Source organism: Lysinibacillus sp. NPDC094177 (genome assembly GCF_050279145.1).
Taxonomy (GTDB): Bacteria; Bacillota; Bacilli; order Bacillales_A; family Planococcaceae; genus Lysinibacillus.
In genome coordinates this window covers 1-57671 of record NZ_JBNNTW010000020.1, presented here as the reverse complement: position 1 = coordinate 57671, position 57671 = coordinate 1, and the positions used below count along the sequence as shown (strand labels likewise).

Sequence of the window (57671 nt, the reverse complement as noted above, 5' to 3'; positions counted from 1 at the left end):
ATAATAGAAAAAAGGAATCAATGGGTAGAGGCATTACGGGCTATTGGCTCTTTAGAAGTTATCGAGGTAGACGACCCTATAAAGTTATTGCTACGTGTTGGTGGCTATAGCGGCTTTCAATTACAAGAGGCATTAGAAAAAAAGCATGTATATGCAGAATTAGCAGATGCGAATCAAGTATTGCTTGTGCTACCTTTGTTAAAACACGGGCATAACTATCCATTTGCAGAAATACGTGTCCGTATTAAAGACGCTATAACATTGTTATTAAGTACACCAAAGGCGGAAATAATAACTGTTTCACAAACAGCCTATAATTTTGTGGCTATTACGGAACCAGCTTATACATTTGATGAAATTGAAAAGTCGGATAAAGAATGGTTACCGTATATGCGAACAATGGGACGTATCTCTGCAAGTATGATTATTCCGTATCCACCAGGCATTCCATTGCTTGTTCCGGGTGAAAAAATAACAGTGGCAAAGCTAAGTCAGCTAGAGGAGTTACTGGCTACTGGAGCAACGTTCCAAGGAAATCACCGTTTAGAAGAAAAGATGATTGAGATCATTAAATAGTTGGAGGCAATAACAGCATGAATTGCAATTTATTTATTACATTTGAGGGTCCAGAGGGTGCTGGAAAAACAACAGTCATTCAAAAAATAGCCGAACGACTTGCAGAAGAAAATATTGATATATTAGCAACGAGAGAACCTGGTGGTATTGAGATTGCTGAGAAAATTAGGACCATTATTTTAAATCCTGCCCATACAGCCATGGATGAGCGTACAGAAGCATTATTATATGCAGCGGCGAGAAGTCAGCATTATTTTGAAAAAGTACGACCTGCTTTGGATGCTGGTAAAATGGTTATTTGCGATCGCTTTATCGATTCTTCACTAGCATACCAAGGATATGCACGTGGTATCGGTGTTGATGAAGTATTATCAATTAATGAGTTTGCAATCGGTAAGAAGTTACCTGACATGACAATATTATTTGACCTTGCACCAGAGGTTGGCTTAGCACGGATTCATGCTCATGGAGATCGAGAAGTAAATCGTTTAGATGTCGAAAGCTTAGCTTTTCATAAGAAGGTTCGGGAAGGGTATTTACAGCTAGTGGAGCGTTACCCTGAACGTATACATGTCATCAATGCAGACCAAAATATTGAGCGTGTTGTTGAAGATGTATGGTCATTATTATATGAAGCAATACAGTAAATGCATGAAGTTGTCTACCACAATGTGATATAATGGTAACATCTATAATTTTATATTTCATTCGGCAAGTGTTTACTGCGCGACAACGGCAAATGTTTTGAGATGATTGCGGATGTGGTTCTATTTCAGTAGATGTTCCAAAAACTCTACTGAAACAGATGAGCCCGGCGTATGTCACGGGATCGGAAAGTAGTTCTTTGCTTGCACAATACTGAATCCGTACACGATTACGCCGAGGCATTATTGATAAAAGGTAACTAAAATCTAGTTAAATGAATTTTTATCAAAGGGGTGAGTGCGAATGAAGTTAGTCGTAGCTGTAGTGCAAGATCAGGATAGCAGCCGCTTATCGAATGCTTTAACGAAAAATCAGTTTCGCGCAACTAAATTAGCGAGCACAGGAGGATTTTTACGCTCGGGAAATACGACGTTTCTTATTGGGACGGAAGACTCTCTCATACCCAAAGTTTTAGATATTATTCGTGATAATTGTCGAGCACGAGAACAAATGGTTGCACCTATTTCGCCATTAGGCGGGAATACAGATTCCTATATACCTTATCCTGTGGAGGTAGAGGTTGGCGGAGCGACTGTTTTTGTATTACCAATTGAACAGTTTCATCATTTTTAAATCATTGTCATATTAAATAAGAAGTAAAACACATTATAATTTAGCTTTTGTGTATTTGATAAAGAAAGCAAGTGGGGGCGAAAAGCTTGAAGATCAATCAAGATATACGTGTCGGGTTAAATACTAGTCGTAAAGAGCCTCTGCAGAACAATAATCAAAATAACCGATTTGGAGATATGGTCGTCAAACAAGGAACCAAATTGCAAACGGATCAGCTTACACGATTGCTAGGGGATATTTCTACAGCAGGTGACCGTGTTGCGAGATCACGTAATTTACGAGAACTTGCGCGTTTTAAAATGCTTGTTAAACGGTTTCTACAAGAAACGGTTGAGCATGGTATGGAGTTAAAGCAATCACATACCTGGAACCGTTTTGGTGAAGGAAGACGCTTAAAAATTATCGAAACTATTGATACGCGTCTTGTGGAGCTTACACAAGATATTTTAGATGAAGAAAAAGAAGCAATTGACCTTCTTGATAAAATCGGTGAGATTAAAGGCTTATTAATTAATTTGTATATGTAAAACCCGTGTCTCGTTCTCTTGTAGGCGCGGGCTTTTTTCAAATCTATTCAGCTGCCAACATTACAGCACTAGGTTAAAAATTTATTTGCTGAATGTTATGAAATAAATAACGATGTAACTAATCTATCTGCTCTAAAACCGCAGATATTTCTGTACTAAAAAGAGCAATAGGAAACAATTATGCTATGAGTGTAATTGATATAGGAAGGAATTTAAATATATGGCCAAGAATGTTGAAGAGCTATTCACACTACAACCAGTCGTAATGAAACAGCTTCAAACGATTTTTGACAAAAATAGATTAGCACATGCATACATTTTTGATGGCGAAAAAGGGACAGGCAAAGTAGATATTATGCAGTTTTTTGTCAAATTAATGCTATGTGAGCAACCAAATCAAAATGTTCCATGTGAAACATGTCGAAATTGCAGACGTGTAGATTCGGGTAATCATCCAAATATCCATCAAATTTATCCGGAAGGTCAATTTATAAAAATTGATCAAATACGTGAATTAATTGCAGAAATGAAGATGATGGGTGTTGAAGAGGGGCGTAAGATTTATGTACTTCATCATGCAGACCGTCTCAATATTGCATCTGCAAACATGATACTTAAATTTTTAGAGGAACCTGATGGTGAGGTAACTGCGATTTTGCTAACGGAACAAATGCAGTCAATTTTACCAACGATTCGTTCTCGCTGCCAGCATATTAAATTTCAAAAAATGCCTCGACATATATTGCTAAAGCATTTGCAAGATAACAATATTTCTTACTCGATGGCTTCTACAGTGAGCATGATGACGAACGAGCTCGAAACAGCTATGATTTTAGCAAATGATGAGCAGTTTGCACATGCTCGAAAAACAGTGTTAAAATTAGTAGAGGCGATTCGTCAGAATGTACATGAAGCAATGCTTGTTGTACATGAAGAATGGTTGCCACTGTTTAAAGAAAAAAGCGAGCTGGAGCAGGCATTGGATTTACTACTATTTGCTTACCGTGATATAGTGTCAATAAAAGCTAATCCCGAAGCAGCTTGTACTTATCCAGACATGTTACAGACATTTAAAGAAGCTGCGTTACATTCGACTTATGAACGTCTATCTAGTCAAATGGAGTCTATTTTACAGGCACGCTCATCTTTACAGCGTAACATGAATAGGACGTTAATGATGGAGCAGTTAATGCTAAATCTGCAGGAGGGATATACATTTGTATAATGTAGTGGGAGTCCGCTTTAAAAAAGCGGGTAAAATATATTATTTTGATCCAGCATCATATCTACTAGAGGACAGTCAATATGTCATTGTAGAGACAGCTCGGGGTGTAGAATATGGTAAAGTAGTTGTCCCTCAAAAAGTTGTTGGGGATAATGATGTTGTATTACCACTTAAACAAGTTCTACGACCAGCGGATGAACGTGATCGTATCCAAGTAGAGGAAAATGCTGCTGAATCAAAGCGTGCATTTGAACTAGCAAGTACAAAAATTATAGAGCATAATTTAGAAATGAAGCTCGTTGATGTTGAATATACATTTGATCGTAATAAAATCATCTTTTATTTTACGGCTGAAGGACGTGTAGATTTCAGAGATCTTGTAAAAGATTTAGCTTCGGTTTTTAGGACACGTATCGAACTTCGTCAAATTGGTGTACGTGATGAAGCGAAATTGTTAGGTGGCATTGGTCCATGTGGCCGGATGCTTTGCTGCTCAACTTTTTTAGGAGATTTTGAGCCGGTTTCTATTAAAATGGCTAAAGATCAAAATTTATCTTTAAATCCAACTAAAATTTCAGGTCTTTGCGGGCGCTTAATGTGCTGCTTGAAGTATGAAAATGATGAATATGAGGAAGCAAAAGAGGGCATGCCAGACATTGGTGAAATGACGATGACACCAGATGGACGCGGTAAAGTTGTAAGTTTAAATATACTAGAAAGACTTATTCAAGTATATTTACAAGAGCAGGAGCGCACAGTCGAGTATACACTAGAAGAACTGCTTGCATGCGAAAAAAATCTTATATAAGATAGAGAATTGGACGAGGTGGCTTGGGTGAAGGACCGTAATTTCTTAGATACCGTTATGGAGTTCGAACAACAGCTCGAAGCAATGCAGGAGCAATTTGGTGCATTGAAACAATTTGTAGCGTTAATGATGGAGGAGCATAAGGCACTCGAAACAGAGAATCATCACCTTCGTACACGTCTAGAAGAACTACTTTCTAATGCAAACTCCGTACAGGCTACAGATGAGAAGAAAGAGAATCCGTTAGATATTGGCGAGGGTTATGATAACCTAGCACGTTTATACCAAGAAGGCTTCCATGTTTGTCATGTTCATTTCGGAAGTTCACGTAAAGGTGAGGACTGTCTGTTTTGTCTATCATTTTTAAATAAACAAAATGTGTAATAGAAGGCTGATTCCCACTATGGTGGTGTCAGTCTTTTGTTTTGTATAGTAGGAGGAAGAAACATGGAAAATTGGTTAAAGGGTGACGAACGGTTAGACTATTTATTGGCTGAGAATCTACGCATTATTCAAAGTCCCTCTGTCTTTTCGTTTTCATTGGATGCAGTGCTACTTTCGAAGTTTGTCAATATCCCATATCATAAAGGGAAAATTGTTGATTTGTGCTCAGGTAATGGTGTAATCCCACTTTTTCTAAGTGCCAGAACAAAGGGACATATTACAGGTGTAGAAATTCAACCACGTTTATTTGATATGGCTGAGAGAAGTATCCGTTACAATAAGTTAGAAGAGCAAATTCATATGGTCCTTGGTGATGTCAAAGAAATTCCTAAAGAGCTTGGTATCGAAAAATATGATGTTGTAACCTGTAATCCACCATATTTTTTAGCACATGAGGCTAGCGATAAAAATTTAAGTGAGCATTACGCTATTGCACGTCATGAATTATATTTAACGTTAGAAGAAGCAATACAATCAGCAAGTAAGTTATTAAAACAAGGCGGAAAGGCAGCTTTTGTTCATCGCCCTGGTCGGTTATTAGATATTGTTACGGCAATGCGTGCTAATCGTATAGAGCCTAAACGAATGCAACTTATTTATCCGAAAGAAGGTAAGGAGGCCAATACACTATTAATAGAAGGAATTAAAGACGGTAAACCTGATTTGAAAATATTACCGCCCCTGTATGTTTATAATGCGAATAATGAATATACAGCAGAAGTGAGAGAAATCCTTTATGGAAAAGAACAATAATCATTATTTTTATGTGTTAGAATGTGCCGATCAATCCTTTTATGCAGGCTACACAAATAATGTAGGCAGGCGTGTCGCTGTACATAATGCTGGTAAGGGAGCAAAATATACGAGAGCGCGAGGACCAGTGGAATGTATTTATGTAGAGGAATTCGATACGAAACAAGAGGCGATGCGCGCAGAATATGCTTTTAAACAGTTAACACGAACGCAAAAAATGAAATATATAGGGAGGGATGACTCATGAAATCTCAGAAAAGTACAATGCACGATCATACAGGTTGTTTATATCTAGTTGCAACACCAATTGGCAACCTAGAGGATATGAGTGTGCGTGCGCTACGTATTTTAAAGGAAGCAGATATTATTGCTGCCGAGGATACGCGTAATACAAAAAAGCTATGCAACTACTTTGATATAGCAACACCACTGATAAGCTATCATGAACATAATTTAGAGGTGGGGGGAGAGAAGCTACTAGCCTTCTTACGTGAAGGAAAAACAGTTGCATTAGTTAGTGATGCTGGTCTACCTTGTATTTCCGATCCTGGTGCAGATATAGTTGAAAAAGCAATCGAGCAAGACTTTCCAGTTGTGCCGGTGCCTGGCCCCAATGCAGCAATATCAGCATTAATCGCTTCTGGATTAACGCCTCAGCCATTTTTCTTTTATGGATTTTTAAATCGAGGAAAAAAGGAACGTCGACAGCAATTAGAGCAACTAAAAAAACGTCAGGAAACCATTTTATTTTATGAGGCTCCTCATCGTTTAAAGGACACTTTAAAAGATATGGAATCTATTCTTGGTAATCGTCGAATTGTATTAGCTCGCGAGTTAACTAAAAAATTCGAAGAGTTTTTACGTGGTACGCTGTCGGAAGCTGTAAAATGGTCACAAACAGAGGAAATTCGAGGGGAATTTTGTATTGTCCTTGAAGGAAACGAGAATGCTGAGGAAGAAAATAATGAAGAAGCCTATTGGATGACAATGTCTATTGTTGAACATGTCGATTATATTATTAACCATACAGGTGTTACATCAAAAGAAGCTATAAAAGAAGTAGCAAAACTACGTCAAGTAGCGAAGCGAGACGTCTATAATGAATACCATAGCTAATGGAAAGAAAGAGGTTGCCTTAATAGGGCGCCTCTTTTTTGTATATCTATTCAAATAAGTGGCTCATTACCAGCAGTTCGCGATGATAGCCAGCCGGAACGGAAATCAACCCCACGTTAGATGTGAGCATATAAATCATTTAAATTGATAATAATTGTAAAAAATAGTACCCTTAATCATGAAAGGTCTGACATGGACATTATAAGGAACTTAAGAATTGGTTATATTATATTTAATTGCACTATAAAGAAGTTAAATATCCGAACTCAATAAAAAAAACAAAACACCCAAATCACTGTGCTGGATTTAGGTGTGTTTTAAATTATTTTTTTAAGTTAGATTGGATTTCTTTTACTAACATTTCTGCGCCTTCAGGGCTTAAGATTAATTTGCCTCCAACTAGACGGAAGTTATCATCAGAAACTTCACCAGTTACAGCACATGTCATGTTAGGCATATATTTTTTTAAGATGATTTTGTCATCATCCACATAGATTTCTAAAGCGTCTTTTTCTGCAATACCTAGTGTACGGCGTAGTTCGATTGGAATTACTACACGACCTAATTCATCGACTTTACGAACGATTCCTGTTGATTTCATAATTATTTTTCCTCCTAATATTAAAAGTTATATTGGTATTTCGTCAAATTTCGACATAATTTCTTTGTCTGTTAGTTATCATACCAAGTAATGCCATAAACGTCAATTAATTAATGCACTAATATTATTGTTTTGAAAAAAATATTTGAGGAGAAAACAGATATTTTGGTTTTTTTAAAAGGTTTTTATTATATATTTTTATTTATAGTAAAAAAGCTTCTTATTTAATACATTAAATGGATTGATTATATCATTCGACATTTTTCGCGGATAATAAACTATCAATTAATTATGCCTCGGCATAATTTAGTCCGGAATCGGCTTTGTGGTTGCACAAAGCCGATTCCGTGACATCCGCTGAAAGAAGTTGAAACGAATTTCGTACTTAGTTAGAATAGATAATATATTGTGAAACAATGGAGGCAGTTCATGTGAGCGAACAAAATAAAACATTCTATATAACAACCCCTATTTATTACCCAAGTGGAAAATTCCATATTGGTACAGCGTATACAACTGTAGCATCAGATACAATTGCACGTTATAAACGTTTACGTGGTTATGACGTACGTTTTTTAACTGGAATGGATGAACATGGGCAAAAAATTCAAGAAAAAGCTGCAGAAGCGGGCAAACATCCTCAAGAATACGTGAATGAAATTGCAGATGCTGCAAAAAAACTTTGGGCATTAATGGACATTTCATACGATGACTTTATTCAAACAACGCAAGAGCGTCATACGAAAACTGTCGAAAAGATATTCCAAAAGTTTTTAGATAATGGTGATATTTATAAAGGTGAGTATGAAGGATCGTACTGTACGCCATGTGAATCATTCTTTACTGAGACACAATTAGTAGATGGCAACTGCCCAGACTGTGGTCGTCCAGTACACAAAGTTAAAGAGGAATCTTACTTCTTTAATATGAAGAAATACGCAGATCGTCTATTAGCTTATTATGAAGAAAACCTTGATTTCATTGAGCCTGAATCTCGAAAAAATGAAATGATTAATAACTTCATTAAACCAGGGTTAGAAGATTTATCTGTTTCAAGAACATCGTTTGATTGGGGCATTAAAGTCCCAGGAGATCCTAAACATGTAATTTATGTATGGGTAGATGCCTTAACTAACTATATTACGTCTTTAGGTTATCTTTCAGAGGATGAAACATTATTCAATAAATATTGGCCGGCAGATGTACATGTAGTTGGTAAAGATATCGTTCGATTCCATACTATTTATTGGCCAATTTTCTTAATGGCACTAGATTTACCACTTCCTAAAAAAATATTTGCCCATGGTTTTATAATGATGAAAGACGGAAAAATGTCTAAATCAAAGGGCAATGTTATCTATCCTGAAATGTTAATAGAGCGTTATGGCTTAGATGCGACGCGATATTTCCTATTGCGCGAGCTACCATTTGGCTCGGATGGTGTATTTTCGCCAGAATCTTTCGTTGAACGTACAAACTTCGACTTAGCAAACGATTTAGGCAATTTATTGAACCGTACCATTTCGATGATTAATAAATATTTCGACGGCATTATTCCAACTGAAAATCTTCAGTCGACAGAATTTGATGCAGCTTTAAAAGAACAAGCTGAATCGGTACGTATTAAATATGAAGAAAGTATGGAAAAAATGCAGTTTAGTGTCGTATTAGCGGACGTATGGACGCTTGTTTCGAGAACGAATAAATATATAGATGAAACTCAACCGTGGGTGCTAGCAAAAGAGGAATCTGATAAGCCAAAACTAGGCGCTGTTATGCGAAATTTGGCGGAAAGTTTACACCAAATTGCTGTCATGTTACAACCATTTATGACATCTACTCCCAAACGAATTATTGAACAGTTAGGCTTGGATGACAAATTCTTAGCATGGGAAACAATTGAAACATTCGGCAATACTATTCCAGCAAACATTAAAGTGGTAGAAAAAGGTATTCCGATCTTCCCTCGTTTAGAGAGTGAAGTTGAAATTGAATATATTCGTGAAGAAATGCGTGGTTCAGTGAAAACTCCACAAGTGGAAGAAACAAAAGATGAGCAAAAAGCTGTGGAGGTCCCAGAAATTCCTGAAATTACTATTGATGATTTTATAAAAGTTGATTTACGTGTAGCTACTGTAACAGCGTGTGAAACTATTCCGAAGGCAGACAAATTATTAAAGCTTCAAGTAGATCTTGGATATGAGCAACGACAAGTAGTTTCAGGTATTGCAAAGTTTTATTCTCCAGATGAATTAATTGGTCAAAAAGTGATTGTAGTCACTAACTTAAAGCCAGTTAAATTACGCGGTGAATTATCGCAAGGAATGATCCTAGCTGGTGAGAAAGATGGAATTTTAAAATTAGCATCGGTTGATCCGAAACTAGAGAACGGCGCAAAAGTAAAGTAAAAAATTTTAGGAAGGCCTGCTGAATGTAAAAAGTTCAGCAGGCTTTTAAAATCTGTTTTGAAAATAAATAATTTATTATCTTGAAATAATTTATACACACTATTCACTGGGTTTTTTTAGGTATATAGTAACAAATGCGGTGTCAGAGGTTATGAGTAATGTTATAATACTAAATTGTTTGTAACAAAATTGTAACACTGGCGAAAAATATGAAATAATATTTTTTAATAAAATCTATGTTAGGAGAATGATGATGTTTATTGATACACATGTACACTTAAACGCAGATCAGTATGAAGAAGACTTACAAGAGGTTATAGATAGAGCTCTTGAAGCCAAAGTAGAAACGATGGTTGTTGTTGGTTTCGACCGTAAAACCATTGAAAAAACAATGCAACTGGTTGAACAATATGATTTTGTTTATGGAGTCATTGGCTGGCACCCGGTTGACGCCATTGATTGTACACAAGAGGATTTAAATTGGATTGAGGAATTAGCAGCACATCCAAAAATAGTAGGTATTGGTGAAACTGGGTTGGACTACTATTGGGATAAATCCCCGAAAGATGTTCAACAAGCAATTTTCCGCAAGCAAATTCATTTAGCGCAAAAGCTGAATTTACCAATCATTATTCATAACAGGGATGCAACTGGAGATGTTGTACAAATTTTACGTGAAGAAAATGCAGCTTCCGTGGGAGGCGTTATGCATTGTTATGGTGGCAGTGTGGAAACCGCGTATGAATGTATTGCTATGAATTTTATGATTAGTCTCGGTGGGCCCGTGACATTTAAAAATGCACGAATGCCGAAGGAAGTTGCGACAGAAATACCTTTAGAGCATTTGATGATCGAAACAGATGCCCCGTATTTAGCGCCCCATCCATATCGAGGAAAACGTAATGAGCCAGCTTTAGTGACGTTAGTTGCAGAAGAAATTGCGCGTTTAAAAGGATTAACAATTGAGGAAATTGCACAGGTAACGACAGCCAATGCGAAAAAATTTTTTAGGATTGACAATTAACTAGCTGAGATGCCTCCAATACTGAGTTTGTGGTTGGCTAAAAAGGTGGTGTCAGTTTTTTTAGAAATGCATTCGGGTTGACAGTGCCAAATCTAGTCCGTATAATCCAACTTTGTATTAAGGAGGCGTTTTTTCATGTCAAATAATTCCATGAAAAACTTGTTCTTAGGATCATTGAGGAGTAAGCAAACAGTGATAAGCATTATTTCACTTGTCCTGTTTGTATCTGTAATTTCATTCGTACTTTATCAAGGTACTAAAAAAACCGTAACGTTTGATGCGAACGGAGAAGCAATCGAAGTAACAACACATGCCAAAACTGTAGAACAATTATTACAAGATCAAAATATAGACGTAGCAGAGCATGACAAAATATCACCCTCTCTGAAAACCAAAATTGTTAATGGATTAGCAATTACATGGGAACAGGCAAAAGAAGTAACTATTTCAGTTGATGGAAATCAGTCAAAAGTTTGGACAACTGAAACACAAGTGAAAGACATTTTGAAAGAAGCAAATATTAAAGTATCAGAGCATGACTCTTTAGTACAGGGTCTAGATACAAAAATAGGTGCAGACAACAAAATCGATATTCAAAAAGCGTTTCAAGTATCGCTTGTCGATGGCGTAAACGAAAGACAAGTATGGTCCACTTCGACTACGGTCGCTAACTTTTTAAAACAACAAGGAATTCAACTAAATGAATTCGATCGTGTCGAGAATAACCTGAAGGACGTAATCACTCCGCAGAGTAAAATCACAGTAGTTCGCGTAGAAAAGGTTATCGATGTAGTGGAAGACTCTTTAGATTTCGCAATTGAAAAGAAGCAGGATGCTTCATTGCAAAAGGGAAAACAAAAAGTTGTAACAGCTGGCCAAAAAGGTCTAACAACTAAAACGTATGAAATCGTAAAAGAGAATGGCCAAGTTGTAGCTAAAAATCTACAATCTGAAAAAGTTGTAAAAGAACCGATGAAGCAAGTAGTAGCTGTAGGTACTAAAACTGTAGTAGCTAGTGCAGCGACCGTATCACGTGGTTCATCAGAGCCAGGTAGCGGTAAAGAATTTTATGTAACGGCAACAGCCTATACACCTTATTGTAATGGCTGCTCGGGAACATCTGCCACTGGCATTAATTTAAAATCAAACTCTGGATTGAAAGTAATTGCTGTAGACCCTTCTGTTATTAAGCTTGGCTCAAAAGTTTGGGTTGAAGGCTATGGAACAGCTATAGCAGGGGATACTGGCGGTGCTATTAAGGGTAATCGGATCGACATACTTGTACAATCTGAATCCCAAGCTAGTAATTGGGGAGTAAGGAAAGTGCGTATAAAAGTATTAAATTAAAAAAATTGTAAAATTAATCAAATGTTTTTCACTATTATTAGCTTTCCTGTTTTGACTGGCGGGAAAGCTTTTTTATTTTTTTCAGTAATTTGTTCAGGAGAGTACATAAGGTAAGCTGTAATAGCAACTGCACAGTGGGCATTATCGGGAAGTGGCCAACAATAGCAAAGTTGTGGGAGAATATTATAAGAAGGTGAATAGCCGTGTATTTCTGTACAATCGTACAGTGCAGTTGTAAAATGGTCTGAAGATAAGGTAGAAAAGAGGAGCCTTTTTGCAAATAAAAGAAATCATTGTTGTTGAAGGAAAAGATGATACAACAGCTATTAAGCGAGCTGTACAAGCAGATACAATAGAAACAAATGGGTCGGCTATTTCAGAGGAAACATTGAAGAGAATTCAACATGCACAGGATAAAAGAGGTGTTATTGTCTTTACTGATCCAGATTATCCGGGACGTCGAATTCGTGCCATTATCGAGGAACATGTAAAAGGTGTAAAACACGCTTTTTTACCGAAAGCTAAAGCAATTGCGAAAAACGGTAAAGGACTAGGCATTGAGCATGCAGCAGATGAAGATATACGAGAGGCACTACAACATGTCTATACTCCCAATGATGTTGAGTTAACCACTGATGACATTACTCTCGAAGATTTAATGACGGCAAGTTTAATTGGTCATCCACAAGCGAAAATTCGTCGTGATCGTCTTGGAGAAATTTTGAATATTGGTGCAACAAACGGTAAACAACTTCATAAACGGTTAAAAATGTTTCAAATCACAGAACAGCAATTTGGTGCGGCAGTCGCACAGTTAGATCAGGAGGAAAACGATGCATAAGGATATTGCAACACCAATTAGAACACAGGAAATTTTAAAAAAATATGGATTTTCATTTAAAAAAAGCTTAGGTCAAAACTTTTTAATCGATCCGAACATTTTACGAAATATTGTTAGTCATGCAGATTTAACTGAAAATAGTGGTGCAATCGAAGTTGGTCCTGGCATTGGAGCTTTAACAGAGCATTTAGCAAGAAGTGCAAAAAAAGTTGTATCTTTTGAAATTGATCAGCGATTATTACCTGTATTAGAAGATACACTTAGCCCATATAATAATGTAACTATTGTACATTCAGATATTTTAAAGGCGGATGTTGAGAAGGTAATTCAGGAAGAGATGCCAGGTATTGAGGATATTATGGTTGTAGCGAATTTACCTTACTATGTGACGACACCGATTTTACTGAAATTACTTAATGATCGTTTGCCAATTCGCGGTTTTGTTGTCATGATGCAAAAAGAGGTTGCAGATCGTATTACGGCTAAACCAGGAACGAAGGAATACGGATCTTTATCAATTGCGATTCAATATTATGTAAAAGCTGATATTGCCATGACGGTACCGAAAACTGTTTTTATGCCTCAGCCAAATGTGGATTCTGCAGTAATCCGTCTTATTAAGCATGATGAACCTCCAGTAAAAGTGATTGATGAGGATTTTTTATTCGTTGTTACTCGTGCGTCGTTTGTACAACGACGAAAAACAATTTTCAATAATTTACAATCAGGGTTGCCAAATGGTAAGGTACACAAAGAAAAAATTATGGATGCTTTAAAAGCAGCAAATATTGAACCAACGCGTCGAGGAGAGACTCTTACCATTCAAGAGTTTGGAAAATTAGCCGATGCACTATACCCTACATTTGCAAAGTAAAAAATTTTTGTTAACTTTTTTGAGTATACTTAAAAAAACATGTTTTTTTTATGAAAAATAAGTTGACAATATTTATAACGGGCTGATAAAATATTATATTTTGTTGACATTTTTGGGCGAATCGCTTATACTAATTAGTAGTGAGGTGTAAGCGAAAATGCCAAAAACTTTAGCGGACATTAAAAAGTCGTTGGATTGTCATTTGGGTAAACGTTTGCAGTTAAGAGCAAACGGAGGTCGCAAGAAAACGGTCGAGTGTGCAGGGGTATTGCGTGAGACATATCGCGCTATCTTTGTGGTTGAGCTTGATCAAGAAGACAATACGTGTAAGCGCGTATCGTATAGTTACACAGATATTTTAACTGAAGCAGTAGAGATTACATTTTTAGACGAAGCAAAGGCTGCTATCGCAAAATAGTTTCTAGTACTTATTTCTATATTTCTAAACACTCATGTATGTTAAAAACTACATGAGTGTTTTACTTTTTTTTGGACATACTAAATTCGTCAGTTGTTAAAGGAGGAGTTTATATGCCTAGAAAAGGTATCATGTCACCTCGTTTAAAAGAAGAGATCGCTAAAGAGCTTGGATTTTATGATGTTGTGCAACGAGAAGGCTGGGGCGGCATTAAAGCTCGAGACGCCGGTAATATGGTCAAACGCGCCATCGAAATGGCTGAAAGAGCAAATAGTGAGCAAGAGCATAATAAGTAATCTCTTTGTGAAAATAGATCACTTATTACTTTGAAATCTTTGCAGGGATGAAAATTCCCTGCAGACACAACAACACAACTGACGAGAAAGAACCGTTACACCAAATAGGGGTATACGGTTCTTTTTTTCCATTTTCGCTTTCCCAATATGGTAAAATAAAATGAATAATCTTGTGAAAGATGAACGACAGGTTTATCTTCATTCAGAAAATGTTTTATGTAGCGAAAGTGAACGCCAGCTATTGATGCTTTGTAACAGTTGCAGTAGAAGAAGTCTCCTACATGTATAGTTAGTGAGAGATTGTAATTTCTATTCTGTGTGTTTTCAAATATCGACTGCATGATCTGGTAGATGTTACGGAGTTTAAAGGACAAGCTAGGATGTTAGCCTAACTACAGTGCATGGATGCTCTGACCTGCATCGGTTAAAGCAATACGTCTTGTAGTTTTTACCGAAATGATCGATTATCATGTCGGTCATCAAGGGAGGCCTAATTACAATTCAAAATCCGTACGCATTTCTAACTGTGCAAAAGCGAAGCGTTGGCACAATTACGCCAATGTGTAATTGATAAGTGTAGCTATAAGGAGGAAGAAAGATGCTTTATGTAAAGGCGCCTGCAAAAATAAATTTAACATTAGATGTGCTTTATAAAAGACCGGATAATTATCATGAAGTAGAGATGGTCATGACGACAGTCGATTTAGCTGATCGTATTAGTCTGGAATCTAGAGAAGATGGCGTAATTGAAATAATTTCGACTGATAATTTTGTGCCAAATGATCACCGAAATTTTGCTTATCAGGCAGCGCGTCTAGTTAAAGATACATACGGCATTGAACAAGGTGTATCCATTACTATAGAAAAAGAAATACCAATTGCAGCAGGATTAGCAGGCGGAAGTAGTGATGCGGCTGCTACACTGAAGGGTTTGAATGAGCTGTGGAATTTAGGGTTATCTATAGATGAGTTAGCTGAATTAGGTGCGAAAATTGGTTCAGATGTTTCGTTTTGTGTCTATGGTGGTACAGCATTAGCAACGGGGCGTGGAGAAAAAATTCAGGAATTGCCTGCACCACCAACCTGTTGGGTAGTCTTAGCTAAGCCTAAAATAGGAGTCTCTACTGCAGAAGTGTATGGAGGATTAAAGGTTGAAGGGTTACAACATCCAAACACGAAGCAAATGATTCATGCTATTGAAACGGAAGATTATGAGCTACTATGTTCATCATTAGGAAATGTTTTGGAAACTGTAACATTTAAGCTACATCCAGAGGTAGTAATGTTAAAGGAACAGATGAAGCGCTTTGGAGCAGATGCAACATTAATGAGTGGAAGCGGTCCGACGGTGTTCGGTTTAGTGGATAGTGAAGCTCGAGTAAGCCGCATTTATAACGGTTTACGTGGTTTTTGCGAAGAAGTATATGCTGTTCGGATATTAGGCGAGCGAAATACGCTTGCTTAAAACCGCAAATTTATGTTAATTTTACCTATAAATATTCGTGTTTAGGAGAGGGTCGCATGAAATGGAAGCGTAGTGAAAGACTAGTTGATATGACGTACTATTTACTAGAACATCCACATCAGCTGATCCCGCTAACTTATTTTTCTGAACTATATCAATCTGCAAAGTCTTCCATTAGTGAAGATTTGACGATTGTAAAAGAAACTTTCGAAGAAAAAGGAATCGGGTTATTGATGACAGTACCGGGCGCTGCAGGGGGAGTTAAGTATATTCCTAAAATGTCCGAGGCTGAGGTCCGTTTAGTTATTCAGGATTTAAAGGCGGAGCTTGAGCATTCAGATCGTTTGTTACCAGGCGGTTATTTATTTATGACGGACTTACTCGGCAATCCAGATTTAATTAATCGAGTTGGAAAGGTATTTGCATCCGCATTTGCTGATCAGCAAATTGACGTCATAATGACTGTCGCAACAAAGGGGATTTCCATTGCCCACGCCATTGCAAGGCATTTAAATGTACCAGTTGTTGTTGTCAGAAGAGATAGTAAGGTAACTGAAGGCTCTACAGTCAGCATCAACTATGTATCTGGTTCTTCCAGAAGAATTCAGACAATGGTATTATCGAAAAGAAGCATGAAGAGTGGACAACGAGTGCTTATTACCGACGACTTTATGAAGGTCGGTGGTACAATGAATGGCATGAAAAATCTATTAGAGGAATTTGACTGTCAGCTAGCTGGTATTGCAGTGCTTGTAGAGGCTGAGCATGCAGATGAAACTTTAGTAGATGATTATTATTCACTAGTGAAGCTTCATGAGGTTAATGAAAAAGACCGTACAATTGCATTAAGTGAAGGTAACTATTTTTCTAAAAAGGGGAAATGACAAATGAAAGTAGTAGCAACAACAAATGCACCAGCAGCAATCGGGCCATATTCACAAGGAATTATCGTAAATGGCATGTTTTATAGTTCAGGTCAGATTCCACTAACAGCAACAGGTGAATTAGTGGAAGGCGATATCACTGTTCAAACAAATCAAGTATTTGCTAATTTAAAAGCAGTTTTAGAAGCTGCTGGGACATCTTTGGATAATGTTGTTAAAACAACGGTTTTTATGATGGATATGAACGATTTTGTTGCAATGAATGAAGTATATGCTAACCACTTTGGCGATCATAAACCAGCTCGTTCAGCAGTAGAGGTTGCACGTCTACCAAAAGATGTGAGAGTAGAAATTGAAGTTATTGCCATCGTTAAATAATTGATTTTTTAAGCTCGCTAGAAGAGATATGATTGCTCTTTTAGTGGGCTTTTTTTATCCGCATTCAACAAATGTTTTCTGTGCGAAAGCAAAGCGACAGGCAGTCACAATTACGCCAAGGTGAAATTGTTTATTGTCAGAGCGACTGACAAACAATTGTCAAAATTTACTTAAAAAAGAGGAAATATTATACTAATGAGTATTCAAATTTTTTAGAAAATTTGATAGACTATAAAAAGGAAAATATTCGGTAATAATGAATATTATATTTTCATTTAGGCATCTAAGAAGAGAGGTGGTGAGAAAATGGAAGTTACTGATGTAAGGTTACGTCGTGTACAGACGGAGGGTCGCATGCGTGCGATTGCTTCCATTACACTCGATAATGAATTCGTAGTTCACGATATTCGTGTGATCGATGGCAATACAGGTTTGTTCGTTGCTATGCCAAGTAAACGAACTCCAGACGGTGAGTTTAGAGATATTGCGCATCCAATTAATTCTACTACTCGTAATAAAATTCAAGAGATTATTTTAAACGAGTACCATAATTCAAGCGAGGCAGAAGCATCGGAAGAAACAGAAGAATTAGAAGGAATTGGCGTATAGTTAATAGGAAATGAATGTCAATTTGACTATTGGTTTAGTCTTATAATAATAAGAGCTCTTCTTAATTGGGGAGTTCTTTTTATTTTGAGAATAAGAGAAAATGAGCAGTTTTAGGACATTCATATTAACAATCGAGCATAAGGTGCATTTGATTTGGAAATTCATCTTTTTGTCAAGTCAACATGCCTTGAAAATAGATGAATTTTGCTATATAGTCATAAGAGAAAATGAGCGTATTGGAGGACTTACAGATGAGCAACATTTTTGCTGTCATTTTGGCTGCAGGTCAAGGTACACGTATGAAGTCCAAATTATATAAAGTGCTCCATCCAGTATGTGGGAAGCCAATGGTACAACATGTGGTGGATCACATTCAAACGTTAGATGCGAATCGTATCGTAACGGTTGTAGGACACGGTGCAGAAAAGGTGAAACAACAGCTTGGTGATAAAAGCGAGTATGTTTTACAGGCTGAACAGTTAGGCACAGCTCATGCTGTACAGCAGGCTGAGGCAATTTTAGGTAGCGAAGAAGGGACAACATTAGTTGTTTGTGGTGATACACCACTTATCCGCCCTGAAACGATGCAAGCTTTGTTCGAGCATCATCAAGCAAAGAATGCCAAGGCAACTATTTTAACAGCAATTGCTGAAAATCCAACAGGCTATGGTCGTATTTTACGTGGCGACAATGGACAAGTGGAGCAAATTGTTGAGCAAAAGGATGCTTCAGCAGAACAGCAATTAGTTAAAGAGATTAATACGGGCACATACTGCTTCGATAATAAAGCTTTATTTGAGACATTAAAACTTGTGAAAAACGACAATGCACAGGGTGAGTATTATTTACCTGATGTGATTGAAATTTTACAAAAACAAGGTGATGTCGTTGAAGCATATGTAACGGAAGATTTTGAAGAAACACTTGGTGTCAATGACCGTGTTGCTCTGTCTCAAGCAGAGGCGCTAATGCGTACAAGAATTAATGAACAGCATATGCGTAATGGTGTCACAATTATTAATCCAGAAGCAACATATATTAGCGCTGACGCAATGATTGGTCGTGATACTGTCATCCAGCCAGGTTCTATGATTGAAGGTACAACTGTTATTGGTGAAGATTGTTTAATCGGGCCAAACACACAAATCATAGATAGCCGTATCGGTGACCGAACAACAGTACATTCTTCTGTTGTGCGTGAAAGCGCTGTAGCGGAAGACACAGCTATTGGACCGTTTGCAAATATTCGACCACTTTCTAATATTGGTAGCCATGTGAAGATTGGTAACTTTGTAGAAGTGAAGAAAAGTAAACTAGGTAATGACACGAAAGTATCACACTTAAGCTATATTGGTGATGCTGAAATCGGAAGTAATGTCAATATTGGCTGTGGTTCCATTACAGTAAACTATGATGGGAAAAACAAGTTCCAAACAATTATTGAAGATGACGTATTTGTAGGATGTAATACTAACTTAGTAGCGCCAGTGAAAGTTGGAAAAGGTTCATTTATTGCAGCAGGATCTACAATTACAAAAGAAGTTCCTGAGGATGCACTTGCAATTGCTCGTGCAAGACAAGAAAACAAACCGAATTATGTAAGCAAATTAAATTCAAAATAATTATCAACTAAACAGGAGGCCATCATGCCGTATCAATATGCAAACTCACAATTAAAAATATTTTCACTTAATTCTAATAATCCACTTGCTCAAGAAATTGCTCAAGAAATGGGTGTTGAATTAGGTAAATCTTCTGTTAAGCACTTCAGCGATGGAGAGATTCAAATTAGCATTGAAGAAAGTATTCGTGGTTGTGATGTGTTTATCGTGCAGTCTACTTCTGCACCTGTAAACGAACATTTAATGGAGCTTTTAATTATGGTAGATGCTGTAAAACGTGCATCTGCTCGTACAGTAAACGTTGTAATGCCTTACTATGGCTATGCTCGTCAGGACCGCAAAGCAAAAGCACGCGAGCCAATTACAGCTAAATTAGTAGCAAACTTACTTGAAACAGCTGGTGCAACACGTGTTATCGTTTTAGATTTACATGCACCGCAAATCCAAGGTTTCTTCGATATTTTAATCGACCACTTAATGGCAGTGCCTTTACTATCTGAATACTTCAAATCAAAAGGTATTCCAGAAGATGAAATCGTTGTTGTTTCCCCAGACCATGGTGGTGTAACACGTGCTCGTAAAATGGCAGAACGTTTAAAAGCACCTATTGCAATTATTGACAAGCGCCGTCCAAAACCAAACGTTGCAGAAGTTATGAACATTGTTGGTAATGTTGATGGTAAAGTGGCAATCTTGATTGATGATATTATTGACACTGCAGGTACAATTACAATCGGCGCGGATGCATTACGTGCTGCTGGCGCGAAAGAAGTTTATGCTTGTTGCTCTCACCCAGTGCTATCAGGACCGGCAATCGAGCGTATCGAAAACTCTTCGATTAAAGAATTAGTTGTAACTAATACAATCCAACTTACTGAAGAGAAAAAATCTCCAAAAATTACTGAGCTTTCAGTAGCTAAATTGATGGCAGATGCAATCTCTCGTGTCTATGAGAATAAATCTGTAAGTACTCTATTTGATTAATAAATAAACTCCACATGCTATAAGATGTGGCTTATTAAGGACAAATCTACGTTTGAAAGTAGATTTGTCCTTTTTTATATGTCCTTTTATTTGAATTTTCTTATAAAAGGGTATAATAGTAATTTAATAATATTTACACTACTTTATGAAAAATAGTTTACCGCCTAAGGTTGGGATACATTTTATTAAAACGTAAGTTATGTGAATAAGTTGATTGGAGTGGAGACTGGGTGACTCCTTGGGTATTAGCGAAAGGGGAACGAAGGCTAAAAACATCACGTCCTGTGATAACGCCTTCGTGACCAACATCGGTGCTGTTGCTGTCGCTACGTTGCACTACGCTTTCGCACAGACAAAAACACTTTGCTACCGCTTTGCTTTCGCGCAAAAAGCATCTGTTGGCCTGAGACCATGGAGTGAAGCGAAGCGGCTCATCGGACGTCCCCAGGAAGCTTTGCTCTGCGCGAAAGCGAAGCGTCAGAGAAAACGTCCAGCCGGAACGGAAATCAACCCCACGTGGTGATGAACTAAAATAGAGGTAAATATTATTATAGCCTTAACAAATGTCATTGAAAGTAGTGACATTTATAATAAGGCGTAAATAATTTTCTTAGAAGGGGAAGTATAGATATGAGTACAGTATTAAGTGTTAACAAGCGCGAAGCTGGGCATCGTTCGACATTAACCCAACTTAGAAAAGAGGGAGCCATTCCTGCAGTTATTTACGGCTATAATTTAGATTCGACCCCAATTTCTATTTCAGAGAAGGAATTCAGAAAATCTATTCAAAAGAATGGACCAAACGATGTGTTTTCGATGGAGTTAGATGGGAAAGAAGTGAATGTTGTTGTGTCAGAAATCCAACAATGCTCTATGAAAAAAGAAATAAATCATATAGACTTTTTAGCAATTAATATGTCCGAAGCGATTGAAGCTGAGGTGCCTATTAGACTTGTTGGAGAGTCAGTTGGTATTAGTGAAGGCGGTATTTTAATGCAGCCTAATCTAGAAGTGAAACTTAACGTAAAACCAGCAGATATACCAGAATCTATTGAAGTTGATATTACAAAACTTAAAATTGGTGAATCAATTATGGTGGTGGATATACGAGATACGATTGATTTTGATATTATCAGCGAAGATAATCATATATTAGTAACCATTATGGCTCCAGTAGCGGTCGTTGAAGAAACGGCAGCAGATAGTGTACAGGAACAAGTGTAAAAATATTCGTTAAGGAAAGGCTACGGAGGAAGGCTAAACTTCTTTAGTAGCCTTTTGCATTTTAACTAATCGATATTTATGAAGGGCATTGGCAGGTATAGGCGACGTTATTCATGCGTATGCTTTGCTTTATAACATGAAGTGAAGATTTCAATTATATCAAGCCATTATTAAACTTTTACTTTCAAAAATTGTACAAAATGCTTTCTTAGTGCATGATATGGTAAAATAATGACTACTAGATTTGAAAGCAGAGGGGTACTTATGAAAATTATCGTTGGTTTGGGAAATCCAGGTAAACCTTATGAGCATACAAGACATAATATTGGCTTCGACATTATTGATGCATTAGCAGAAAAATGGGGTACACCTTTAACTAATTCAAAGTTTAATGGTATGTATGCAACTATACATCGTCCTGAAGGAAAGGTTCTACTTGTTAAACCTTTAACATATATGAATTTATCAGGGGAATGTGTTGGTCCCCTTATGAACTATTTTGATATTGATGTGGAAGATTTAATTGTTATTTATGACGATTTAGATTTAGAAACAGGTAAATTACGCCTGCGTCAAAAAGGTAGTGCAGGTGGACATAATGGTATTAAATCATTAATTCAGCATTTAGGCACGCAAGAATTTAATCGCATTCGTGTTGGGGTTAATCGCCCGCCAGCTGGCATGAAGGTGGCGGATTACGTGTTATCAAAATTTTCGAAAGAAGATCAAGTTGTTGTTGGTGAAGCTATTGAAAAGTGTGTAAATGCTGTAGAAGCATCCCTTTCAAAGCCATTTCTTGATGTGATGAATCACTTTAACGGGTAATAATAAGTTAAAGTAAAGTGTGGATATTATAGTTGTGTAGGATGACGATTTAACTTCTTTTATCGAGTGTCCAAACACCCGATGAAATAGAGGGACGCAGTCTAAGAACGCTACGTCCTGTTGTAATTTATCTGTGCGAAAGCGGAGCGACAGCAACACGGTTTTTATCTGTGCGAAAGCGGAGCGACAGCAACACGGTTTTTATCTGTGCGAAAGCGAAGCGACAGCAACACGGTTTTTATCTGTGCGAAAGCGAAGCGACAGCAACACGGTTTTTATCTGTGCGAAAGCGAAGCGACAGCAACAACAACAACAACACTCGATTGGCCCAATATCATGTTGCTGATGCTATGTTAGCACTGCGCTTTCTCACAAAAAACTTCTGCCGCTGCCGCTACGCTTTCGCGCAAAAAACATTTGTTGGCCAAAAGCCTTCGGACGCAATTGGACCGAGGCAAAATTGATCATGTTTTTTCCTGCGACTACAGCTAACTAAATTGTATAGTATAGTCTTAAACACAATGCAAAAAACTATTCTCTAATCTAAAAAGACAATTACGCTCAGGCAAAATTGAAAGTGCATAATCCTTTTTAGAAATGTCTATACTTTAAGTAGTAAGTTGCTTAAAGGGAGGATGATTTGGAGATGTCAGTTCGCTATCGATGTCGGCATTGTGAAGTAGAAATAGGAACACTACCATTTGATGCAGATGATACAATTCGAAAACTGCATATTTTCGAATTGGGTGAAGCGGATGATTATGTTGAGAAAGATCAACATGGTCAAACGACGGTGCACTGCATTTGTGAGCAATGTGAGGATTCGCTGAAACAATATCCAGATTATCACGCACTCAATAAATGGATTCAATAATTGGAAGGATGCTTTGGCGCACCTCATGTGCGTTCAAAGCTTTTTCCGTTTAATTTTATTTCAGCGAGTGTCCAAACACCCGCTGAAATAGAGGAACTCAGTCTAAGAATGCCACGTACTGTGGCATTACCGAAATGACCGACATCATGTCGGTCTTCGTGTTGCTGACGCTACGTTAGCACTGCGCTTTCGCACGAAAAACATATGCAGGCCTAAGCACAAAGCCGATTCCGGACGTAATTATGTCGAGACGTAATTGATAAAATAGACAACAAAGATTTGTATTATAGTACTAGATTACTAGTAAATAGCGAAGAGAATTATGCGCTGAAAGGAGCTTTTGACATTGGAAGTTTTACGACAGCTTGTGATGCAGGACAAACATATCACATCATTTTTACAGGAGATTCAGAGCGGTCATTCTACAACACAGCTTATTACAGGATTAACTGGAAGCGCGCGCCCGGTAATGGTCGACGCGTTATTTGAATATGTAAAAAAACCTATTTATATTGTATCTCCTAATCTATTGCAGGCGCAGAAAATGGCTGATGAACTGGCGGGACTTTTAGGTGAGGAGCATGTTCATTATTATCCTGCTGATGAGTTTATTGCTGCAGATTTGTCTGTTGCCTCTCCAGAGTTACGTGCTGAGCGAATTGCGACACTTGATTGCCTAGCTAGAGGTGAAAAAGCTGTTTATGTGATACCAGTTGCGGGCTTGCGCAAAATGATGCAGCCTAAGGAGCATTGGCTACAGTATTTTTTACAAATAGCAGTAGGCGAAGATATTCAAATTGATAAATGGCTGCAAACATTAGTAGAGATGGGTTACGTGCGTAATTCGATGGTGACAACACCTGGAGAGTTTGCGTTACGTGGTGGCATATTAGATGTTTATCCCCCATATTTAGAGTCGCCAATTCGTATAGAACTATTTGATACCGAAGTAGACTCGATTCGAACATTTTCTGCGGACGATCAACGTTCAATTGATAAATTGCAGAAGGTCCGTATCCTACCTGCGTCAGAAGTTATTTTGACAAAAGAAGAAAGAATGGCATTGGCAGATCGTTTAGAAGCTGCATTAGCGACAAGCTTAAAGAAAGTTAAAAAGCAGGAGACTAAGGAGTTACTGTATCAGCATATTCAATATGATATTGAATTGTTAAAGCAAGGAAATTTACCGGACTATGTAAATAAATATGGTTCGTTATTGTATGAGAAAACAGCATTTTTAGGAGATTATTTTACGCATGATGGGATTGTGCTGTTTGATGAGCTCGGGCGTATTCAGGAGGTTATGGATGCTTGGGAGCGTGAAGAGGATGAATGGTTTTTATCCTTAATTGAAGAAGGAAAAATGGTGCACGATGTAAAGCCGGCCTTCTCTTTAAAAGAAATTCTAGCAATGCTATCTCAGCAAAAGCTATATTTCTCATTATTTTCGCGAACATTTGCAGGTATATCCTTTAATAAAACGACTAACTTTTCTTGCAAGCCAATGCAGCAATTTCATGGCCAAATGTCATTATTACAAAGTGAGATTGAACGCTGGTTGCTTGGTAAATTTACAGTCCTAATTGTTGCAAGAGATAAAGAACGTGTTAGACGTGTACAGCAAATGCTTGAGGAATATGATATCCATACGACAATAGGTGATCCGACAGAAGCGGGTATTTATATTGTGGATGGCACGCTGTCTAATGGCTTTGAATTACCACTACAACGCTTGGTGATTGTCACAGAGGATGAGCTATTTAAACAACAAGCGAAGAAAAAAGCACGTCCTCAAAAAATGACGAACGCAGAACGTATTAAAAGCTATACAGAAATTAAACCTGGCGACTATGTTGTACATGTACATCATGGTATTGGGAAATATATTGGTTTAGAAACATTAGAGGTAAATGGTACACATAAGGATTATTTACACATTCGATACCGTGCAGATGATAAGTTATATGTACCGGTAGAGCAAATAGATTTAATTCAAAAATATGTAGCATCTGAAGATCGTGAACCAAAGCTACATAAATTAGGTGGAGCAGAGTGGAAAAAAGCCAAAGCAAAGGTATCCTCTGCTGTGCAAGATATTGCTGATGATTTAATTAAGCTCTATGCGAAACGTGAAGCAGAGAAGGGTCATGCATTTGCGATTGACAATGACGATCAGCGCAGTTTTGAGGCTTCATTCCCTTATGAAGAAACTGAGGATCAGTTACGTTCAATTATCGAAGTAAAACGCGATATGGAGCGTGAGCGTCCTATGGATCGTCTTGTATGTGGAGACGTAGGATATGGTAAAACAGAGGTAGCGATTCGTGCTGCATTTAAAGCAATTCAAGATGGCAAACAAGTAGCTTTCCTTGTGCCTACAACGATTTTAGCCCAGCAACATTATGAAACGATTCGTGAGAGATTCCAAGACTTTGCTATTAATGTAGGTCTCTTGTCTCGTTTCCGCACAAAAAAAGAACAAACAATGACGTTAAAAGGTTTAAAAGAGGGGCAAGTTGATATTGTAGTTGGAACACATCGAATTTTATCTAAAGATTTATTATTCCAAGACCTTGGACTGCTGATAGTTGATGAGGAGCAACGTTTTGGTGTAACACATAAGGAAAAAATTAAGCAATTAAAAACGAATGTTGATGTATTAACGCTAACGGCAACTCCAATTCCAAGAACTCTTCATATGTCGATGGTAGGTGTTCGTGATTTATCGGTAATTGAAACGCCACCAGCAAATCGTTTCCCTGTACAAACCTATGTAATGGAGCATAGCGGTGCATTGGTTCGGGAAGCTATTGAGAGAGAAATGGCGCGTGGTGGACAAGTATTCTACTTATACAATCGTGTAGAAGATATGGCTCGTAAGGTTGATGAAATTCAAACGCTTGTCCCGGAAGCGCGTATTGGGCATGCGCATGGCAAAATGACAGAATCAGAATTAGAATCTGTCATACTAGCCTTTTTAGAAGGTGACTATGATGTGCTTGTAACGACAACCATTATTGAGACAGGCGTAGATATACCGAACGTTAACACATTAATTGTTCACGATGCCGATCGAATGGGCTTGGCGCAGCTTTATCAATTACGTGGGCGTGTTGGGCGTTCTAATAGGGTGGCATATGCTTACTTTATGTATCAACGTGATAAAGTTCTTACAGATGTAGCCGAGCAAAGATTGCAGGCGATTAAAGAATTTACCGAGTTAGGTTCAGGATTTAAAATTGCTATGCGTGACTTATCTATTCGTGGTGCTGGTAACCTACTTGGAGCACAGCAGCATGGCTTTATTGATTCTGTCGGTTTTGACTTGTATTCACAAATGCTGGAAGAGGCTATTGCTGAGCGCCAAACAGGTGTGAAAAAAGAAGAGAAGCCTGACATTGAAATTTTATTGAGTGTTGATGCGTATATCCCAGATGTATACATTCCTGACGGCTATCAAAAAATTCAAATGTATAAACGTATTAAAGCGATGGATCAAGTGGAGGAGTACAGTGAAATCATGGAGGAATTAGAGGATCGTTTCGGGGATCTTCCAATTGAAACAGAGCGCTTACTTCGAATTGCACGTATGAAGGTATGGGGCTTAGGTACAGGCATATTGTCTGTGAAAGAAAAGCAAAAAATTACCACAATATTGTTGTCTGAAGAAGGTACCGGACAAGTTGATGGTAGTAAAATTGTGGAAGAATCCATGAAATTTGAACGTGCTGTCGGATTTGGAATGGATGGTATGCAATTGAAATTAACGATTGATGAACGAAAATGTGGGAAATATCAACCCTTTGATATTTTAGAAGAATTGATGCATATTATTGCTAACGCAAATAAACAACAATAGTAGAAAAGCTGATCTTATCTCTTTGGGATAATGATTAGCTTTTTTTTATTGTTAAGAGGGATTTCCGTCCAAGGTACTCGTTTTTTTGTTGAGCGTCGAACCGCATCCTCCGCTTACCCGCAAAATACATTACGTTTTATTACCATCAATTAGAGTTGTATGCCAAAAGATACATACTGAGTGAAATAAATGATTGGACTGAAGACCGAGTGACTCCTCGGAGATCAGCATCACAAATGAGACCCTGGAACGAGCGGGTAAAGGGATGAAGGTTAAAAGTATCATGAACTGTGATAACATCTTTAGAAAACTGTTCTTTTGGCTCATTGACTAGGTAGCAAAAGTTGGATTATTATTATTGCTCAATAAATTTTTTTTATAAATCATTTATAAAAAATGTTTTTATGGTTAATCTAAGATAAGTTGATTGAAGTTAAAATTCTACATGCTAAAAGTATTGAAGCACAATTGCTTGGCTTTTAAGGGCATTTTGAAAAATATTGTTGGCTGTGAAATCCTTTTTCTTCAGTTTTTGCATAGATTGCTTCTTAAAAAACCATACTATAGTTGAATAAAAATTTCATTGTAGCGAAAGCGAGGCATTAAGAATGAAGGCAACAGGAATTGTTCGTCGTATTGATGATTTAGGGCGTGTGGTTATTCCAAAAGAAATTCGTAGGACGCTACGTATTCGTGAGGGTGACCCGCTTGAAATTTATACAGACCGTGAAGGTGAAGTAATTTTAAAGAAATATTCTCCGATTAACGATTTGGGAGAATTTGCAAGAGAATATGTAGAAACATTATATGAAACATTAGGTACTCCAGCATTTGTAACCGACCGAGATGAAGTAATTGCTGTCGCAGGAATTGGTAAAAAAGAGTATATTAATCGTCGTATTACATCCTTTGCGGAAGGTTTTATGGACGAGCGTTCAACAAAAATAGAAAAAATGGAAACAACTATCGAGATTGTTCCTGGGCAATATGAGCAAGTAAAATCTTATTGTGCAACGCCTATTATGGTAAATGGTGATCCGATCGGCTGTATTATCGTTTTATCTAAGGTGCATTTTGTCGGTGAAGTTGAAGTGAAAGTTGCGGAAACAGCTGCTAACTTCTTAGCTAAACAAATGAATAGTTGATGAGAATTGAAAGTTATTGCGCTGACCTTTTAGGCTGAACAATAACTTTTTTTTATACATAGTTGTCTAAAGAATAGTTATGTTCTTTCAGCAATTTTTTTGTGTAGAGAAAGCAAAGCGTCAGCACAGAAGACTCCCATCTCTAAAGGTGACGAGATGAATGCGAATGTGTCCTTTTCAGTGACGAAATTGATGGTGGTGCTTACGAGCGCGTCAAACTTTTGGATATGCTATACTATTGGCATTGTTAAAGAAGGAAAGAGGGCAATTTATGTCGGAAAGTTTTGGCATGAAAAGCTACATGAAAGGCGCGGCCTTACTTACAATTGCTGCTCTTATAGTGAAGGTTCTTAGTGCAATTTATCGTGTGCCTTTTCAAAATCTTGTTGGTGATGAAGGGTTTTATATATATCAGCAGGTGTATCCAGTTATATCCATTTTTGTCGTATGGACAGCTAGTGGCTTTGCGGTAGCTATTTCTAAAATGCTTGCAGATAATGATTGTATTTTAGACCCACTAGAGCGAAATCAGAAACGAAGCGCAATTATGCGTATTGTTTTTCGTTATTTAACAGTTCTATCGGTATTGTTTTTTGTTGTTTTATTTGCTGGTGCTGAAATAATTGCACAGCTAATGGGCGATACTCAACTTGCACCTTTAATACGGACTGGTTCTTTGATAGTTCTTGTCATGCCAGCGCATGCTATTTTAAAGGGTGGCTTCCAATCAAGAGGTATTATGGAGCCAATTGCTTACGCTCAAGTTCTTGAACAAGCTGTGAGAGTATCTGTTATTTTAGCAGGTACATTTATCATTATGAAGACGACAAAATCACTATATAGTGCTGGGCAAATGGCCATTATAGGTACGGTTGTTGGAGAAATTGTAGGCTTTATATTACTTGCGTTTATCTTTAAAAAACGTTTTGGTTTATTTGAAAGTAAGAAACAACAGCAACGTATCGAAAGTTTTCCCATCATTAAAGAGGTCACATTGTTAAGTTTAAGTATAAGCATGAGTGGCCTGTTGTTACTTGGCTATCAGCTAGTTGATTCCTTTTCGATTTATTCACTATTAATAGAAGGTGGAATGGATCAGACGGTAGCTAAGGAAACAAAAGGTGTTTATGATCGTGGGCAGCCATTGGTACAGCTTGGAGTTGTCATTGCTTCTTCGCTTTCACTTGCTATTGTGCCTCTTGTCGCACATATGTCCAAAAAGCAGGAAGGCCGTAGTGCAATTCCGTTTATACAACTAACGTATAGAGCATCTGTATTATTTGGGTGGGCAGCATCTCTAGGTTTAATACTCGTTATGCCTTATATTAATGCAATGCTCTTTAAAACAGATGCGCTGTCGGAAGTACTTATGGTATATGTGTTACAAATTGTGCCTTTGTCGATTATTTTGACATTTACAGCTATTCTGCAAGGCTATGGAAAATTAAAAAAGCCAGCTTTATTTTTGATTATAGGTTTTATGTTAAAAATAATATTGAATGTGCTGACAATTAGTTTATTTGGTGTGTTAGGTGCGGCTATTGCTAACAATGTCGGTCTATTGTTTACTGCTATTATGCTTGTTTTCTATTTAAAGAAAATGACAGCAATTCAATTAGCACCAGCCACTTTTTACAAAAAAGTTGGAATTGCATCACTCAGCATGGCAGTTGTAGTGCTAGTTTGGTTACAGTTTATACCATCGTTATTAAACCAATTTTTATCACCTCGATTTGTCGCGGTGGTATCGGGTATTTCAGCCGTGTGTTTAGGTGCATTTGTAATGATTACAGTAGTTACTAAGTTACGAGTGCTAGCCGAAAAAGAGTGGTACTTACTACCGTTTGGTCGCAAGATGGTAGTTTATCAATTATGGTTAAATCGGAAGAAGTAGGTGGATTTATTGAATACTTTAACAGTTATTGGTCTAGGTGCGGGTGATTTTAATCAACTGCAAATGGGTGTCTATAAAAAGCTAAAAGCCGCTAGAAAATTATATGTTCGTACAGTGGATCATCCTGTATTAGAAGAATTATCAGCTGAGGGCTTGCATTTTGAAAGCTTCGATGCAGTCTATGAAAAACATAATTCATTCCAGCCTGTATATGAGGAAATTGCAGAAAAGCTTGTGTCTGCTGCGGCAATTGAAGATGTAATGTACGCTGTGCCAGGACATCCTCTTGTTGCGGAGCAGACTGTACAATTGCTTATTGCTGCTGCGGATGAAGGGAAAGTAAAATTAGTCATTGAAGGTGGGCAAAGTTTCTTAGATCCAATATTTGGTGCGTTGAAAATCGACCCAATTGAGGGTTTTCAACTGCTGGATGGCACTAGCTTTTCTATGCATGACATTAATATGCGTCAACATATTTTAATAGCCCAAGTATACGATACATTTAGTGCATCAGAAGTAAAGTTAACGTTGATGGAGAAATACGATGACGAATACCCTGTTACAGTCGTTACAGCAGCGGGCTCGTCACAGGAGAAGTTAGTGACAGTACCACTATATGAGCTCGACCAAAGCGTTGAGGTGGACAATTTAACAACGGTATATGTGCCACCTGTGAAATCACAAGAGGACGCTTTACGAGACTGGGCAACTTTCCGTCAAATTATTGCTGTTTTACGAGGCCCGAATGGCTGTCCGTGGGACCAAAAGCAAACACATGAATCACTGAAAAAATATTTACTAGAAGAAGCGCACGAATATTTGGCGGCGGTAGATGCAGAGGATGACTTTGCAATGATCGAGGAGCTTGGAGATGTACTATTACAAGTATTCCTTCATGCACAAATCGGAGAAGATCAAGGTTACTTTACATTGGAAGATGTATTAGCTTCAATAAGCGAAAAAATGATTCGTCGACACCCGCATGTATTTGGAGATGTATCGGTGGAAGATGCAGAGGGTGTTGTAGCCAATTGGGAAGTTATAAAAGCGGAAGAAAAGGGTATAAGTGATAAACCGCTATTGAAAGAGGAGTACCGGGCGTCTTCTGCTCTACAAACAGCATATAATTATCAAAAAAGAGCTGCAAAAGTAGGGTTTGATTGGCCCGATGTGGATGGTGCGTGGGACAAGTTTGCGGAGGAATGGCAAGAATTTCGTAATGAGGTGACGAAAGGTACAAATGCGTCACGTCTTGATGAATTTGGAGATGTCTTGTTCACACTTGTGAATTTAGCACGTTTCTACAAGCTATCTCCTGAAGAGGCTATGTTACATGCTAATGAGAAGTTTGCGAGACGCTTTGGTTATGTAGAAGCAAAGGTTAAGGAAAGTGGAAAGCCGTTTTCTGAATACACATTAGAACAATTAGATGCTTTTTGGAATGAAGCGAAGAAGCTAGAAAAGGAGTAAAAATATGCGATTAGATAAATTTTTAAAGGTATCACGTTTAATTAAACGCCGCACATTAGCGAAAGAAGTAGCAGACCAAGGTCGTATTACGATAAATGGTAAGGTTGCAAAAGCTAGTAGTGCTGTTAAAGCCGGCGACGAGCTAGCCATTCGTTTTGGTCAAAAAATTGTGACAGCACGTGTAGAAGAATTACGTGACACTGTGAAAAAAGAAGATGCCGCAAAAATGTTTACTATTTTGAAAGAAGAGCGTCTTGAAAAAATTGAGCCTGAATTTATTGATGACGAGGACTAAATCAATTATGCCTTGGCATAATTGCGTCCGGAAACCCACATTCATCTCAACGCCTATTTAGGTGGGAGACTTCTGTCTTAACAGTATCTCACCAATAATAACGTAGAAGTCTTCTGAAGTAGTCGCTTGGCTTTTGACATAAATGTGCTTTGTGGAGATAAAAGTGGACAACTTTAATAAAGTTGTCATGCTTTTAAGGTTGTCCGCATAAAGTGAACAGAAGCTAGGACGACTAAAGGAGGAAGAAAATGACGCTACATCAAGAAAGTAACCGTTACACAATTCCATCTGGAGAGCATATTTTAACGATTCGTAATCGTAAAAGAATGGACATGACTTCTGTAAAATCAATTGAACGCTTTGATCAGGAAGAGTTTTTCATCAAGACGTCCCAAGGGCATTTGTTAATCCGTGGAGAAGAACTGCATATCGTTCATTTAGATGTTGACAAAGGGTTATTGACACTTGAAGGAACTGTAAAAACTTTGCAGTACGACGAGGAGGAAAGTGGCTTCTCGAAAGGTTTCCTTCATAAGTTGTTTGGATGATTGTTAGCGAACAATTTGTTCAGCTATTAGTCATGGTTTTGAGCGGTATAGCAGTCGGGTTCATTATTGATAGTGTAAGGCTCATTGTTTTTTCGACTCCAAAAAGGTCAAGCCTTCGAAGATGGATGATGGTATTTGAATTACTCGCTTGGATTCTACTCGGAGGTCTGACATACTATTTATTATTTTGGCTAAAAGATGGCGCTTGGCGGGCTTATGACCCGCTAGCGCAAATAGCCGGAATTTTTTTGTATCAAACATTTTTCCAAACAATTTTACGTTTCATCGCAAGGGTTTTGGTGAATATAACATGGAGACCATTGTGGTTTATCATACGATTAATAAGTGCTATCATTCGACAAATTTTTAAAATATTAATAAGTATTGGAGCTTTTGTTTTAAGACCTTTTGTCAAAATTTATTCGTATTTGTCCAACACTTTTTTAAAAAAATTTCGATTTATCAAGTATAATAAAAGACAACAATAATTTTCGGAGGTACGGGCATGACTAAACGTCGTTCATCAAATGATGGCCAACAAAACTATACTAAACTTGATAATGACTATGTCCGTAACACGGATAAAGCTATAAATCGTAAAATTCAAGCGCGGAAACGGAAAATGCGCCGTATTGCCTTTTTTGCGATTGTACCAGTCGTTATTATTGCCTTTCTCTTAAATATAATTTCGAATCAAAATGAGACACTAGCTGCAAAAGAGCGGAAAAAGGATGAGGCAAATCAGCATCTTTCTGAATTGAAAGAAGAGCGAGATTCGTTAAATCTTAAAATCAAACAGTTAGAGGATGATGAGTATATCGCAAAGCTATTACGCAAAGATTATTTCTTATCCGAAAAAGGTGAAGTAATTTTCATTATACCGGATGAAAAAGATAAAAAAGGCGATATACCAGAAAAAAAAGGTAAAAAAGACAGCAAATCAGAAAAGGAAGGTAAAAAAGACGACTGAAAAGCTATGTATTGTTGACACTCTTTTTTTGTTATATATAATGAAAAGAGAAACTAATGTAGTAAAAAGTTTGATTAAATTGATTACATGACTCAAATGAGTCGCTTAATTTTTAAGGAGGAGCATTTTTTTTATGTCAATTGAAGTAGGCAGCAAGGTACAAGGTAAAGTAACAGGAATCACAAATTTTGGAGCATTCGTTGAGCTGCCAGATGGCAAAACAGGCTTAGTACACATCAGTGAAGTTGCTGATAATTATGTAAAAGATATCAATGAGCATCTAAAAGTTGGAGATGAAGTTGAAGTAAAAGTGATGAATGTTGAAGCGGACGGAAAGATCGGTCTTTCAATCCGTAAAGCAAAGCCTCAAGCAGAGAGACCAGAGCGTCCAGCACGTCCACGTCGCGATAATCGTTCTAATGATCGCAACGAGCGTCATCAACCGAAAGAGAATTTTGAGCAAAAAATGGCACGTTTCTTAAAAGATAGTGATGAACGTCTAGCAACACTTAAACGTGCTACAGAGTCAAAACGCGGTGGTCGCGGAGCTAGAAGAGGGTAGTTTGCTGACTGTTTTAATCGTAGAAAAAGTGTGTGAAATAGAGTTGGGATTAGCTTGTTATAAAGCTAATCCCTTTTTTAAATGCTTGAATAATATATTCCCCAAAAACTTCATAGAAAATGGACACCACATACATCTCGTCTAGTTGGAAGTCATAATCCCTTTTCTAGTAAGGGTATAAGAATCTTCCTACAACGTGGATGTTGGTCTTTTTTTCTTTTTAGGAGCTGGTATAGATGCTTGTTCAGTAAGTGTTTCTGAAGACTTTTCGGCTGGATTAACAACCATATTGACAAGTAAAAACACCCCGTATACACTAACCGCTAGTCCGGTGAGGAGTAAAAATATTTGTACAGCGAATGGTAAATTAATAAGAATGGATATGAGAATAATCATAGAGCCACTTCCACAAATTAAAGCAGCTTTAGTTAATGAACCCAAAAGAAAAAAACCTCCTAGTAAACACGCTCTTTTCATTATTAGTATGCCATATTTTTTAGCTCATCTCCATAACGTGCGTGGGGTTATTTCCGTTTTGACTGGGGATTTTCTAAGGAGCGTCTGATAAGCCGCTAGGAGCAAGTAATAAGTTTTTTGGTGCGAAAGCGAAGTGTTAACGTAGCGACAGCAACAACGGTGTTTGTCTGTGCGAAAGCGAAGTGCTAACGTAGCGACAGCAACAACGGTGTTTGTCTGTGCGAAAGCGAAGCGGCAGCGACAACGGGAAATTGGTCACGATGCCGTTATCGCAGGACGTTCTTTTACTGGTTACTCCAGGGGCTCAGACAGTAAAAAATAAATAATTACGATATTTCTAGTATCCAACTTTAAAACTTTAATGGTCATTGCACACTAATCTGCAAAAAAATAGGCGCCTCAGAAATAATTCTGAGACGCCTATTTGAGATGACCCCTACGGGATTCGAACCCGTGTTACCGCCGTGAAAGGGCGGTGTCTTAACCACTTGACCAAGGGGCCTACTATGGTGGCGGCCGAGGGGATCGAACCCCCGACCTTACGGGTATGAACCGTACGCTCTAGCCAGCTGAGCTAGGCCGCCATTAAGATTATGGAGCGGAAGACGAGGTTCGAACTCGCGACCCCCACCTTGGCAAGGTGGTGTTCTACCACTGAACTACTTCCGCGTTTTTTTTAACAACAAGTTAAATAATACAAGCCTTTGTTACTAACGTCAAGTGGTTTTTTAAAAAAATTTAATAAAAATATATGGTTTTATTAATTATTTAAAACGTATACCATTTATCTTCATTCAATAGAAGACTCTCACCTTTGAAGACGGTGAGATGAATGCGGATGTGGCTCCCTTTCAATGGGTGTTCCACACACCTACTGAATGAAGATCAAGCCTCCGGACGTAATGACGCCGAGGCGTAATTGATATACGTTATGGTGAAGAACCTATTTGATGGGAAATTTATCAAACTTTTTGTTCTTAAGTAGAAAAGTATCGGCTTAACTGCTGACTATAGCATTTTGACGAAATAGGGGGCGTCGATCAATGAAAAAGAAAGGATGAAAGGGCACTAGACCTCTTATGGTATAGATTTTGTAAAGTGTATATGTAACGACAACGAAACTGAGTTGAGGGAATTTTCTGTTATTTAAAAACCGATTACATTGAAGGAAACGTTTCTAATCTAGTACGGCTTATACTTTTTGTAGAAATTGTTGCCATTTCTCGTATTTATGCATATGTATTCGTCGAAATTTTTATATTTTTTTCTGTCACCGTCAGACAATCTTTCCGCACATAATTTCTTATAATAGCTCCAAAAGTGAAGATAGAAAGGGGATAGTGAATTGACGAGTATTGAATGGTATAACACAGCAAATGTAGACGGCCCAAAATTGGGAGTGAAAAAAAAGCAATTGCTAATCGGCTCTCTACTTTTTTTAACATCCTTTTTTTTAGCCCAGTCTGTTGTATTTGAAGCGGCAGTACCTTTCTCGGTTCCTTTTTGGGCAATTATTCGAACGAAGTATAAAGAATATGCCAAATATGTTTTGTTTGGTAGTTTAATTGGATGTTTTTTCCTTGGTCTTGGACAAGTCTTCATTTTAGCATTGCAAATCGTTATGTATGAATGTATCATGCGCTTCCGTTATTGGCAGCTTCCACAGAGTATAGCAGTTTCTTTAGCCATACTGCTTGTACAAATAATGTGGCAGGGAGTTATGTATCAAGGCTTACCACCGGTGCTTGTGCAATTTTATGTAGGCTGTGAAGCGGCATTAGCTCTTATTATGACGCTGTTTATGCAAGTGTTGTTTGTCAATTCATATGAATGGTTTACGAGTCATTGGACTTATGAGAAGCTAGGATCTGGATTAGTTGTATTCGCTGCTATGCTTACAGGGATGCAAACAGTTGTCATTAGCTATTTTTCACTCCCCATTTTTTTATTACAACTATTAATTTGCTTTGGAGCATTAGTAGGGAGTGTGCCATTAGCGACAGTTATCGGCGCTGTGCTCGGGACTCTCATTGGTATTGCAAAACTTTCATTTACGGGTATGCTGTCTGTAGCCACCTTAACAGGATTGTGTGCGGGGATGGGAGCTCGTGCTGGAAGATTTGGTGTAGCAATTGGCAGTATTTTGCCAAGTGTGTTTTTTTTATTTTACGATGCAACATTGCCGTTAGATAGTGTTTATTTTACATCGATTGCTGCGGGGAGTATTGTATTTCTAACTATCCCGAAAAAATATTCTGATAAGGTGCGGGACAAGTTGTTTCCGCAGCGCGAGGAGGTCTTACTCGCCCGTCAAAATTGGTTAACAGAGCATGTTGCGTTTAAATTAGAGCATTTTCAGCACTTTGTACAATTTATGAAGGAGCTTGTGTTTGAGCGCTTTATGACAGCCCCTATAGAAGAGGCGAAAGAAGTGTCACCGATGAATACATGCTTAAGTTGTTTCCGTTATGATCGCTGTTGGGGAGCGCAAAATAACGGAATGGACAAGCTGATGACAGACTGGTTTCATATGAAGGGTGTTGGGAAGGATTCTTCTCTTCATCGTGTCGAAGAACAAATACGCTATAAATGTGTAAAATCAACGAAAATTTTCGAAGAATTGGAAACAGAGTTGTATAGAGAACGTATTAATGGACAGTACTTTCATGGTAAGAAAATGATTGCGCTTCAGCTACGCGATATGAGCAATCATCTAAATCAATTAATAGCGGAGATGAAAGAAGAGACTATTTCATTCGTTAGTGTGGAAAAGGACATTACCCAACGATTAAAGGATGCACATATTGAATGCTTTCAGCTAGATGTGCTAAGTAATAAGCCTGGAGCACGGAAAATTGTCTGCGCTTTAGCACCAGCGAGAGTCAATTGGGAGGAAGACACAACATTAGCTGAACGGATGATACTACCGATTTTATATGATATTTTTGAAGAACCATTTGAAATTGAAAAAGTAGTAGCGTGTGATATTCCATTTCGTCACATTCAAGTAAGCTTTAGATCAGCTATTAGCTTTGAAGTAGAGTATGATATATATAGCATGTCTAAAGATGCGACTTTATATTCTGGTGATTCCCATGCATTATTTCAATTACATCCTGGACTATTTGCAATTTTATTGTCAGATGGTATGGGTCAGAGTAAAGAAGCACAACATGAAAGCAGAAAGCTAATTCATTTAATGCGGGAATGTTTAAATTACAATATGAACCCAGAGACTGCGATGCATACGTTGCATTATGTCATGTCCTTAAAGCAACAAAATGATATGTATGCAACGCTTGATTTTGCACTTGTCGATTTACAACACGGTGATTTATGGTCATGGAAGGCTGGAGGAATGTCTACGTATATTTTACGTGGGAAAGAGGTGCTGAAGGTTGAGAGCAATGCAGCCCCTGTAGGTTTTTTATCCATTTCAGCAGTCGAGGCTGAGAAAAGAAAGCTTAAAGCGGGCGATGTGATTTTGATGCACTCTGATGGATTGTTTTCAAGTGTTGATGATTGGGACGAGCAGGAAGAGGCGTTTTTAGCGTATGCACAGCAGGTAGCAGGCACTACTAAAACCATACAGGAAAAACTAACAACGATTATGCAGTCATTCCAATCTTACTATGACATTGACGACGATTGCACAGTATTGATGCTAGAAGTTACACATGTTGTACCTACATGGGCTGTGTTCAGGCCAGTTCAACACTCTATGAGCAATTCATCATAATAGAAAACGAAAAGGGGAGGAGAAGCGTTTGTCACTTGAATTAAAGGTCAAATTATTTATTGAAGAAGAGCAATTATTACAGCAAGACGACCATCTTCTCATCGCCGTTTCGGGTGGAGTGGATTCAATGGCTTTACTCCATTATTTTGTCAAAACAAAAGAGCAATGGGGAATTAAGGTGGAAGCCGTACATGTTGATCATATGCTAAGAGGTGAAGCATCTGCTGAGGACAGAGCTTTTGTCCAAAAATATTGTGATGAGTATGGTGTATACTTATATTCAAAGGCTATTTCAATACCAGAAATTATGGCTTTAGAAAATGGCAATACACAGCTTATTTGTCGTAGAGAACGGTATCAATATTTTAAAGAGGTCATGGAAAAAACAAATGCTAGAAAGCTTGTAACTGCACATCATGCGGACGACCAACTGGAGTCAGTATTAATGGCCCTGACAAAAAATGCAACGATAAATGGTATGCAAGGTATACGTTCACAACGTATTTTTGAAGGGAAATCATTAATTCGTCCGTTTTTAACGGTTACAAAGTCCGAAATAAGGGAATATTTACTTAAGCAAGGTTTAGATTATCGGGAAGACGCTAGCAATTCTAAGGACACCTATGTGCGCAATCGTTTTAGACATCATGTGGTGCCTTTGTTAGAGGTAGAAAACCCACGAGTAACTGAGCAGGTAACCCATTTTACAAAACAATTGCAAGAAGACGATGCCTATTTAATGACTTTAGCGGAGGATGTATTTTCTAGAACGGTAAAAAGAATAGACGGAAATACATATAGCATGGAAATAAAGGCTCTTCAATTGGTACCACTTGCTTTACAAAGGAGGCTCATTTTAATACTATTAAACTATCTTTACAAAGATTCAAATACGATACAAAGTTATGCTTTATTGACTTCAATTTCAAAGCTTTGTGATACGACAGCTGGGTATGCTGAAGTTCACTTGCCAGAGGATTTTATAGCGGTTCGCCGTTATGGGAAATTAACGATTCAGAAGAAAGAGCCAATAGAAGGTCAAGTTTCTCCTGGAAAAAAGATAATTTCGACTGCTAATGGGTGGACAACACTGTCAAACGGTGAACGTTTATGCGTAGTTGAGTTGCCTAATTTATCGTCTGAAATGTTGACGGATACTGCAAAACTTTTTTATTTTAACGCTAGCAAACTCAAACTTCCACTCTATGTTAGGGCGCGTAAGGAAGGGGACAGAATACTGTTAAAAGGAATGGATCAGCCAAAACGCTTATCTCGCCTTTTTATAGATGAAAAGATTCCTTTAAATGAGCGAAATAGCTGGCCGTTACTGATTTCTCAATATGATGAGGTCGTAGCGGTAATTGGTGTGCGTATGGGAATGTTTTTTTCAACCTCTCCGCAACCAAACGATGATACAGTGCTCATCGTAGACTAAGGTCTTTGTAAAATTTCACCGCAAAAGGTTGAACATTTTTTTATACACACGAGGAGGAATCGATATGTTACAAAATGACATCGAAAAAGTTATGATTACAGAAGAACAATTACAAGAAAGAATCGCTGAGTTAGGGGCACAATTGACAGAGGAATATAAAGATTCATTCCCGTTAGCTGTTGGTGTTTTAAAAGGAGCAATGCCTTTTATGACAGATTTGATGAAACGTTTCGATTCTTTCATTGAGCTAGACTTTATGGATGTTTCTAGCTACGGCAATGCTACAGTTTCGTCAGGGGAAGTAAAGATTCTAAAGGATTTAAATACAAGCGTTGAGGGGCGCGACGTATTAATCATCGAGGATATCATTGATAGCGGCTTAACGTTAAGCTATTTAGTAGACTTATTTAAATACCGCAAAGCAAAATCCATCAAAATCGTTACATTGTTAGATAAACCATCAGGTCGTAAAGTAAACCTAGATGCTGATTATGTTGGTTTTGAAGTACCGGACGGTTTTGTTGTAGGGTATGGTTTAGATTACGCTGAAAAATACCGTAATTTACCGTATATCGGTATTTTAAAACCAGAAGTATATTCTTTCTAACAAGTAAGAAGTTAACGAAAGAACACCAGCTATGAGAAGTAAGAACCTCCAGCGAAGGTCATGGATTTAACATAATTCAAAAATCTATGCACGTTGTTCAGCTGTATCAAACAGGTACAACTAGGCTGGGACATAGTAAATAAATGCATAAATATGTTTTGATTTCGACATAAATCGCATGAAACTTTTTTTATGTAGGGCTTTTCGTTGTATGATGAAATCATGATATGTTAAGATTTTACTTATAATTTTTCTGTTTGTAATGAGGAGGCTGGAGATGAATCGAATATTTCGATATACCATATTCTATTTACTGATTTTCTTAGTGATTATCGGTATTTTTGGTACTTTCAATGGTGGAAATGCACCAACGAAAGAGTTATCTTATCCTGAGTTTCAAAAAGCTCTAGATAATAAAGAAATAACAAGTGCTACAATTCAACCTGATAAATCAGTATACATCGTTGAAGGTACATTGAAGGGGTATGAAAAGGGACAACGCTTTACAGTAAATATCCCTCGTGATAACCAAGCTTTAATGGAACGCATCGATAAAGCTGCTAAGGATACGAATAGTAATATTAAATATTTAACTGCACCAGAAACAAGTGGATGGATTCAGTTCTTTACAGGGATTATTCCTTTCATCATTATCATTTTCTTATTCTTCTTCCTAATGAGTCAATCTCAAGGTGGCGGTAATAAGGTGATGAGCTTTGGTAAAAGTAAAGCCAAACTTTATGATGATCAGAAGAAAAAAGTTCGTTTTACAGATGTAGCGGGTGCTGATGAAGAGAAAGCAGAGCTTGTAGAGGTTGTTGATTTCTTAAAAGATCACCGTAAATTTACTGAAATTGGTGCTCGAATTCCAAAAGGTATCTTACTTGTAGGTCCTCCTGGTACAGGTAAAACATTACTTGCACGTGCAGTGGCAGGTGAGGCAGGCGTACCATTCTTCTCGATTTCAGGTTCTGACTTCGTAGAAATGTTCGTCGGTGTCGGTGCATCACGTGTTCGTGACTTATTTGAAAATGCAAAGAAAAACGCACCTTGTATCATCTTTATCGATGAGATTGATGCGGTAGGTCGTCAACGTGGCGCAGGTCTTGGTGGTGGCCATGACGAGCGTGAACAAACGCTGAACCAATTGTTAGTTGAAATGGATGGTTTCGGGGCAAACGAAGGTATTATTATTATCGCTGCAACAAACCGCCCAGATATTTTAGATAAAGCGTTATTACGACCTGGTCGTTTTGACCGTCAAATTACAGTAGGACACCCTGATGTAAAAGGTCGTGAAGCGATTCTAAAAGTACATGCGCGTAACAAGCCTTTATCGGATACAGTGGATTTAGCTGCTGTTGCTCAACGTACACCAGGTTTCTCAGGTGCCGACTTAGAGAACTTGTTAAATGAAGCTGCACTTGTAGCTGCTCGTAAAAGTAAACGTACAATTAATATGGCAGATATCGATGAGGCATCTGACCGTGTAATTGCAGGTCCAGCAAAAGCTAGTCGTGTATACTCAGCGAAAGAGAAGAAACTTGTATCATTCCACGAAGCCGGCCACGTAGTTGTTGGTTTAGAGTTAGATGAAGCAGATACAGTTCACAAAGTAACAATCGTTCCTCGTGGTCAAGCTGGAGGTTACGCGATTATGTTACCGAAGGAAGAACGTTTCTTCACAACAAAACAAGAACTACTAGACCGTATTGCCGGACTTCTTGGTGGTCGTGTGGCAGAGGAAATCGTACTTGGTGAAGTATCTACTGGGGCACATAACGACTTCCAAAAGGTAACAAGTATTGCACGTGCCATGGTTACTGAATATGGTATGAGTGAAAATCTTGGTGCAATGCAGTTTGGTTCAAGTCAGGGTGGGAATGTATTCCTTGGTCGTGACTTTAATTCAGATCAAAACTATTCTGATTCAATCGCTTATGAAATTGATAAGGAAATGCAAAAAATTATCGATTCGCAATATGAGCGTACTAAACGAATCCTAACTGAAAAACGTCATTTACTTGATTTAATTGCAAACACATTAATGCAAAAAGAAACATTGAATGCGCAAGAAATCGAGCACTTACGTGATCACGGTGTCTTACCGGAACCTGAGGTAGAACCGGTTGTGGAAAAAGCTCCTAAAGCTGAAGCTCAACCAATATTAGATGTAGTTGGTGAACAGGCTGTTCAAAAAGAATTGCTTAGCAATGAGCCAGATCCAACAACAGCTGATTTACCTAAAGAAGGTAGAGAGTCGATTGATACACCAAAAGGTATCGATGAAAAGCGTGATTAATACGTGATTAATATGGGAAAGACTGTTTACGATTTTAGTAAGCAGTCTTTTTCTTTGCCTTTTTTCGGTAATGGGTATTACGATAGAACCTATATTGCGCAGCTGTGTATAAAGGTTCTTTTAGGACCAAAATAGATAGGAGTGTTGAAAAGTGGGAAATGTAACATTGAATAATGGTTTAGAGATGCCGTTAATCGGCTATGGCGTTTTTCGAGTACCTGAAGGGGATAACTTGGCTGAGGCGGTAAAAACAGCTATTGCAAAAGGTTACCGTAGCATTGATACAGCTCAAGTATATCGCAATGAAGAAAGTGTTGGGCGAGGAATTCGCGCAGCTATTGACGAGGGCTTAGTAACACGTGAAGAACTATTCGTAACATCAAAGGTTTGGAATGATGGACTCTCCTATGAAGAAACACTTGCAGCTTATGATAATAGTTTAGAGAAATTAGGATTAGATTATTTAGATTTATATTTAGTTCATTGGCCAGGTATAGATACAAATTATGTTGATGTTTATAAAGCGCTTGAAAAAATCTATCAGGATGGACGTGTACGCTCAATTGGAGTTAGTAATTTCCATGTCCACCATTTAGAAAACTTATTAAAGGAAACATCAGTTATTCCTGTTATTAATCAAATTGAATTCCATCCGCACTTAACTCAAGAGGAAGTTCGTGCATATTGTAAGGAAAAAGGAATACAGGTAGAAGCGTGGTCACCACTAATGAATGGTTCTTTATTGGAAGAATCATTGATTCAGCAGTTAGCTTCTAAATATGGCAAAACACCTGCACAAATCGTTTTACGCTATGATGTGCAGCATGGTGTAGTTACTATTCCAAAAACAATGACTCCTACACGCATGACGGAAAATCTAACGGTCTTTGACTTTGCATTATCAGAGGAAGAAATGGCCCAGTTAGATGCACTAAATGATGGACTACGTTGCGGACCAGACCCAGAAAAATTTAATTTTAAATAAAATGTAAGGAGCTACCTAATGTGGGTATTTCCTTTCAAAATAAATTTCATACTAAAAAAGTGAAGTTGATTTCCGTTCCAGGCTACTCGCTTTCCTGTGGGCGAGCGTCGAGCCGCTTCCTTCGCTTACGCTCCGTGCAGGGTCTCGTCTGTCTCGCTTTCCCACGGGAGTCGAGTAGCCTTCCACTCCAATCAGCGGTAGCGTAGAATTTTTATAAAATATTATTCATTTCAAAAGTGAATAATATTACGACCTATAACAGGGAAGTAATTGTCGACCTGTTATTGCTAACGCTACACTTTCGCACAAAACCACATTTTGTTGAAGTTTTTTTATAACTATAAATAGAGTACCCTGCCAGAAGATACACGCTAAGTAGATTGGTTGATTGGAGTGGAGGCTGGGCGACTCCTTGGGGATCAGCGTCACAGATGAGACCCTGGAGCGAGCAACGCGAGTGAAGCGGCTCATCGGACGCCCCCAGGAAAGCGCCCAGCCGGAACGGAAATCAACACCACGTTTTGGTGATAGTAATTAAATTTAATTGAAAGGAGCTACCTAATATGAGGGTGGCTCCTTTTTAGAGTGAGCATGTATGCTATTTCGTAGGAATAAAAGTGTGGTATCATTTTCTAAAGTGTTTAATTCGATTTTTTGTGCATGAGTATGCATTGTTTTAGTTGTATCAATCGCATTGTGACAGGTACAATTACGGTGAGGGCAATAAATAGGAGGCATCAGCCATGATATTAGTTTTAGATGCAGGAAATTCGAATATCGTATTAGGTGTCTATGATGACAACGATCAATTGGCCTTCCATTGGCGTATGGTGACAGACCTTCATAAAACAGAAGATGAATACGCTATGCAAGTATTATCTTTCTTTAATCATGCAGGTATTTCATTTGAACAGGTTACAGGCATTATTATATCCTCTGTTGTACCACCAATAATGTTTTCGTTAGAAACGATGTGTCAAAAGTATTTTCGTAAAAAACCGCTCGTTGTAGGACCAGGTGTGAAAACAGGATTGAATATTAAATATGAAAATCCACGTGAAGTTGGTTCAGATCGCATAGTTAACGCTATTGCAGCTCTTGATGCGTATACAGCACCATTGATTATTGTTGATTTTGGTACTGCCACAACGTATTGTTACTTAAACGAAAAGGGCGATTATATGGGTGGTGCTATAGCTCCGGGTATTTCGATTTCAACGGAGGCGCTCTATACACAGGCAGCTAGATTGCCACGTATTGAAATATTGCGCTCTACACATATTGTTGGAAAGACAACCGTATCTGCGATGCAGGCCGGAATTTTTTATGGCTTTGTTGGGCAAGTTGAGGGAATTGTTAATCGCATGAAAGCACAAAGTAAGGAAGAGCCTTTAGTAATTGCTACTGGAGGACTAGCAAATTTAATTGCTGGGGAGACGCAAGCTATTGATGTAGTCGACCCGTTTTTAACATTAAAAGGCTTATATAAGCTATATAAACGCAATCAATAAGAAATGAGGGACATTTCATTTATGAAAGACTATTTAGTACGAGGTTTAGGGTTCAACGGCCAGGTTCGTGTTTTTGCAACTTGTACAACAGCAACTGTAGGAGAAGCGCAACGTCGTCATAATACATGGCCCGTTGTGTCAGCAGCCCTTGGTCGCTCTATGACTGCTGCGGTGATGATGGGCGCCATGTTAAAAGGTGAGGAAAAAATCACCGTTAAAATTGAAGGGAACGGTCCTATCGGTCCAATGGTAGTTGACAGTAACGCGCATGGTGAAGTTCGTGGCTTTGTAACAAATCCTCACGTTCATTTCGATTTAAACGAGCACGGCAAGCTTGATGTTCGAGCAGGTGTTGGAACAGAGGGTGCATTAACAATCGTAAAAGATCTTGGTTTGAGAGACATGTTCTCTGGACAAACACCAATTGTATCAGGTGAAATTGCTGAGGACTTTACTTACTATTTCGCTACGTCAGAGCAAGTGCCTTCATCAGTTGGATTAGGGGTTTTAGTAAACCCAGACAACACAATTCTTGCAGCTGGAGGATTCATTCTTCAATTAATGCCAGGCTGCGAAGAACAGACAATCAATGAAATCGAACAGCATCTTGCTACTTTAGAACCTGTTTCAAAAATGATTGAAAAAGGTTTTACACCAGAGCAAATTTTAGAAGCTGTATTAGGAAAAGGCCATCTACAAATTTTAGATTCCATGCCGGTAGAATTTAAATGTCAATGTTCAAAAGAGCGATTTGGTGCAGCGATTTTAGGGTTAGGGACACAGGAAATCCGAGAAATGATTGAAGAAGATGGCGAAGCAGAAGCAGAATGTCACTTCTGTTTAGAAACATACCATTTCTCAAAAGAAGAGTTAGAAGGATTTATCGATGAGCTCAACGCGTAATCGACGCCCTTTATCCACTGTAACACCCAACCAAACGCCCTTATTGCAACGCCGACTGAAGACAAAACCTGCTTTAACAGTTATTGCAATTTTATTATTAGGAAATATTTTATGGTTCATTACTTGGTTAATCCCTAATAAAGGCCAGGAAATTGGTAGCGACGAGCAAGTCGCTGCCGTTGACGGGGAAATTATTACACGTCAAGAGTGGATGGTTGCCATGGAAGAACGCTATGGTAAAGAGACGCTACAAAATTTAGTGAATGAATCTGTAATGGAAAAGGCAGCCAAAAAATTTAAAATACAAGTAACAGATAAAGAGATTGATTTAGAGTTAGCCTTAATGCGTTCTGCTCAAGATAAATTTGATACTGCAATGCAAAACCTTTCTGCTGAGCAACTGCGACAAAAAATTCGCTCACAGCTTATTTTGGATAAGGTACTGACAAAAGATGTGGTTATAAAAGAAGACAGTATTGAAAAATATTATGAGGAAAATCAGGCGCTGTACAATACGAAAACAAGCTATCGTACGAATTTTATCGAAGTGGATTCAAAAAAAGCTGCTGAGGAAGCATTAAGTGAAATGAAAAATGCCTCTAATTTTTCGGTGTTAGCACGTGAAATATCAGTAGACAGCGCATCAGCTAGCTTAGGCGGAGATATTGGTTTCCTCACAGAAAAACAGGAAAATATTGATCCTGCCATTTTAAAAGCAGTGAAGGCTTTAAAAGCAGGTGAGGTTAGTAAAGCATTTAAGCTTGCTAACGGTCATTACGGAATTGTACAAGTTCAAGAGATTACAGAAGGACAATCCTTTACATATGACGATGTGAAAGAACATATTGAACGTGAACTTGCATTAGAGCAATTGCCACAACATGTTACACCGGAAACATTTTGGTCTGAATTCAATGCAACTTGGTATTACGGTGAAGCGAAAAAAGGTAAATAACAGATTGCTCTGAAATAAGTATCAATTATGCCTCGGCATAATTGCGTCCGGAATCGGCTTTGTGCTTAGGCTAAGATCCTTTTCCGATTCCGTGACATCCGCCGGAGGCTTTAGGCCAACACGATGTTGGTCACTCAGTCGTTGCCACAGGACGTGGCGTTCTTAGACTGAGTTCCTCTATTTCGGCTCACCATCTATATAGGTGGGAGACTTCTGTATCTGTCGCTACGCTTTCGGTACAAAAAACATTTGTAGCTGACGCTTTGCTTTCGCTACATAAAACATTTGCTGAAAGAAGTTAAAGAATCTGCGAGATATCTGCGGGGAAAGTGAGCCGGGGAAACCCTGTAGACGTTTAGCGTCAACGGAGTATGGCTACCCCAAGATATTGAGCAGATTTTTGTTTACCTTTATTCAGCAAATGTTGGCCTAAAGATGTGATTACACCAATGCAAAATTGTCCTAAGTTATGTTTGGATCGGTTGCAATAAATATTCTGAAAATATAAGTTTTATTTATTGACAATCGAATGGAAAAATTGATAAAATCAAAATAAGTAAAACCTATAAAATTAGTAGGGATTAGGAGTGGATGGATAAATGAGTAGATTAGCAAATTCAGTAGCTGAATTAGTTGGTAAAACACCAATTGTTAAATTAAATCATGCAACAGGTGAAAACGAAGGTACTGTTTATGTAAAATTAGAATATTTTAACCCAGGCAGCTCAGTGAAAGACCGTTTAGCTTTAGCGATGATTGAAGCGGCTGAAAAAGACGGTACATTAAAGCCGGGTGGTACAATTATTGAGCCTACTTCTGGTAATACAGGTATTGGTCTTGCGATGATTGCTGCCGCTAAAGGCTATAAAGCGATTTTAGTAATGCCAGAAACAATGAGCTTAGAGCGTCGCAACTTATTACGTGCATATGGTGCGGATCTTGTATTAACACCTGGACCAGCAGGTATGAAAGGTGCAATTTCTAAGGCGGAGGAACTAGCTGCTGAGCATGGCTACTTCTTGCCACAACAATTCACGAACCCGGCTAATGCTGTTATTCACCGTTTAACAACTGGTCCAGAAATTGTAGAAGCATTTGACGGTTTAAAATTAGATGCATTTGTTGCTGGTGTTGGTACAGGTGGTACAATTACAGGTGCAGGTGCTGTGTTAAAAGAGAAATATCCAGATATTGAAATTATTGCTGTTGAGCCAAAAGATTCACCGGTACTTTCTGGGGGGCAACCGGGGCCTCATAAAATTCAAGGTATCGGAGCTGGCTTCGTACCTGAAGTGTTAGATACAGATGTGTATTCTACTGTATTCCCAGTTGAAAATGAGATTGCTTTCGAGGTGGCTCGTAAAGTGGCGCGCGAAGAAGGCATCTTATGCGGTATTTCATCAGGTGCGGCTATTCATGTTGCTATTGAAGCAGCAAAACGTTTAGGTAAGGGCTCAAATGTTCTTGCAATCGTACCTTCTAATGGAGAACGTTATTTATCAACACCTTTATATCAATTCGAAGACTAATCTAATTATTTGTACGGTTAAGGCTCCTTTAACGAGGAGTCTTTTTTATTTGATAAAGAAACTAAGGCGTCTGGGCTGAAGTGCTACATCATCGAGTTCTTGTAGGATGTAGCCGTTAGTTCTTAACGGTTTCGATGTAGAAATATTCAGCAATTAAATTGATCGAGACTATTGAAAAATATTCGCTTCCAAGCAATATTCAAGTTAAGATGGAATCACATCATATGACTTAAAGGGGAATAGCAACTTGAAGACAATACTTACGAAAACAATACCGATGGATGCAGACTCATTTTTTTATAGTTATAAGAAGCAAACAGAAGCAGAACAAGCACATGTGTTTTTAGAAAGCGGACGCGGAGGGAATTTTACAATAGCTGCTTGGAATCCGTTAGCTACAGCACAATCGGTCGAGGATGGTTTACTAGTAAATTGGAGAAATGGCGAGACTGAAAATTTAAACGGTGAGCCTCTTGCTTTGTTAGAAGCATTAGTGGAGAAATATCACATTTCATATAATGTTGAGCTTCCTGTTTTTCAAGGTGGAGCTATCGGGTTTGTTGCATACGATTACGCTCGTAAAATTGAAGTTTTACCTAATATTGCTGAAGATGATTTACATGTACCAGATATCTACTTTTATATTTTTGATTGCTGGGCAGTGCATGATGTGAAAACAAATAAAGTAACGCTTATGAAGCTAGCAGACAGTAATGTGGATTTGGAAGAATGGGCTAATGTGTGGCAAGGGGCAGCGCAAGAAGGCTTGCTTACACGTAAATTTGAAAAAACAAGCGCTGTAGAAATAGTAAATGACGAAAGTGAATTGTTAGTTTCGTTTGCTGGGACTGCCTTTGAGGAAGCGGTAAGTAAAATTCAAACATACATAGCGCAAGGCGATGTATTTCAAGTGAATTTGTCAGTACGTCAATCCAAAAAGTTAAACGCAACTGCAATGGATGTATATGAAGCATTACGCACATTTAATCCTTCTCCTTATATGGCGTATATAGAAGCACCGGATTTTGCTGTTGTTTCTGGTTCACCTGAGCTTTTGGTGAAGCGTCACGGTAATGAGTTGTCTACTCGACCAATTGCTGGTACACGACCAAGAGGGAAATCTGAGGCAGAGGATTTGGCATTAGCGCAGGAATTGATTGATAACGATAAGGAACGTGCTGAACATGTAATGCTTGTTGATTTAGAGCGCAATGATTTAGGAAGAGTATCTACATATGGGACGGTTGAAGTGGATGAGTTCATGGTGATTGAACGCTATTCACACGTGATGCATATTGTTTCCAATGTACGAGGAGAAATAGCTGAAGGGAAAACCAATGCAGACGTTATCCGTGCCATGTTCCCGGGAGGAACAATAACAGGGGCACCTAAAATCCGTACGATGGAGATTATTGAAGAATTAGAACCTGTAAGACGAGGATTATATACGGGTTCAATTGGCTGGCTAGGTTATACAGGCGATATGGAATTTAATATTGTTATTCGTACAGCATTTGTTAAAGATGGAGTAGCGCATATTCAGGCAGGAGCAGGCATTGTTATTGATTCTGTTCCAGAGAGAGAATATCAAGAATCTTTAAATAAAGCGAAGGCGATGTGGCAGGCAAAGGCAATGGCAGAGGAGCGAGCAAAATGATTTTAATGATTGATAACTACGATTCTTTTACGTATAACCTAGTACAGTATTTTGGAGAATTTGGTCATGAATTGGTGGTAAAAAGAAACGATGTATTGACGGTGAAAGATATTGAGCAACTTGCACCGGATATGATTGTTATTTCACCAGGGCCATGTAGTCCGGATGAAGCGGGTGAAAGCCTGAATATTATTAAGTATTTCGCGGGAAATATTCCGATTTTAGGCGTTTGTCTTGGCCATCAAGCTATTGCCCAAGTATTCGGAGGGAATGTTATACGAGCTGAGCGTTTGATGCATGGTAAAACATCACCTGTGCTACATGCTGAAATAGGTTTGCATAAGGGGATGCCAAATCCATTTGCAGCTACTCGTTACCACTCCTTAATTGTAGAGAAGGAAACGTTACCGGCATGTTTTGAGGTGACTGCATGGACAGAAGAAGGCGAAATTATGGGCATTCGTCATAGGGACCATCCAATTGAGGGAGTGCAATACCATCCTGAATCGATTATGACGGAGCAAGGTAAAAAGCTTCTGCGTCAGTTTATAGATTTATATGTTGAGGGAGCGAAGTAAATGCTGTGCTGGATGAATGGAGACTATGTAGCGGCGCAGGATTTGCGCATTTCACCATTTGATCATGGGTTTTTATATGGGTTAGGCTTTTTTGAAACGTTTCGAACGTATAAGGGAAAGGTGTTTTGCTGGGAAGCACATATGGAAAGATTACAAACTGCCCTTTCTCAATACCGTATTCATATGCCGTATACTGAAGGGGATTTACTTAAGGTTGTTCAGCAATTAAATGAACAGGCTAATGGACAGGATGGTTATTTCCGTATAAATGTCTCAGCTGGAGAGCATAGTATCGGTTTACAGCCTACTCAATATAGACATCCAAATGTTATTGTTTTTCGCAAAGAATTACATGATGCACCTCGAGGTATGGAAAAAAACGCACAGTGGCTTGTAACACCGCGTAATACTCCTGAAAAAGGACTTCGAGTGAAATCACACCATTATGGCAATAACGTACTTGGGCGCTTTGAGATGCCATCTTTGGCGCAACAAGAGGGCTTCTTTTTAACGGAAGGTGGCTTTGTTGCTGAAGGTGTAACATCAAATATCTTTTGGGTGAAAGATGATATACTATATACGCCTTCCTTAGAGACTGGTATTTTACCTGGAATTATCCGAGCGTGGGTAATTGAGCGAGCTCAATCTTTAGGGATTAAGGTAAGAGAGGGTTTCTTTACTAGAGAGGATGTAGAGCAAAGCACAGAATGCTTTATTACCAACTCTATACAAGAGCTAGTTCCAATTCGTAAATTAGAGAACAAGCAGTTACTAGGCAATAAAGGGCCCGTTTATTCGCGTTTACATGAAGCATTTGTCAATGAAGTGGAACAAGAATAGAAGGAGAGTTAACATGCTAGAAAAATATACAACACCATTAACTATTAAAGGTATCACGTTAGACTATACAGCGGAAACTTTTGTGATGGGTATTTTAAATATCACACCGGATTCATTTTCAGATGGAGGAAAGTATAATAACGTTGAAGCTGCTGTTGCACAAGCAAAAAAAATGGTAGCTGAGGGCGCTAAAATTATTGATGTTGGCGGAGAATCAACACGACCAGGCTATGAACGTGTTTCTGATGAAGATGAAATTGCAAGAATTGTACCAGTTATTCAAGCGTTAGTAGCTGAAGTGCCAGCTGTTATATCGGTTGATACGTATAAAGCGAACGTAGCGCGTGCGGCTATTGAAGCAGGTGCGCATATTATTAATGATATTTGGGGAGCAAAAGCTGAACCTGAGATCGCTCAGGTTGCTGCAGACTTAAATGTACCGATTATTTTAATGCATAATCGAGACAACACTGATTATGGTGCTAACTTCTGGATGGCGGCAAAGGCCGACTTAGAGAAGAGTATTGCTATTGCCAAGGATGCAGGTATACCAGATAGCCATATAATTTTAGATCCGGGCATAGGCTTTGCGAAAACTACCGCTCAAAATATAGAAATGATGCAGCATTTAGATGACCTAGTTGCAATGGGTTATCCTGTTTTGTTAGCGACTTCACGTAAATCAATGATTGGTAATGTCTTAAAGCTACCGGTTGAGGAGCGTTTAGAAGGAACGGGAGCAACAGTTGTTTACGGTATTGAAAAGGGCTGCCATATGATTCGTGTGCATGATGTAAAGGAAATGGCGCGAGCTACACATATGGCTGATATTTTAGTTGGTAAGCGTATTTATAAGGAGGAAGCGTGATGGACTATATTCATTTAAAGGATATGCAGTTTTACGGCTATCATGGTGTGTTAGTAGCGGAAACAACACTCGGCCAACGCTTCCGTGCCAATGTTTCACTTTCTGTAGATATGACAAAGGCTGGAGAGACTGATGACTTAAATCATACGGTAAACTATGCAGAGGTTTATGCGTTATGCCGTGACATCGTAGAAGGAGAGCCATTCAAGCTTATTGAAGCACTTGTATCCAAAATAGCAAACAGTATTTTAGAGACATACTCAGAAAAGGTTAAGGGTGTTCGCGTGGAGCTTATTAAACCAGACCCGCCAATCCATGGTTATTATAAAGAAGTATCGGTAGAGGTAACGAGAGGTGATTTCTAATGAATGATGTGTATTTATCAATCGGTACAAATATGGGAGATCGATTTGAAAACTTACAAGATGCTGTTACCCTTTTAAAGGGCAAAGCGGAAATTGAAGTTGTACACATTTCTTCTGTTTATGAAACGGCTGCTGTAGGCTACACTGACCAAGCAGATTTTTTAAATATTGCTGTTCATATTAAAACGAGTTATTCATCTGCCGAAATGCTGAAAACTTGCCAATGGGTTGAAAGTGAATTAGGGCGTGTTCGCGAATTTCGATGGGGCCCTCGAATCATTGACCTTGACATCTTGCTCTACAATCATGAAAATATTGAAACAGAGTGCTTAATTGTTCCGCATCCAAGAATGTATGAGCGTGCTTTCGTATTAGTACCACTGATAGAAATTACGCCTGCACCAGCTGGAAAACAGCTGCAAAGGGCACATGATATAATGCAACAGATGGATTGCGAAGAGGAAGGCGTAACTTTATGGCAAGCATCAGAAGAGCTGAAAATTATGCAGTCCGTTAATTAAGTTTCTAATCCGGTAGTCAAAGATTATCGGTGTATTGACTGCCTATAACTAATAGATATATATAAATAGGTGAAAACCTATAGAAGGAGGAAAACAACGTTGAGTCAGGCAACTGAGAAGCCGTTTCAAATTGGTGATATAGTCATGGACAACCGTGTCGTATTAGCGCCAATGGCTGGAATTTGTAACTCTGCTTTCCGTTTAACTGTCAAGGAGTTCGGAGCAGGGCTAGTATATGCAGAAATGATTAGTGATAAAGGGATTGTCCAGAAGAACGAAAAAACACTAGGCATGCTTTATATCGATGAGCGTGAAAATCCACTTTCATTGCAAATTTTCGGTGGCGATAAGGCAACACTAGTTGAAGCGGCCAAGTATGTAGATGAAAACACAACTGCTGATATTATCGATATTAATATGGGCTGCCCGGTTAATAAAATTATTAAATGTGAAGCGGGCGCCCGTTTACTTTTAGATCCGAATAAATTATATGAAATGGTAGCGGCTGTTGTAGATGCAGTAAAAAAACCTGTTAGCGTAAAAATGCGTATTGGTTGGGATGACGAGCATATCTTTGCTGTTGAGAACGCACAAGCTGCCGAACGTGCTGGTGCTTCAGCAGTAGCTGTTCATGGGCGTACACGTGTACAAATGTACGAAGGAAAAGCAAATTGGGATTTCATTCGTCAAGTGAAGGAAAATGTAAAAATTCCTGTGCTTGGTAATGGTGATGTAGAAACTCCTCAAGATGCAAAACGTATGCTTGATACTACTGGGGTAGATGCAGTAATGATTGGACGCGCTGCTTTAGGTAATCCATGGATGATTTATCGTACAGTTCAATACCTTGAAACTGGTGAGCTAAAGGAAGAGCCAAGTGTACGTGAAAAAATTGATGTGTGTTTGCTTCACTTTGAACGCCTTATGCAATTAAAAGGAGAAGGTGTGGCGGTACGTGAAATGCGTAAACATGCTTCATGGTATTTAAAAGGTATTCGCGGTAATGGTAAAGCGCGTAAAGCGATTAACCAAACAGAAACTGCGGTAGAGCTTCGTGCGCTATTAAATGGAATTGTACAAGACTATGAAGAGCTTGAATCTAAATTAATAGTACCAGAAGCAAAAGAGTTAATTCTTTAATACATTAAATAGACGTCTCGCTGTTCGTTTTGAGACGTCTATTTTTCTGCCAACATTAATTTTTAGAATTATTAATCATTTCTTCTCTTATGGAAATTAAATCGAAACAGATGATTACAGCAAAAAAATTGTGTACAATAGAAATATTATGGACGTAAACGCAACGCGGACAATTTAATAAGGAGTGAAACAAGTGTCAAACATAGAAGAATTAAATGATCAGCTTTTGGTGAGACGCCAAAAAATGACGACTATTCGAGAAAATGGTCAAGATCCATTTGGTAGTCGTTTTGAACGTACGCATTTATCAACAGAAGTGCGTGAACAATTTGCAGATCAAACAAAAGAGCAGCTAGAGGAAAACCTACAAGAGGTAATTATTGCGGGTCGTATTATGACGAAACGTGGTAAAGGAAAAGCTGGCTTTGCACATATTCAAGATCTAGGTGGCCAAATTCAAATTTACGTACGTCAAGATCATGTTGGCGAAGAAGCATATGAATTATTTAAACAGGCTGACCTAGGTGATATCGTAGGGATTCGTGGTAATGTATTCCGAACACAAGTAGGTGAGCTTTCAGTAAAAGCTGAAGAATTTACATTCCTATCAAAAGCTCTACGCCCTATGCCGGAAAAATTCCATGGCTTACAAGATGTTGAACAACGTTATCGTCAACGTTATTTAGATTTAATGACGAATGAGGATAGTAAAACGACATTCATTACACGTTCTAAAATTATCCGTGCTATTCGCAATTATTTAGATAACGCAGGATATTTAGAAGTAGAAACACCAATGCTTCATACAATTGCAGGTGGTGCAGCGGCTCGTCCGTTTATTACACACCATAATGCACTTGATATGGAATTATATATGCGTATTGCAATCGAACTGCATTTGAAACGTCTAATTGTTGGTGGACTAGAGAAAGTGTATGAAATTGGTCGTGTTTTCCGAAATGAAGGGATTTCAACACGCCACAATCCTGAATTCACAATGATAGAGCTGTATGAAGCGTATGCAGACTACAAAGATATTATGTCTCTAACAGAAAACCTTATTGCTCATGTAGCTCAAGAAGTTTTGGGCACTACTACAGTTCAATATGGTGAAGATGAAATTAATCTTGCTGTAGGTTGGAAACGAGTTCATATGGTAGATGCAGTAAAAGAAGCTACAGGTGTAGACTTCTGGCAACCTATGACTAAAGAGCAAGCTCAAGCACTTGCTAAAGAACATGGGGTAGAAGTTAAAGAAACACATGAGGTAGGGCATATTATTAACGAGTTCTTCGAGCAAAAGATTGAGGAGACTCTTGTTCAACCTACATTTGTTTATGGTCATCCAGTAGAAATCTCACCTCTAGCAAAGAAAAATCCAGAGGACGAGCGTTTCACAGACCGTTTCGAACTATTTATCGTTCGACGTGAGCATGCAAATGCCTTTACAGAACTAAATGATCCAATTGACCAACGTGAGCGTTTTGAAGCTCAATTAGCTGAAAAAGCTGCTGGTAATGATGAAGCACACGAAATGGACAATGATTTCATTGAAGCATTAGAATACGGTATGCCTCCAACAGGTGGATTAGGTATTGGTATCGACCGTTTAATCATGCTTCTTACAAATTCACCATCAATTCGCGACGTATTATTATTCCCTACAATGCGTCATATTACTAAATAATTGTTTTAAAAAGGATATAGCATGACTGCTGCTTGGGTAAAGAAGTTGTAGTAGAACTAGAAAAAATAGCTTCAAGAAGCAATCGTGTATAAGCAGGAGTCGAGGTGCAGGAGAAACACTAAGACTCCTGTTTTGTTTTGTTGCGAGTATTAATGTTTGAAAAGTTTATATTAGAAACAATTAAGTAGAGGTTTAAATGATGAATGAATATAGGGTATACTTTTAGAGTTCTATAATTTTCAAATAAAGTAGAAATAGACATTATCAGAAGTTTTATTGGAGGCTTATAATGAATTATAAAATCTTTAACAAACAAGTATTTGAACAGGCACAAGTACGCTCAGTTTCAGATGTTCTGTTAACTGAAGAAGAGCTTGAACATGGTATGAAATTAGCAGTTTCTAAGTCAGATCCAACTCTTACTTTATATTTAGTGGATATAAACGGTCTGAAGAAATTCGATGTCCGTTGGGATGATTCCTCTGAAATTTTCAGTGGCTGGTATTCAGCGTGGGATAATTTCTCTTGGTGCCTAGATGTAGCTGATAAAGAAAACAATTAAGTAAATTAGTAGATTTTTAGATTTAAGTTTAAAAAACAAACTTTCAATTTGAATTCCGCAATTGAAAAGGGAACTTACTATTGTATCTTATCCCGCTTTCTTTTAGTGTTATGTGGCGAAACAATAAACTTAAAAAAGTAATAAAGATGAATAAGTAGGAGTCGAGGTGTAGGAGAATCACTTTGGCTCCTTTTTTCATGATTGAGTATTTGTTAAGGCAGTGGCGCGTTCTAATGTGTAGGATTTTAGATGCTTTATCAAGGAAAGCTTGAGAAAGTATAGGACTAAACATTAATCGAAGTAAAACTCTTCTTATTTAGTTTATTGAGATTTATAAGAAAGAGTTGTATAGTAAAACAAATAAAGTGATAGCTAGAAGATTATAAGAATTATTTAATGCTCGAAAAAACACTAAATAGCTTACTTATTCTGTTTTTATAAAAAGAGATAATTTTATAGAAAAAAACACTTGCGGTTGTATTAGAATCGTGATAAATTATTACTTGTCGTTAAGACGACGTAAGAAACAAAAACGGATTCGAAAAAAACATCAAATAAAGATGTTGACATCGAAATCCGAGAGTGATATTATATAAGAGTTGTTGCTTTTGAAACGGAGTAAAAAAACTTCTGAAAAAGAGTTGACAACAAAAACGAGAAATGTTATACTATAAAAGTTGTTGAATAAAACGACAACAAAATGAACCTTGAAAACTGAACAAGCAAAACGTAATCAATAAAGTTTTTAATAGCTAACCTTGAGTTAGTGAAAAAAAACAAAATTTTGGACATCAAACATGATGCCAGCAAAACAATTTGAGCTAATCAAATTTCTTTTTATGGAGAGTTTGATCCTGGCTCAGGAC

At 38.1% G+C, this 57671-nt stretch carries 56 protein-coding genes and 3 tRNA genes (1 of these 59 running past the window's edge); 54 read left to right on the top strand and 5 right to left on the bottom strand.

The window, feature by feature from the left end:
• From ACQKNC_RS21120 to rsmI, 10 genes are all read left to right on the top strand, one after another.
• Positions 1-576, top strand: the 3' end of a protein-coding gene (locus tag ACQKNC_RS21120) for an aminotransferase class I/II-fold pyridoxal phosphate-dependent enzyme (RefSeq protein ID WP_427426685.1). It extends 849 nt beyond the left edge of the window; 576 of the gene's 1425 nt are visible here — the last part of the coding sequence; its start codon lies beyond the left edge, outside the window; it ends in the stop codon at positions 574-576.
• A 17-nt stretch (positions 577-593) separates the two neighbouring features.
• On the top strand, positions 594-1223 hold the full coding sequence (gene tmk / locus ACQKNC_RS21115) for a dTMP kinase (RefSeq protein WP_427426684.1): 630 nt from the start codon (positions 594-596) through the stop codon (positions 1221-1223).
• A gap of 301 nt (positions 1224-1524) precedes the next feature.
• A complete protein-coding gene (locus tag ACQKNC_RS21110) occupies positions 1525-1854 on the top strand; it encodes a cyclic-di-AMP receptor (RefSeq protein WP_427426682.1) in 330 nt (109 codons plus the stop codon).
• Positions 1855-1940: 86 nt separating this feature from the next.
• Positions 1941-2381: a YaaR family protein gene (locus ACQKNC_RS21105; RefSeq protein WP_427426681.1), complete on the top strand. Its 441-nt coding sequence runs from the start codon at positions 1941-1943 to the stop codon at positions 2379-2381.
• A gap of 220 nt (positions 2382-2601) precedes the next feature.
• The gene (gene holB, locus ACQKNC_RS21100; RefSeq protein ID WP_427426680.1) at positions 2602-3606 is read left to right on the top strand and encodes a DNA polymerase III subunit delta'; all 1005 of its coding nucleotides are present in this window, start codon (positions 2602-2604) and stop codon (positions 3604-3606) included.
• A complete protein-coding gene (locus ACQKNC_RS21095) occupies positions 3599-4414 on the top strand; it encodes a PSP1 domain-containing protein (protein WP_427426679.1) in 816 nt (271 codons plus the stop codon). The genes holB and ACQKNC_RS21095 overlap by 8 nt, the downstream gene beginning before the upstream one ends.
• Positions 4415-4441: 27 nt before the next feature.
• Entirely contained in the window at positions 4442-4798 is a 357-nt protein-coding gene (gene yabA, locus ACQKNC_RS21090; RefSeq protein WP_427426678.1) for a DNA replication initiation control protein YabA, read from the top strand.
• A gap of 63 nt (positions 4799-4861) precedes the next feature.
• Positions 4862-5611, top strand: a complete 750-nt coding sequence (locus tag ACQKNC_RS21085) for a tRNA1(Val) (adenine(37)-N6)-methyltransferase (RefSeq protein WP_427426677.1) — start codon at positions 4862-4864, stop codon at positions 5609-5611.
• Positions 5595-5858, top strand: coding sequence for a GIY-YIG nuclease family protein (locus tag ACQKNC_RS21080; protein WP_427426676.1), 264 nt, complete (start codon positions 5595-5597; stop codon positions 5856-5858). The genes ACQKNC_RS21085 and ACQKNC_RS21080 overlap by 17 nt, the downstream gene beginning before the upstream one ends.
• Entirely contained in the window at positions 5855-6727 is an 873-nt protein-coding gene (gene rsmI, locus ACQKNC_RS21075) for a 16S rRNA (cytidine(1402)-2'-O)-methyltransferase (protein ID WP_427426675.1), read from the top strand. The genes ACQKNC_RS21080 and rsmI overlap by 4 nt, the downstream gene beginning before the upstream one ends.
• A gap of 322 nt (positions 6728-7049) precedes the next feature.
• On the opposite strand, the gene ACQKNC_RS21070 is transcribed toward rsmI, so the two are convergent.
• A complete protein-coding gene (locus ACQKNC_RS21070; RefSeq protein WP_004229214.1) occupies positions 7050-7328 on the bottom strand; it encodes an AbrB/MazE/SpoVT family DNA-binding domain-containing protein in 279 nt (92 codons plus the stop codon).
• Positions 7329-7759: 431 nt separating this feature from the next.
• On the opposite strand from ACQKNC_RS21070, the gene metG reads away from it, so the two are divergent.
• The 25 genes from metG to ACQKNC_RS20945 all read left to right on the top strand — a co-directional run bounded on the left by metG (position 7760) and on the right by ACQKNC_RS20945 (position 34144).
• Positions 7760-9736 (top strand): methionine--tRNA ligase, encoded by a 1977-nt coding sequence (gene metG, locus ACQKNC_RS21065; RefSeq protein ID WP_427426674.1) that lies wholly within the window; start codon positions 7760-7762, stop codon positions 9734-9736.
• Between the two features lie 253 nt (positions 9737-9989).
• Positions 9990-10760 carry a TatD family hydrolase gene (locus ACQKNC_RS21060; RefSeq protein WP_427426673.1) on the top strand — a complete coding sequence of 257 codons (771 nt, stop codon included), beginning with the start codon at positions 9990-9992 and terminating at the stop codon, positions 10758-10760.
• 135 nt (positions 10761-10895) lie between these two features.
• Positions 10896-12107 (top strand): ubiquitin-like domain-containing protein, encoded by a 1212-nt coding sequence (locus tag ACQKNC_RS21055; protein WP_427426672.1) that lies wholly within the window; start codon positions 10896-10898, stop codon positions 12105-12107.
• Positions 12108-12381: 274 nt separating this feature from the next.
• The gene (gene rnmV, locus ACQKNC_RS21050; RefSeq protein WP_427426671.1) at positions 12382-12948 is read left to right on the top strand and encodes a ribonuclease M5; all 567 of its coding nucleotides are present in this window, start codon (positions 12382-12384) and stop codon (positions 12946-12948) included.
• Positions 12941-13822, top strand: a complete 882-nt coding sequence (rsmA, locus tag ACQKNC_RS21045; RefSeq protein WP_337992038.1) for a 16S rRNA (adenine(1518)-N(6)/adenine(1519)-N(6))-dimethyltransferase RsmA — start codon at positions 12941-12943, stop codon at positions 13820-13822. Before rnmV ends, rsmA begins: the two co-directional genes overlap by 8 nt.
• Before the next feature lie 157 nt (positions 13823-13979).
• Entirely contained in the window at positions 13980-14240 is a 261-nt protein-coding gene (veg, locus tag ACQKNC_RS21040) for a biofilm formation stimulator Veg (protein ID WP_049667356.1), read from the top strand.
• 113 nt (positions 14241-14353) lie between these two features.
• On the top strand, positions 14354-14536 hold the full coding sequence (locus ACQKNC_RS21035) for a small, acid-soluble spore protein, alpha/beta type (RefSeq protein ID WP_049667357.1): 183 nt from the start codon (positions 14354-14356) through the stop codon (positions 14534-14536).
• A gap of 598 nt (positions 14537-15134) precedes the next feature.
• A complete protein-coding gene (gene ispE / locus ACQKNC_RS21030; protein WP_427426670.1) occupies positions 15135-16001 on the top strand; it encodes a 4-(cytidine 5'-diphospho)-2-C-methyl-D-erythritol kinase in 867 nt (288 codons plus the stop codon).
• 56 nt (positions 16002-16057) lie between these two features.
• A complete protein-coding gene (gene purR, locus ACQKNC_RS21025; protein ID WP_427426669.1) occupies positions 16058-16885 on the top strand; it encodes a pur operon repressor in 828 nt (275 codons plus the stop codon).
• A gap of 3 nt (positions 16886-16888) precedes the next feature.
• Positions 16889-17263 (top strand): RidA family protein, encoded by a 375-nt coding sequence (locus tag ACQKNC_RS21020; protein WP_427426668.1) that lies wholly within the window; start codon positions 16889-16891, stop codon positions 17261-17263.
• 306 nt (positions 17264-17569) lie between these two features.
• On the top strand, positions 17570-17872 hold the full coding sequence (gene spoVG, locus ACQKNC_RS21015; RefSeq protein ID WP_427426667.1) for a septation regulator SpoVG: 303 nt from the start codon (positions 17570-17572) through the stop codon (positions 17870-17872).
• A gap of 251 nt (positions 17873-18123) precedes the next feature.
• Positions 18124-19494: a bifunctional UDP-N-acetylglucosamine diphosphorylase/glucosamine-1-phosphate N-acetyltransferase GlmU gene (glmU, locus tag ACQKNC_RS21010; RefSeq protein WP_427426666.1), complete on the top strand. Its 1371-nt coding sequence runs from the start codon at positions 18124-18126 to the stop codon at positions 19492-19494.
• A gap of 24 nt (positions 19495-19518) precedes the next feature.
• Complete coding sequence (locus ACQKNC_RS21005; RefSeq protein ID WP_427426665.1) at positions 19519-20478, top strand: ribose-phosphate diphosphokinase; 960 nt, start codon at positions 19519-19521, stop codon at positions 20476-20478.
• 630 nt (positions 20479-21108) lie between these two features.
• Positions 21109-21702, top strand: coding sequence for a 50S ribosomal protein L25/general stress protein Ctc (locus tag ACQKNC_RS21000; protein WP_427426664.1), 594 nt, complete (start codon positions 21109-21111; stop codon positions 21700-21702).
• 264 nt (positions 21703-21966) lie between these two features.
• Complete coding sequence (gene pth, locus ACQKNC_RS20995) at positions 21967-22527, top strand: aminoacyl-tRNA hydrolase (RefSeq protein ID WP_427426663.1); 561 nt, start codon at positions 21967-21969, stop codon at positions 22525-22527.
• A 646-nt stretch (positions 22528-23173) separates the two neighbouring features.
• Positions 23174-23401 carry an anti-sigma-F factor Fin gene (locus ACQKNC_RS20990; RefSeq protein ID WP_004229176.1) on the top strand — a complete coding sequence of 76 codons (228 nt, stop codon included), beginning with the start codon at positions 23174-23176 and terminating at the stop codon, positions 23399-23401.
• Positions 23402-23747: 346 nt separating this feature from the next.
• A complete protein-coding gene (gene mfd, locus ACQKNC_RS20985; RefSeq protein WP_427426662.1) occupies positions 23748-27260 on the top strand; it encodes a transcription-repair coupling factor in 3513 nt (1170 codons plus the stop codon).
• A 608-nt stretch (positions 27261-27868) separates the two neighbouring features.
• Complete coding sequence (spoVT, locus tag ACQKNC_RS20980) at positions 27869-28405, top strand: stage V sporulation protein T (protein ID WP_427426661.1); 537 nt, start codon at positions 27869-27871, stop codon at positions 28403-28405.
• Between the two features lie 271 nt (positions 28406-28676).
• On the top strand, positions 28677-30299 hold the full coding sequence (locus tag ACQKNC_RS20975) for a putative polysaccharide biosynthesis protein (RefSeq protein ID WP_427426660.1): 1623 nt from the start codon (positions 28677-28679) through the stop codon (positions 30297-30299).
• 9 nt (positions 30300-30308) lie between these two features.
• Entirely contained in the window at positions 30309-31769 is a 1461-nt protein-coding gene (gene mazG, locus ACQKNC_RS20970; protein ID WP_427426688.1) for a nucleoside triphosphate pyrophosphohydrolase, read from the top strand.
• Positions 31770-31773: 4 nt separating this feature from the next.
• The gene (locus ACQKNC_RS20965) at positions 31774-32064 is read left to right on the top strand and encodes an RNA-binding S4 domain-containing protein (RefSeq protein WP_068986595.1); all 291 of its coding nucleotides are present in this window, start codon (positions 31774-31776) and stop codon (positions 32062-32064) included.
• A 248-nt stretch (positions 32065-32312) separates the two neighbouring features.
• On the top strand, positions 32313-32612 hold the full coding sequence (yabP, locus tag ACQKNC_RS20960; RefSeq protein WP_004229167.1) for a sporulation protein YabP: 300 nt from the start codon (positions 32313-32315) through the stop codon (positions 32610-32612).
• Complete coding sequence (gene yabQ, locus ACQKNC_RS20955) at positions 32609-33100, top strand: spore cortex biosynthesis protein YabQ (RefSeq protein WP_427426659.1); 492 nt, start codon at positions 32609-32611, stop codon at positions 33098-33100. Before yabP ends, yabQ begins: the two co-directional genes overlap by 4 nt.
• Before the next feature lie 17 nt (positions 33101-33117).
• The gene (locus tag ACQKNC_RS20950; RefSeq protein WP_427426658.1) at positions 33118-33582 is read left to right on the top strand and encodes an FtsB family cell division protein; all 465 of its coding nucleotides are present in this window, start codon (positions 33118-33120) and stop codon (positions 33580-33582) included.
• Between the two features lie 133 nt (positions 33583-33715).
• Positions 33716-34144, top strand: a complete 429-nt coding sequence (locus ACQKNC_RS20945) for a S1 domain-containing RNA-binding protein (RefSeq protein ID WP_004229154.1) — start codon at positions 33716-33718, stop codon at positions 34142-34144.
• A gap of 189 nt (positions 34145-34333) precedes the next feature.
• On the opposite strand, the gene ACQKNC_RS20940 is transcribed toward ACQKNC_RS20945, so the two are convergent.
• A complete protein-coding gene (locus ACQKNC_RS20940) occupies positions 34334-34585 on the bottom strand; it encodes a hypothetical protein (protein WP_427426657.1) in 252 nt (83 codons plus the stop codon).
• A gap of 205 nt (positions 34586-34790) precedes the next feature.
• Here ACQKNC_RS20940 and ACQKNC_RS20935 point away from each other — a divergent pair, with 205 nt between their 5' ends.
• Positions 34791-34943 carry a hypothetical protein gene (locus tag ACQKNC_RS20935; protein ID WP_427426656.1) on the top strand — a complete coding sequence of 51 codons (153 nt, stop codon included), beginning with the start codon at positions 34791-34793 and terminating at the stop codon, positions 34941-34943.
• A 108-nt stretch (positions 34944-35051) separates the two neighbouring features.
• Here ACQKNC_RS20935 and ACQKNC_RS20930 read toward each other — a convergent pair.
• The 3 genes from ACQKNC_RS20930 to ACQKNC_RS20920 all read right to left on the bottom strand — a co-directional run bounded on the left by ACQKNC_RS20930 (position 35052) and on the right by ACQKNC_RS20920 (position 35290).
• Positions 35052-35123: transfer RNA gene (locus tag ACQKNC_RS20930), tRNA-Glu, on the bottom strand.
• 5 nt (positions 35124-35128) lie between these two features.
• Positions 35129-35205: transfer RNA gene (locus tag ACQKNC_RS20925), tRNA-Met, on the bottom strand.
• A 10-nt stretch (positions 35206-35215) separates the two neighbouring features.
• A tRNA-Gly gene (locus ACQKNC_RS20920) sits at positions 35216-35290 on the bottom strand.
• Between the two features lie 676 nt (positions 35291-35966).
• Here ACQKNC_RS20920 and ACQKNC_RS20915 point away from each other — a divergent pair.
• From ACQKNC_RS20915 to ACQKNC_RS20830, 18 genes are all read left to right on the top strand, one after another.
• A complete protein-coding gene (locus ACQKNC_RS20915) occupies positions 35967-38360 on the top strand; it encodes a SpoIIE family protein phosphatase (RefSeq protein ID WP_427426655.1) in 2394 nt (797 codons plus the stop codon).
• Between the two features lie 28 nt (positions 38361-38388).
• The gene (gene tilS / locus ACQKNC_RS20910; protein WP_427426654.1) at positions 38389-39795 is read left to right on the top strand and encodes a tRNA lysidine(34) synthetase TilS; all 1407 of its coding nucleotides are present in this window, start codon (positions 38389-38391) and stop codon (positions 39793-39795) included.
• Between the two features lie 64 nt (positions 39796-39859).
• Positions 39860-40402, top strand: a complete 543-nt coding sequence (gene hpt / locus ACQKNC_RS20905; protein ID WP_427426653.1) for a hypoxanthine phosphoribosyltransferase — start codon at positions 39860-39862, stop codon at positions 40400-40402.
• 277 nt (positions 40403-40679) lie between these two features.
• Positions 40680-42704, top strand: coding sequence for an ATP-dependent zinc metalloprotease FtsH (ftsH, locus tag ACQKNC_RS20900; protein ID WP_427426652.1), 2025 nt, complete (start codon positions 40680-40682; stop codon positions 42702-42704).
• A 151-nt stretch (positions 42705-42855) separates the two neighbouring features.
• The gene (locus ACQKNC_RS20895; RefSeq protein WP_427426651.1) at positions 42856-43689 is read left to right on the top strand and encodes an aldo/keto reductase; all 834 of its coding nucleotides are present in this window, start codon (positions 42856-42858) and stop codon (positions 43687-43689) included.
• Positions 43690-44432: 743 nt separating this feature from the next.
• Positions 44433-45200, top strand: a complete 768-nt coding sequence (locus ACQKNC_RS20890; protein WP_427426650.1) for a type III pantothenate kinase — start codon at positions 44433-44435, stop codon at positions 45198-45200.
• 21 nt (positions 45201-45221) lie between these two features.
• Positions 45222-46103, top strand: coding sequence for an Hsp33 family molecular chaperone HslO (gene hslO / locus ACQKNC_RS20885; protein WP_427426649.1), 882 nt, complete (start codon positions 45222-45224; stop codon positions 46101-46103).
• A complete protein-coding gene (locus tag ACQKNC_RS20880; RefSeq protein ID WP_427426648.1) occupies positions 46087-47058 on the top strand; it encodes a peptidyl-prolyl cis-trans isomerase in 972 nt (323 codons plus the stop codon). Before hslO ends, ACQKNC_RS20880 begins: the two co-directional genes overlap by 17 nt.
• Before the next feature lie 599 nt (positions 47059-47657).
• Positions 47658-48587, top strand: coding sequence for a cysteine synthase A (gene cysK / locus ACQKNC_RS20875; RefSeq protein ID WP_427426647.1), 930 nt, complete (start codon positions 47658-47660; stop codon positions 48585-48587).
• A 247-nt stretch (positions 48588-48834) separates the two neighbouring features.
• Positions 48835-50244, top strand: coding sequence for an aminodeoxychorismate synthase, component I (gene pabB, locus ACQKNC_RS20870; protein ID WP_427426646.1), 1410 nt, complete (start codon positions 48835-48837; stop codon positions 50242-50244).
• Entirely contained in the window at positions 50241-50822 is a 582-nt protein-coding gene (gene pabA / locus ACQKNC_RS20865) for an aminodeoxychorismate/anthranilate synthase component II (protein WP_427426645.1), read from the top strand. Before pabB ends, pabA begins: the two co-directional genes overlap by 4 nt.
• Positions 50823-51662, top strand: a complete 840-nt coding sequence (gene pabC, locus ACQKNC_RS20860; RefSeq protein ID WP_427426644.1) for an aminodeoxychorismate lyase — start codon at positions 50823-50825, stop codon at positions 51660-51662.
• Positions 51663-51675: 13 nt separating this feature from the next.
• Positions 51676-52530 carry a dihydropteroate synthase gene (gene folP, locus ACQKNC_RS20855; RefSeq protein ID WP_427426643.1) on the top strand — a complete coding sequence of 285 codons (855 nt, stop codon included), beginning with the start codon at positions 51676-51678 and terminating at the stop codon, positions 52528-52530.
• Positions 52530-52895 carry a dihydroneopterin aldolase gene (gene folB / locus ACQKNC_RS20850; RefSeq protein WP_427426642.1) on the top strand — a complete coding sequence of 122 codons (366 nt, stop codon included), beginning with the start codon at positions 52530-52532 and terminating at the stop codon, positions 52893-52895. Before folP ends, folB begins: the two co-directional genes overlap by 1 nt.
• A complete protein-coding gene (gene folK / locus ACQKNC_RS20845) occupies positions 52895-53416 on the top strand; it encodes a 2-amino-4-hydroxy-6-hydroxymethyldihydropteridine diphosphokinase (protein ID WP_427426641.1) in 522 nt (173 codons plus the stop codon). The genes folB and folK overlap by 1 nt, the downstream gene beginning before the upstream one ends.
• Before the next feature lie 99 nt (positions 53417-53515).
• Complete coding sequence (dusB, locus tag ACQKNC_RS20840) at positions 53516-54556, top strand: tRNA dihydrouridine synthase DusB (RefSeq protein WP_427426640.1); 1041 nt, start codon at positions 53516-53518, stop codon at positions 54554-54556.
• Between the two features lie 184 nt (positions 54557-54740).
• Positions 54741-56243 carry a lysine--tRNA ligase gene (gene lysS, locus ACQKNC_RS20835; RefSeq protein WP_427426639.1) on the top strand — a complete coding sequence of 501 codons (1503 nt, stop codon included), beginning with the start codon at positions 54741-54743 and terminating at the stop codon, positions 56241-56243.
• Positions 56244-56532: 289 nt separating this feature from the next.
• Positions 56533-56805, top strand: a complete 273-nt coding sequence (locus ACQKNC_RS20830; protein ID WP_427426638.1) for a hypothetical protein — start codon at positions 56533-56535, stop codon at positions 56803-56805.
• Positions 56806-57671: the final 866 nt, after the last annotated feature.

What these genes read in the sequence shown, in the direction of transcription:
- tmk (WP_427426684.1), top strand. Translation starts at nt 594, where the DNA reads ATGAATTGCAATTTATTTATTACATTTGAGGGTCCAGAGGGTGCTGGA.
- ACQKNC_RS21110 (WP_427426682.1), top strand. Translation starts at nt 1,525, where the DNA reads ATGAAGTTAGTCGTAGCTGTAGTGCAAGATCAGGATAGCAGCCGCTTA.
- holB (WP_427426680.1), top strand. Translation starts at nt 2,602, where the DNA reads ATGGCCAAGAATGTTGAAGAGCTATTCACACTACAACCAGTCGTAATG.
- ACQKNC_RS21085 (WP_427426677.1), top strand. Translation starts at nt 4,862, where the DNA reads ATGGAAAATTGGTTAAAGGGTGACGAACGGTTAGACTATTTATTGGCT.
- ACQKNC_RS21080 (WP_427426676.1), top strand. Translation starts at nt 5,595, where the DNA reads ATGGAAAAGAACAATAATCATTATTTTTATGTGTTAGAATGTGCCGAT.
- rsmI (WP_427426675.1), top strand. Translation starts at nt 5,855, where the DNA reads ATGAAATCTCAGAAAAGTACAATGCACGATCATACAGGTTGTTTATAT.
- ACQKNC_RS21070 (WP_004229214.1), bottom strand. Translation starts at nt 7,328, where the DNA reads ATGAAATCAACAGGAATCGTTCGTAAAGTCGATGAATTAGGTCGTGTA.
- ACQKNC_RS21060 (WP_427426673.1), top strand. Translation starts at nt 9,990, where the DNA reads ATGTTTATTGATACACATGTACACTTAAACGCAGATCAGTATGAAGAA.
- ACQKNC_RS21055 (WP_427426672.1), top strand. Translation starts at nt 10,896, where the DNA reads ATGTCAAATAATTCCATGAAAAACTTGTTCTTAGGATCATTGAGGAGT.
- rsmA (WP_337992038.1), top strand. Translation starts at nt 12,941, where the DNA reads ATGCATAAGGATATTGCAACACCAATTAGAACACAGGAAATTTTAAAA.
- veg (WP_049667356.1), top strand. Translation starts at nt 13,980, where the DNA reads ATGCCAAAAACTTTAGCGGACATTAAAAAGTCGTTGGATTGTCATTTG.
- ACQKNC_RS21035 (WP_049667357.1), top strand. Translation starts at nt 14,354, where the DNA reads ATGCCTAGAAAAGGTATCATGTCACCTCGTTTAAAAGAAGAGATCGCT.
- ispE (WP_427426670.1), top strand. Translation starts at nt 15,135, where the DNA reads ATGCTTTATGTAAAGGCGCCTGCAAAAATAAATTTAACATTAGATGTG.
- purR (WP_427426669.1), top strand. Translation starts at nt 16,058, where the DNA reads ATGAAATGGAAGCGTAGTGAAAGACTAGTTGATATGACGTACTATTTA.
- ACQKNC_RS21020 (WP_427426668.1), top strand. Translation starts at nt 16,889, where the DNA reads ATGAAAGTAGTAGCAACAACAAATGCACCAGCAGCAATCGGGCCATAT.
- spoVG (WP_427426667.1), top strand. Translation starts at nt 17,570, where the DNA reads ATGGAAGTTACTGATGTAAGGTTACGTCGTGTACAGACGGAGGGTCGC.
- glmU (WP_427426666.1), top strand. Translation starts at nt 18,124, where the DNA reads ATGAGCAACATTTTTGCTGTCATTTTGGCTGCAGGTCAAGGTACACGT.
- ACQKNC_RS21005 (WP_427426665.1), top strand. Translation starts at nt 19,519, where the DNA reads ATGCCGTATCAATATGCAAACTCACAATTAAAAATATTTTCACTTAAT.
- ACQKNC_RS21000 (WP_427426664.1), top strand. Translation starts at nt 21,109, where the DNA reads ATGAGTACAGTATTAAGTGTTAACAAGCGCGAAGCTGGGCATCGTTCG.
- pth (WP_427426663.1), top strand. Translation starts at nt 21,967, where the DNA reads ATGAAAATTATCGTTGGTTTGGGAAATCCAGGTAAACCTTATGAGCAT.
- ACQKNC_RS20990 (WP_004229176.1), top strand. Translation starts at nt 23,174, where the DNA reads ATGTCAGTTCGCTATCGATGTCGGCATTGTGAAGTAGAAATAGGAACA.
- spoVT (WP_427426661.1), top strand. Translation starts at nt 27,869, where the DNA reads ATGAAGGCAACAGGAATTGTTCGTCGTATTGATGATTTAGGGCGTGTG.
- ACQKNC_RS20975 (WP_427426660.1), top strand. Translation starts at nt 28,677, where the DNA reads ATGTCGGAAAGTTTTGGCATGAAAAGCTACATGAAAGGCGCGGCCTTA.
- ACQKNC_RS20965 (WP_068986595.1), top strand. Translation starts at nt 31,774, where the DNA reads ATGCGATTAGATAAATTTTTAAAGGTATCACGTTTAATTAAACGCCGC.
- yabP (WP_004229167.1), top strand. Translation starts at nt 32,313, where the DNA reads ATGACGCTACATCAAGAAAGTAACCGTTACACAATTCCATCTGGAGAG.
- yabQ (WP_427426659.1), top strand. Translation starts at nt 32,609, where the DNA reads ATGATTGTTAGCGAACAATTTGTTCAGCTATTAGTCATGGTTTTGAGC.
- ACQKNC_RS20950 (WP_427426658.1), top strand. Translation starts at nt 33,118, where the DNA reads ATGACTAAACGTCGTTCATCAAATGATGGCCAACAAAACTATACTAAA.
- ACQKNC_RS20945 (WP_004229154.1), top strand. Translation starts at nt 33,716, where the DNA reads ATGTCAATTGAAGTAGGCAGCAAGGTACAAGGTAAAGTAACAGGAATC.
- hpt (WP_427426653.1), top strand. Translation starts at nt 39,860, where the DNA reads ATGTTACAAAATGACATCGAAAAAGTTATGATTACAGAAGAACAATTA.
- ftsH (WP_427426652.1), top strand. Translation starts at nt 40,680, where the DNA reads ATGAATCGAATATTTCGATATACCATATTCTATTTACTGATTTTCTTA.
- ACQKNC_RS20890 (WP_427426650.1), top strand. Translation starts at nt 44,433, where the DNA reads ATGATATTAGTTTTAGATGCAGGAAATTCGAATATCGTATTAGGTGTC.
- hslO (WP_427426649.1), top strand. Translation starts at nt 45,222, where the DNA reads ATGAAAGACTATTTAGTACGAGGTTTAGGGTTCAACGGCCAGGTTCGT.
- ACQKNC_RS20880 (WP_427426648.1), top strand. Translation starts at nt 46,087, where the DNA reads ATGAGCTCAACGCGTAATCGACGCCCTTTATCCACTGTAACACCCAAC.
- cysK (WP_427426647.1), top strand. Translation starts at nt 47,658, where the DNA reads ATGAGTAGATTAGCAAATTCAGTAGCTGAATTAGTTGGTAAAACACCA.
- pabA (WP_427426645.1), top strand. Translation starts at nt 50,241, where the DNA reads ATGATTTTAATGATTGATAACTACGATTCTTTTACGTATAACCTAGTA.
- pabC (WP_427426644.1), top strand. Translation starts at nt 50,823, where the DNA reads ATGCTGTGCTGGATGAATGGAGACTATGTAGCGGCGCAGGATTTGCGC.
- folP (WP_427426643.1), top strand. Translation starts at nt 51,676, where the DNA reads ATGCTAGAAAAATATACAACACCATTAACTATTAAAGGTATCACGTTA.
- folB (WP_427426642.1), top strand. Translation starts at nt 52,530, where the DNA reads ATGGACTATATTCATTTAAAGGATATGCAGTTTTACGGCTATCATGGT.
- folK (WP_427426641.1), top strand. Translation starts at nt 52,895, where the DNA reads ATGAATGATGTGTATTTATCAATCGGTACAAATATGGGAGATCGATTT.
- ACQKNC_RS20830 (WP_427426638.1), top strand. Translation starts at nt 56,533, where the DNA reads ATGAATTATAAAATCTTTAACAAACAAGTATTTGAACAGGCACAAGTA.